The sequence below is a fragment of the Streptomyces globisporus genome (assembly GCF_003501885.1).
Lineage (GTDB): Bacteria > Actinomycetota > Actinomycetes > Streptomycetales > Streptomycetaceae > Streptomyces > Streptomyces globisporus_D.
Genome location: NZ_QWFA01000052.1, coordinates 1 through 50,035, shown reverse-complemented (window position 1 = coordinate 50,035; position 50,035 = coordinate 1). Strand labels below are relative to the sequence as shown.

48 protein-coding genes and 2 pseudogenes are annotated in these 50,035 nt (G+C 71.2%); 29 read left to right on the top strand and 21 right to left on the bottom strand.

All coding sequences use genetic code 11. The annotated features are described in order from the left end of the window. The 3 genes and pseudogenes from D3105_RS12405 to D3105_RS12395 form a co-directional block, all read right to left on the bottom strand. A pseudogene (locus D3105_RS12405) lies at window positions 1–904 on the bottom strand (DUF5667 domain-containing protein); the annotation flags it as partial. Between the two features lie 243 nt (window positions 905–1,147). Beyond that, the gene (locus D3105_RS12400; protein ID WP_032766607.1) at window positions 1,148–1,927 is read right to left on the bottom strand and encodes an ECF subfamily RNA polymerase sigma factor, BldN family; all 780 of its coding nucleotides are present in this window, start codon (window positions 1,925–1,927) and stop codon (window positions 1,148–1,150) included. Window positions 1,928–2,318: 391 nt separating this feature from the next. Then, window positions 2,319–3,266 (bottom strand): HAD family hydrolase, encoded by a 948-nt coding sequence (locus tag D3105_RS12395; protein ID WP_118903312.1) that lies wholly within the window; start codon window positions 3,264–3,266, stop codon window positions 2,319–2,321. A 157-nt stretch (window positions 3,267–3,423) separates the two neighbouring features. Between D3105_RS12395 and D3105_RS12390 the strand changes: the two genes are divergently transcribed. From D3105_RS12390 to hemB, 6 genes are all read left to right on the top strand, one after another. Further along, window positions 3,424–3,714: a glutaredoxin family protein gene (locus tag D3105_RS12390; protein WP_118903311.1), complete on the top strand. Its 291-nt coding sequence runs from the start codon at window positions 3,424–3,426 to the stop codon at window positions 3,712–3,714. 257 nt (window positions 3,715–3,971) lie between these two features. Then, entirely contained in the window at window positions 3,972–4,733 is a 762-nt protein-coding gene (locus tag D3105_RS12385; RefSeq protein ID WP_006125458.1) for a redox-sensing transcriptional repressor Rex, read from the top strand. Next, complete coding sequence (locus D3105_RS12380; RefSeq protein WP_118903309.1) at window positions 4,730–6,238, top strand: glutamyl-tRNA reductase; 1,509 nt, start codon at window positions 4,730–4,732, stop codon at window positions 6,236–6,238. The genes D3105_RS12385 and D3105_RS12380 overlap by 4 nt, the downstream gene beginning before the upstream one ends. Further along, a complete protein-coding gene (gene hemC / locus D3105_RS12375; RefSeq protein ID WP_118903307.1) occupies window positions 6,235–7,221 on the top strand; it encodes a hydroxymethylbilane synthase in 987 nt (328 codons plus the stop codon). Before D3105_RS12380 ends, hemC begins: the two co-directional genes overlap by 4 nt. Further along, window positions 7,218–8,888, top strand: a complete 1,671-nt coding sequence (locus D3105_RS12370) for a uroporphyrinogen-III synthase (RefSeq protein ID WP_118903305.1) — start codon at window positions 7,218–7,220, stop codon at window positions 8,886–8,888. Before hemC ends, D3105_RS12370 begins: the two co-directional genes overlap by 4 nt. A gap of 108 nt (window positions 8,889–8,996) precedes the next feature. After that, window positions 8,997–10,001, top strand: coding sequence for a porphobilinogen synthase (gene hemB / locus D3105_RS12365; RefSeq protein ID WP_118903303.1), 1,005 nt, complete (start codon window positions 8,997–8,999; stop codon window positions 9,999–10,001). Window positions 10,002–10,013: 12 nt separating this feature from the next. Here hemB and D3105_RS12360 read toward each other — a convergent pair whose 3' ends face one another. The 5 genes from D3105_RS12360 to D3105_RS12340 all read right to left on the bottom strand — a co-directional run bounded on the left by D3105_RS12360 (window position 10,014) and on the right by D3105_RS12340 (window position 14,251). Next, a complete protein-coding gene (locus D3105_RS12360; protein ID WP_030710912.1) occupies window positions 10,014–10,493 on the bottom strand; it encodes a hypothetical protein in 480 nt (159 codons plus the stop codon). Between the two features lie 18 nt (window positions 10,494–10,511). Continuing rightward, complete coding sequence (locus D3105_RS12355) at window positions 10,512–10,907, bottom strand: hypothetical protein (RefSeq protein ID WP_206272717.1); 396 nt, start codon at window positions 10,905–10,907, stop codon at window positions 10,512–10,514. 48 nt (window positions 10,908–10,955) lie between these two features. Beyond that, on the bottom strand, window positions 10,956–12,992 hold the full coding sequence (locus tag D3105_RS12350; protein WP_425315736.1) for a hypothetical protein: 2,037 nt from the start codon (window positions 12,990–12,992) through the stop codon (window positions 10,956–10,958). Continuing rightward, window positions 12,971–13,822, bottom strand: a complete 852-nt coding sequence (locus D3105_RS12345) for a DUF4253 domain-containing protein (RefSeq protein WP_118903301.1) — start codon at window positions 13,820–13,822, stop codon at window positions 12,971–12,973. The genes D3105_RS12350 and D3105_RS12345 overlap by 22 nt, the downstream gene beginning before the upstream one ends. 81 nt (window positions 13,823–13,903) lie before the next feature. Further along, window positions 13,904–14,251 carry an NIPSNAP family protein gene (locus tag D3105_RS12340; protein WP_118903299.1) on the bottom strand — a complete coding sequence of 116 codons (348 nt, stop codon included), beginning with the start codon at window positions 14,249–14,251 and terminating at the stop codon, window positions 13,904–13,906. 146 nt (window positions 14,252–14,397) lie between these two features. On the opposite strand from D3105_RS12340, the gene D3105_RS12335 reads away from it, so the two are divergent. Further along, on the top strand, window positions 14,398–14,964 hold the full coding sequence (locus D3105_RS12335) for a dihydrofolate reductase family protein (RefSeq protein ID WP_118903297.1): 567 nt from the start codon (window positions 14,398–14,400) through the stop codon (window positions 14,962–14,964). A 28-nt stretch (window positions 14,965–14,992) separates the two neighbouring features. Here the strand turns inward: D3105_RS12335 and D3105_RS12330 are convergent, their stop codons facing one another. Beyond that, entirely contained in the window at window positions 14,993–15,688 is a 696-nt protein-coding gene (locus D3105_RS12330) for a DUF4232 domain-containing protein (RefSeq protein WP_118903295.1), read from the bottom strand. Between the two features lie 195 nt (window positions 15,689–15,883). Between D3105_RS12330 and D3105_RS12325 the strand changes: the two genes are divergently transcribed. The 6 genes from D3105_RS12325 to D3105_RS12300 all read left to right on the top strand — a co-directional run bounded on the left by D3105_RS12325 (window position 15,884) and on the right by D3105_RS12300 (window position 20,992). Next, on the top strand, window positions 15,884–17,332 hold the full coding sequence (locus D3105_RS12325; protein ID WP_118903293.1) for a transcriptional regulator: 1,449 nt from the start codon (window positions 15,884–15,886) through the stop codon (window positions 17,330–17,332). A gap of 48 nt (window positions 17,333–17,380) precedes the next feature. Next, entirely contained in the window at window positions 17,381–17,917 is a 537-nt protein-coding gene (locus D3105_RS12320; RefSeq protein ID WP_118903291.1) for a VOC family protein, read from the top strand. Then, window positions 17,910–18,722 (top strand): MerR family transcriptional regulator, encoded by an 813-nt coding sequence (locus D3105_RS12315; protein ID WP_118903290.1) that lies wholly within the window; start codon window positions 17,910–17,912, stop codon window positions 18,720–18,722. The genes D3105_RS12320 and D3105_RS12315 overlap by 8 nt, the downstream gene beginning before the upstream one ends. A gap of 123 nt (window positions 18,723–18,845) precedes the next feature. Then, window positions 18,846–20,075: a phospholipase D-like domain-containing protein gene (locus D3105_RS12310; RefSeq protein WP_118903288.1), complete on the top strand. Its 1,230-nt coding sequence runs from the start codon at window positions 18,846–18,848 to the stop codon at window positions 20,073–20,075. A 91-nt stretch (window positions 20,076–20,166) separates the two neighbouring features. After that, window positions 20,167–20,607, top strand: a complete 441-nt coding sequence (locus D3105_RS12305) for a hypothetical protein (RefSeq protein ID WP_118903286.1) — start codon at window positions 20,167–20,169, stop codon at window positions 20,605–20,607. A 28-nt stretch (window positions 20,608–20,635) separates the two neighbouring features. Then, the gene (locus D3105_RS12300) at window positions 20,636–20,992 is read left to right on the top strand and encodes an antibiotic biosynthesis monooxygenase family protein (protein ID WP_118903284.1); all 357 of its coding nucleotides are present in this window, start codon (window positions 20,636–20,638) and stop codon (window positions 20,990–20,992) included. 78 nt (window positions 20,993–21,070) lie between these two features. Here the strand turns inward: D3105_RS12300 and argS are convergent, their stop codons facing one another. Further along, complete coding sequence (argS, locus tag D3105_RS12295; RefSeq protein WP_118903318.1) at window positions 21,071–22,843, bottom strand: arginine--tRNA ligase; 1,773 nt, start codon at window positions 22,841–22,843, stop codon at window positions 21,071–21,073. 136 nt (window positions 22,844–22,979) lie between these two features. Here argS and lysS point away from each other — a divergent pair, with 136 nt between their 5' ends. Next, window positions 22,980–24,746, top strand: a complete 1,767-nt coding sequence (gene lysS, locus D3105_RS12290) for a lysine--tRNA ligase (protein ID WP_118903282.1) — start codon at window positions 22,980–22,982, stop codon at window positions 24,744–24,746. 81 nt (window positions 24,747–24,827) lie between these two features. Here the strand turns inward: lysS and D3105_RS12285 are convergent, their stop codons facing one another. The 3 genes from D3105_RS12285 to D3105_RS12275 all read right to left on the bottom strand — a co-directional run bounded on the left by D3105_RS12285 (window position 24,828) and on the right by D3105_RS12275 (window position 28,353). Next, window positions 24,828–26,234 (bottom strand): DUF2637 domain-containing protein, encoded by a 1,407-nt coding sequence (locus D3105_RS12285; RefSeq protein ID WP_118903280.1) that lies wholly within the window; start codon window positions 26,232–26,234, stop codon window positions 24,828–24,830. A gap of 224 nt (window positions 26,235–26,458) precedes the next feature. After that, window positions 26,459–27,319 (bottom strand): DUF3558 domain-containing protein, encoded by an 861-nt coding sequence (locus tag D3105_RS12280; protein WP_118903278.1) that lies wholly within the window; start codon window positions 27,317–27,319, stop codon window positions 26,459–26,461. Between the two features lie 194 nt (window positions 27,320–27,513). Next, window positions 27,514–28,353: a DUF3558 domain-containing protein gene (locus D3105_RS12275; protein ID WP_118903276.1), complete on the bottom strand. Its 840-nt coding sequence runs from the start codon at window positions 28,351–28,353 to the stop codon at window positions 27,514–27,516. Between the two features lie 172 nt (window positions 28,354–28,525). On the opposite strand from D3105_RS12275, the gene D3105_RS12270 reads away from it, so the two are divergent. Further along, window positions 28,526–29,719, top strand: a complete 1,194-nt coding sequence (locus D3105_RS12270) for an RtcB family protein (protein WP_118903274.1) — start codon at window positions 28,526–28,528, stop codon at window positions 29,717–29,719. Between the two features lie 219 nt (window positions 29,720–29,938). Here the strand turns inward: D3105_RS12270 and D3105_RS12265 are convergent, their stop codons facing one another. Beyond that, window positions 29,939–30,508, bottom strand: coding sequence for an HAD family hydrolase (locus D3105_RS12265; RefSeq protein ID WP_118903272.1), 570 nt, complete (start codon window positions 30,506–30,508; stop codon window positions 29,939–29,941). A gap of 129 nt (window positions 30,509–30,637) precedes the next feature. Beyond that, on the bottom strand, window positions 30,638–31,378 hold the full coding sequence (locus tag D3105_RS12260) for a GntR family transcriptional regulator (protein ID WP_118903271.1): 741 nt from the start codon (window positions 31,376–31,378) through the stop codon (window positions 30,638–30,640). Between the two features lie 318 nt (window positions 31,379–31,696). Here D3105_RS12260 and D3105_RS12255 point away from each other — a divergent pair, with 318 nt between their 5' ends. The 4 genes from D3105_RS12255 (at window position 31,697) to D3105_RS12240 (ending at window position 35,739) form a co-directional block, all read left to right on the top strand. Then, a complete protein-coding gene (locus D3105_RS12255) occupies window positions 31,697–32,845 on the top strand; it encodes an extracellular solute-binding protein (RefSeq protein ID WP_118903269.1) in 1,149 nt (382 codons plus the stop codon). Window positions 32,846–32,918: 73 nt separating this feature from the next. After that, the gene (locus D3105_RS12250; RefSeq protein ID WP_240646882.1) at window positions 32,919–33,821 is read left to right on the top strand and encodes an ABC transporter permease; all 903 of its coding nucleotides are present in this window, start codon (window positions 32,919–32,921) and stop codon (window positions 33,819–33,821) included. Then, a complete protein-coding gene (locus tag D3105_RS12245; RefSeq protein ID WP_118903267.1) occupies window positions 33,818–34,657 on the top strand; it encodes an ABC transporter permease in 840 nt (279 codons plus the stop codon). Before D3105_RS12250 ends, D3105_RS12245 begins: the two co-directional genes overlap by 4 nt. Then, complete coding sequence (locus D3105_RS12240) at window positions 34,654–35,739, top strand: ABC transporter ATP-binding protein (protein ID WP_118903265.1); 1,086 nt, start codon at window positions 34,654–34,656, stop codon at window positions 35,737–35,739. The genes D3105_RS12245 and D3105_RS12240 overlap by 4 nt, the downstream gene beginning before the upstream one ends. A 108-nt stretch (window positions 35,740–35,847) precedes the next feature. Here D3105_RS12240 and D3105_RS12235 read toward each other — a convergent pair whose 3' ends face one another. Beyond that, entirely contained in the window at window positions 35,848–36,606 is a 759-nt protein-coding gene (locus D3105_RS12235; protein WP_006125430.1) for an SDR family NAD(P)-dependent oxidoreductase, read from the bottom strand. A gap of 91 nt (window positions 36,607–36,697) precedes the next feature. Between D3105_RS12235 and D3105_RS12230 the strand changes: the two genes are divergently transcribed. Next, complete coding sequence (locus D3105_RS12230) at window positions 36,698–37,405, top strand: AAA family ATPase (RefSeq protein WP_118903263.1); 708 nt, start codon at window positions 36,698–36,700, stop codon at window positions 37,403–37,405. Between the two features lie 17 nt (window positions 37,406–37,422). On the opposite strand, the gene D3105_RS12225 is transcribed toward D3105_RS12230, so the two are convergent. Then, entirely contained in the window at window positions 37,423–38,154 is a 732-nt protein-coding gene (locus D3105_RS12225) for a Mut7-C RNAse domain-containing protein (RefSeq protein WP_118903262.1), read from the bottom strand. A 75-nt stretch (window positions 38,155–38,229) separates the two neighbouring features. After that, window positions 38,230–39,051, bottom strand: a complete 822-nt coding sequence (locus D3105_RS12220; protein WP_118903316.1) for an AraC family transcriptional regulator — start codon at window positions 39,049–39,051, stop codon at window positions 38,230–38,232. A gap of 80 nt (window positions 39,052–39,131) precedes the next feature. Here D3105_RS12220 and D3105_RS12215 point away from each other — a divergent pair, with 80 nt between their 5' ends. Beyond that, window positions 39,132–39,728 carry a TIGR03086 family metal-binding protein gene (locus D3105_RS12215; RefSeq protein WP_118903260.1) on the top strand — a complete coding sequence of 199 codons (597 nt, stop codon included), beginning with the start codon at window positions 39,132–39,134 and terminating at the stop codon, window positions 39,726–39,728. On the opposite strand, the gene D3105_RS12210 is transcribed toward D3105_RS12215, so the two are convergent. After that, a complete protein-coding gene (locus tag D3105_RS12210; protein ID WP_118903258.1) occupies window positions 39,643–39,969 on the bottom strand; it encodes a hypothetical protein in 327 nt (108 codons plus the stop codon). The two genes, D3105_RS12215 and D3105_RS12210, sit on opposite strands and share 86 nt — an antisense overlap. Before the next feature lie 170 nt (window positions 39,970–40,139). After that, entirely contained in the window at window positions 40,140–40,724 is a 585-nt protein-coding gene (locus D3105_RS12205; protein WP_073780093.1) for a hypothetical protein, read from the bottom strand. 296 nt (window positions 40,725–41,020) lie between these two features. Here D3105_RS12205 and hemL point away from each other — a divergent pair, with 296 nt between their 5' ends. From hemL to ccsB, 8 genes and pseudogenes are all read left to right on the top strand, one after another. After that, window positions 41,021–42,328 carry a glutamate-1-semialdehyde 2,1-aminomutase gene (gene hemL, locus D3105_RS12200; RefSeq protein ID WP_206272716.1) on the top strand — a complete coding sequence of 436 codons (1,308 nt, stop codon included), beginning with the start codon at window positions 41,021–41,023 and terminating at the stop codon, window positions 42,326–42,328. Continuing rightward, window positions 42,325–43,053: a histidine phosphatase family protein gene (locus D3105_RS12195; protein ID WP_118903256.1), complete on the top strand. Its 729-nt coding sequence runs from the start codon at window positions 42,325–42,327 to the stop codon at window positions 43,051–43,053. Before hemL ends, D3105_RS12195 begins: the two co-directional genes overlap by 4 nt. 191 nt (window positions 43,054–43,244) lie before the next feature. Next, window positions 43,245–43,580 (top strand): annotated as a pseudogene (locus D3105_RS12190) (esterase); the annotation flags it as partial. Between the two features lie 261 nt (window positions 43,581–43,841). After that, window positions 43,842–45,098 (top strand): hypothetical protein, encoded by a 1,257-nt coding sequence (locus D3105_RS12185; RefSeq protein WP_118903254.1) that lies wholly within the window; start codon window positions 43,842–43,844, stop codon window positions 45,096–45,098. 67 nt (window positions 45,099–45,165) lie between these two features. Next, the gene (locus tag D3105_RS12180) at window positions 45,166–45,768 is read left to right on the top strand and encodes a TlpA family protein disulfide reductase (RefSeq protein ID WP_118903252.1); all 603 of its coding nucleotides are present in this window, start codon (window positions 45,166–45,168) and stop codon (window positions 45,766–45,768) included. A 4-nt stretch (window positions 45,769–45,772) separates the two neighbouring features. Beyond that, window positions 45,773–46,555, top strand: a complete 783-nt coding sequence (locus tag D3105_RS12175; RefSeq protein ID WP_030710851.1) for a cytochrome c biogenesis CcdA family protein — start codon at window positions 45,773–45,775, stop codon at window positions 46,553–46,555. Between the two features lie 5 nt (window positions 46,556–46,560). Then, window positions 46,561–48,348, top strand: coding sequence for a cytochrome c biogenesis protein ResB (resB, locus tag D3105_RS12170; protein WP_118903250.1), 1,788 nt, complete (start codon window positions 46,561–46,563; stop codon window positions 48,346–48,348). Continuing rightward, window positions 48,345–49,424 (top strand): c-type cytochrome biogenesis protein CcsB, encoded by a 1,080-nt coding sequence (ccsB, locus tag D3105_RS12165; RefSeq protein WP_118903248.1) that lies wholly within the window; start codon window positions 48,345–48,347, stop codon window positions 49,422–49,424. Before resB ends, ccsB begins: the two co-directional genes overlap by 4 nt. 76 nt (window positions 49,425–49,500) lie before the next feature. Here ccsB and D3105_RS12160 read toward each other — a convergent pair whose 3' ends face one another. Continuing rightward, window positions 49,501–49,869, bottom strand: a complete 369-nt coding sequence (locus D3105_RS12160) for a PLD nuclease N-terminal domain-containing protein (protein WP_118903246.1) — start codon at window positions 49,867–49,869, stop codon at window positions 49,501–49,503. Window positions 49,870–50,035 lie beyond the last annotated feature (166 nt).

The following is a 50,035-nucleotide window of genomic DNA, read 5'->3' as shown; positions in this document are numbered from 1 at the left end:
GGCGGTGGTGGTGTCGGAGCGGCCGGTGTCCTTGTCCTCGCCGGGGGGGGCGGGGGAGGAGGGACTGGAGCGGCGCGACTTCCTCGTCCATGGCGTCGAAGACGGAGGTGACCTCGTCGCGGACGTCGGTGAGCTGGACGGGCAGCCGGTCGCGGAGGCTGCTCCAGGTGTCGCGGTGCGAGCGGGAGAAGGTGTCCAGGGTCTGGATGGGGCCGATCGCTCCGTCGCGCTGGTAGGCGGAGCGGAGCAGGCGGTGGCCCTCGGAGGCGTCGTGGGACATGCCGTTGAGTGCGCGTCTGACGGCGCCGAGGGATTCGTGGTCCAGGGTGCCGGAGCGGCCGCGCTCCATGAGTCTGCGGGCCTCGCTGAGCCGGGTGGAGGCCTGGTCGAGATAGGCCTCGCCGCGGTCGGCGTCGCCCTTGGCCATGCCGAGGCTGATGTCCTCCATCCCGCGCTTGAGCCCGTACAGCGAATCACCGGGGAGGGCGTCGGAGCTGGCGGCGGCCACTCCGCCGAAGGCTCCCGCGGCGACGCCGACGGTGAGCCCGCCGGCGGTGAGCCCCTTCGCCCAGCGGGAGCGGGGTCGCAGTTTCCGCAGTGGGGAGGCCCGGTGGGCCCCCTTGCCCCGTTGCACGGGCACCGTAGGGCCCGTGGACGCGCCGCCCTCGGCGAACATGGCCTCCATGGCGGCGACGAGCTGGGCTCGCTGCACCACTTTGACCTCGGGGTCCAACTGCGGCTTCGGTAGCTCACCGAGGCCGTTCGCCAGGGCCAACAGCGGTCCGCGGTCGGCCTGGTCGGCCGGCTCAGCGGGCTCTGCGGCCGCCGCACCCTGGGGGGTCTGCTCCTCCAGGGCCTGGGCGAAGGCGTTCGCCCGCCGGTGTGCCGAAACGTTTGCGATCACTGGCGGCACCTCCTCTCGTCATGACGGTCGACTCCCCTGGCGGTCCGGAAGGTTGCCCACCTTGAGCGTTTCCACTCGATGGAGTGAGCGGAGCCGGACAGGTGGTGACGACAGGGGGCCTGCAACCGGCACAACGACGCGCGCGGCACTTGGGTTACGCACGAAAGATGATCGGACCAGTGCGTGACGGGACGGTCACGCAGGGGTCAATCGACAGGGGGTCGGTAGGGGCGACAGGGGGCGTCAGCGGGCGTCGTCCGGCAGGAGTCGGGCGAGCGTCCGCACGGCTCGGTACTGGAGGGTCTTGATCGCGCCCTCGTTCTTGCCCATCACCCGGGCGGTCTCGGCGACCGAGAGGCCCTGGAGGAACCGCAGGGTGACGCACTCCTGCTGCTGGGGGTTGAGTCGCCGGACGGCCTGGAGCAGTGCGGCGTTGGAGAGGGACTCCAGGACGGAGTCCTCGGGGCTGCGCGCCACCTCGTTGGCGTCGAGCATTTCGCCGGTGGTCACTTCCAGTCGGAAACGACTGGATTTGAAGTGGTCGGCGACCAGGTTGCGAGCGATCGTGACCAGCCAGGCGCCGAAGTCGCGGCCCTGCCAGGTGAACGTGGAGATACGGCGCAGCGCGCGGAGGAAGGTCTCGCTGGTGAGGTCCTCCGCGGTCGCCTTGCCGCCCACGCGGTAGTAGATGTACCGGTACACGGTGTCGCTGTACTGGTCGTACAGGCGGCCGAAGGCGTCCGCCTCGCCGGCCTGCGCGCGCTCGACGAGATCCATCATGCGTGCGCTGTCGCTGTCGGCCGTGGGGCGGCGGACGGTCGACGTGGTGGTCGAGGCGGCGCGGGTGCTGCGTCTTCCGACCGCCGCACTGCGTTCGGCCAGGGCGTAGCAAGGGCCGGCAGGTGCAGGGGTGGCAAATGCGGGGACGGCGTACGCGGTGGGGACGAAGCCGCGCAAGCGGTCAATGACCGATGCACGCAGCGTAGCCAGGCCCGAGGCGTCAACCCCGACGTGTGGGTACACGGGACTCCCAGAGGCAGAGCTTCCATCACGAGCAGTTCGAAAATCGTCACCCGTGGTAGCGAGTGACGGTCTCCGTGATGCGTCTGAGGAGAATAACGCTTCGTGCAGGCAGCGCTACACCCAGTTGTCTAAATCACCGGTTCCGTCGCTTCTCTTATCGCTAAGTGACGCATCAAGTAGCACATGGTGACCGTTTATTGATCGGATTACTTCGTGATCTGCCTATGGGGGCGACGTGTTGTGGCCGTGCGTCGGTGATCCGGCTGGCCGGAGGGGGCGTCGGCGGTTGCGGCGAAACGGCTTTCGATCGGCCGTGCGGCTTCGGGCGTGGCTGCACCCCGTGACCGGACGGGGCGGGCGGCACGGGGCGCGACGGGATGAAGGGAGTGGGTCAGCGGCGGCGGCGGTGCAGGGCGACCGCTGCGGCCGTGCCGCCCGCGAGCGCGCCGACCCCGGCGGCGGCCGGGATGCCGACCTTGGCCGCCTTGCGGCCGGTGCGGTAGTCGCGCAGCCGCCAGTCGCGGGCCCGGGCGTACTTGCGGAGCTTGGTGTCCGGGTTGATCGCGTAGGGGTGGCCGACCAGCGAGAGCATCGGGATGTCGTTGTGCGAGTCGCTGTAGGCGGCGCAGCGGTCCAGGTCGAGGTCCTCGGCGGCGGCCAGGGCGCGGACGGCCTCGGCCTTGGCGGGGCCGTGGAGCGGTTCGCCGACCAGGCGGCCGGTGTAGACGCCGTCGACCGATTCGGCGACGGTGCCGAGCGCTCCGGTCAGGCCGAGGCGGCGGGCGATGATGGTGGCGGTCTCCACGGGCGCGGCGGTGACCAGCCAGACCTTCTGCCCGGCGTCCAGGTGGGCCTGGGCCAGGGCGCGGGTGCCGGGCCAGATGCGGTCGGCCATGTACTCGTCGTAGATCTCCTCGCCGATGGACATCAGCTCGGAGACGCGGTGGCCCTTGACGATGGACAGGGCGCTGTCGCGGGCGTCCTGCATGTGTTCGGGGTCCTCGACGCCGGCCAGCCGGAACCACGCCTGTTGCCAGGCGAACCGGGTGAGTTCGCGGCGCTCGAAGAACTTGCGTTTGTACAGGCCGCGGCCGAAGTGGAAGATCGCGGCGCCCTGCATCACGGTGTTGTCGAGGTCGAAGAAGGCGGCGGCGCGGACGTCCCCGGCGACCGGGAACGCGGGCTCCTCGGGCGCCTCGTCGGAGGTCCCGGTCAGGAGGGCGGCGTCGTCGTCGGCGGCCGAGGTCTTGCGCGCGGCCTCGGCGGCGGCCTCGCCTGCCAGGACACTGCGCGCAGTCGCGGAGCGCCTACGGGGGGTGAGCCATCCAAGAGCGGCCATGCGGTGAGCATAGCCAGTCCGTCCGTACCTGCCCGACCTGCCGTGATGCGGTGGCGTGAACGCTTCGGGGCGGAATGGTGAATCGGTCGATTCCGGACGGTCCGCGGCCGGGGTGCGCGGGCCCGGAACCGGGGCGTGGCGGGCGCAGAATGGAGGCATGAGTCCTCTGCTGCGACGTATGAAGAAGAAGCCCGCCGAGCGTTTGGTCACGCTGGTCGGGAAGCCGGGCTGCCATCTGTGCGAGGACGCGCGGGCGGTGGTGAGCGCGGTCTGCGCGGAGACCGGTGCGTCGTGGGTGGAGAAGGACATCACCGAGGACGAGGAGCTGTACAAGGAGTACTGGGAGCAGATTCCGGTGGTGCTGATCGATGACGAGCAGCACACGTTCTGGCGCGTGGACCCGGCGAGGCTGCGCAAGGCGCTGGGTGCGGACGCGAAACCCGGTTAACATTGCGGGCGTTTTGAGTAGCCTCGGGGGCGTAGTTGTGAGGAGTGTGTTCCGCTTTGCCCCCTTCGAGGCTGCAACGGGCCGTTGCGGTCCCTGGTTCCGGGATCGCGCGGGAAATGCGCGTGACCCCGGTCACTTTGACCGGACAAAACGGACACAATCTTTGTGCACGCGTTCACAAAGACATAGCCTGCATTCGACGGGGCGGTCTTGGGACATACGGCCGCCTGCAGCCCCGCTCATCCCGCAGGAGCACCGTGGCAACTGGCCGAACACACCGACCGGCGACCCGTAGCCGAGGAATTCCCGAGGCCACCGTCGCCCGACTTCCGTTGTATCTGCGCGCCCTCACCGCGCTCTCCGAGCGATCGGTCCCCACGGTCTCCTCCGAGGAGCTGGCCACGGCGGCCGGCGTCAACTCGGCGAAGCTGCGCAAGGACTTCAGCTACCTGGGCTCCTACGGCACCCGGGGTGTCGGATACGACGTCGAGTATCTCGTCTACCAGATCTCCCGTGAGCTCGGGCTCACCCAGGACTGGCCGGTCGCGATCGTCGGTATCGGTAACCTCGGCGCGGCCCTCGCCAACTACGGCGGTTTCGCCTCCCGCGGCTTCCGCGTCGCGGCGCTGATCGACGCCGATCCCGCCATGGCCGGTACGCCGGTGGCCGGGATCGCCGTTCAGCACACGGACGACCTCGACCGGATCATCAGCGAGAACGGCGTGTCCATCGGTGTGATCACCACCCCGCCCGGTGCGGCTCAGCAGGTCTGCGACCGGCTCGTCGCCGCCGGTGTGACCTCCATCCTGAACTTCGCGCCGACCGTCCTGTCGGTGCCCGAGGGCGTCGACGTACGCAAGGTCGACCTCTCCATCGAGCTCCAGATCCTCGCGTTCCACGAGCAGCGCAAGGCAGGCGAGGACGCCACCGCCGAGGACGAGGGCGCGCCCCCGATGCGCGCCACGCCCGCCGGCCGAAAAGGACCCGACGGGGACATGCCCGCCGTGATGCCCGCATGAGCCTCCTCGTCGTCGGACTGAGCCACCGCAGCGCCCCCGTCTCCGTACTGGAGCGGGCGTCCCTCGCTGCCGACACCCAGGCCAAGCTGCTCCAGGACACCCTCGCCGCGGAACCCGCGACCGAGGCCGCCGTGCTGGCCACCTGCAACCGCATCGAGCTGTACGCGGACGTGGACAAGTTCCACGCGGGCGTCGCCGAGCTCTCCACGCTGCTCGCCCAGCACAGCGGCGTCGGTCTCGAGGAGCTCACTCCGTATCTCTATGTGCACTACGAGGACCGGGCCGTCCACCACCTGTTCTCGGTGGCCTGCGGGCTCGACTCGATGGTCGTCGGCGAGGGCCAGATCCTCGGCCAGATCAAGGACGCGCTCGCGCGCGGCCAGGAGCTGCACACCGCGGGACGGCTGCTGAACGACCTCTTCCAGCAGGCCCTGCGGGTCGGCAAGCGCGCCCACAGCGAGACCGGGATCGACCGGGCCGGGCAGTCGCTCGTCACCTTCGGGCTCCAGCAGCTCGCCGCCGGGGCCGACCCCGCCCTGTGGGCCGGGGGCAAGCGCGCCCTGGTCATCGGCGCCGGCTCGATGTCCTCGCTGGCCGCCGCGACCCTCGCCCGGACCGGAGTCGCCGAGATCGTCGTCGCCAACCGGACCCGCGCCCGCGCGGACCGCCTGGTGGAGATCCTCCAGCAGGGCGACGACACCGCCGTGCGCGCCCGCGCCGTCGAGATGTCCGCGGTGGGCGACGAACTGACACGTGCCGACATCGTCGTCTCCTGCACCGGTTCCACCGGCCTCGTGCTCACGGCCGACGCCCTCGCCGACGCCTTGGGCGTGACCCTGGACGCCGCGCCCGAGGCGCCGGCGGTCACCGCCCACGCCCCCGCCCCGGACGACGTCGACCAGCACGCCGCCTGGGTGGAGAACGGTTCCGCCGCCTCCGCCGCGCACGCGGGTCCGGCGACGCCGCGCCGGGTCACCGTGCCCGCGCAGTCCACCGGTCCGGTCCGGCTCGCCCTGCTCGACCTCGCCATGCCGCGTGACATCGACGGCGCCGCCCATCGCATCGACGGGGTGCGCCTCGTCGACATCGAGTCGCTCGCCGAGGCGTCCGCCGACGCCCCGATGGCCGCCGACGTGGACCGGGTCCGCACGATCGTCTCCGACGAGGTGGCCGCCTTCGGCGCCGCTCAGCGCGCCGCGCACGTCGCTCCGACCGTGGTCGCCCTGCGCACGATGGCCGCCGACGTGGTCGCCGGCGAGATCGCCCGGCTGGACGGCCGCCTCCCCGACCTGGACGAGAAGCAGCGCGCCGAGATCACCCAGACCGTGCGCCGCGTCGTCGACAAGCTCCTGCACGCGCCCACCGTGCGGGTCAAGCAGCTCGCCAGCGAGCCCGGCGGCGCCGGGTACGCGGACGCGCTGCGAGAACTCTTCGACCTCGACCCGCAGACGGTGGCCGCCGTCTCCCGGGCCGACCTGAACGACCCGAATAGAGGGCGGTCATGACCGACAACTCATCGCCGGACGCGCGGGGCGCCGCGCCGCTCCGGCTGGGCACCCGGCGCTCCAAGCTCGCCATGGCCCAGTCCGGGCTCGTCGCCGAGGCGGTCCGCGAGGTGACCGGGCGCGCCGTCGAGCTCGTCGAGATCACCACGTACGGGGACACCTCCCGCGAGCACCTGGCGCAGATCGGCGGCACCGGCGTCTTCGTCGCCGCCCTGCGCGAGGCGCTCGCGCGCGGCGAGGTGGACTTCGCCGTCCACTCGCTCAAGGACCTGCCGACCAGCCAGCCCGACGACCTCGTGCTGGCCGCCGTGCCGCAGCGCGAGGACCCGAGGGACGCGCTCGTCGCCCGGGACGGGCTGACCTTCGAGCAGCTGCCCGACGGCGCCCGCATCGGCACCGGTTCGCCGCGCCGCATGGCGCAGCTCAACGCGTACGCCCGTTCCCACGGACTGCGGATCGAGACCGTCCCCATCCGGGGCAACGTCGACACGCGGATCGGGTTCGTGCGTGACGGCAAGCTCGACGCGGTGGTCCTCGCCGCCGCCGGGCTGAGCCGTCTCGGCCGGAGCGGTGAGGTGACCGACTTCCTGCCGGTCGACACCGTCCTGCCCGCTCCCGGCCAGGGAGCACTGGCGATCGAGTGCGCCGCGTCCAGCGCCGACCTCGCCGCCGCCCTCGCCGAGCTCGACGACCCGTACACCCGGGTCGCCGTGACCGCCGAGCGCGCCCTGCTCGCCGCCCTGGAGGCCGGCTGCTCCGCACCTGTGGGTGCGCTGGCCGACGTCCTGGCCGACGGGCAGGTTGTCAACGAACTGCGCCTGCGCGGAGTCGTCGGTTCCACCGACGGTTCCTCGCTCGTACAGCTGTCCACCACCGGTCCCGTCCCCACGTCGCACGACGACGCGGCGGCCCTCGGTCGCGAACTCGCGTCCGAGATGCTCGCCAAGGGTGCGGCCGGTCTTATGGGGGAGCGAGCACTTTGAGCCCCACCGGCCCCGCCGCATCCGACTTTCCGGTCCTGTCCGCCCAAGGCCAGGTCACCTTCCTCGGCGCCGGTCCCGGCGACCCGGGACTGCTGACTCTGCGCGCTGTCGAAGCGCTCGCGAGCGCGGACGTCCTTGTCGCCGAGCCCGATGTGCTCGACGTCGTTCGCAGCCATGCGCGGGAAGGCGTGAGCACGCCTGAGCTGACGCTTGTTGACGTCTCGTCAACAAGCGTCGGTGTACCCGTTCTCAGGGATGCGGCCAATCTTGTCATGGAGGCCGCGAAGGGCGGCAGGCGGGTGGTCCGTGCCGTCGCGGGCGATCCGGGTCTGGACGGCGACGCGGGCGCGGAGATGCTCGCCTGCGCCGCCGCCGGGGTGCCCTTCGAGGTGGTCCCGGGCATCGCGAACGCCGTCGGCGTGCCCGCGTACGCCGGGGTGCCGCTGCGCGACGCGCAGGGCGCGGACGTCCGCTTCGTCGACGCCCGTACGGCCTCCGACCGGTGCTGGAGCGAGGTCGGCGCGAGCGACGCCACCGCTGTGGTCTCCACCACGCTGGACGCGGTCGCGGCCGCCGCCGGTGAGCTCGTCTCGGCGGGCCGCAAGCCCGACACCCCGCTCACCGTGACGATCGCGGGCACCACCACCCGCCAGCGCACCTGGACGGCGACCCTCGGGACGATCGCCCAGACCCTCAAGCAGGCCAAGGTGCTCCCCTCGCCCGAGGGCCACCGGCCGGTCATAGCCGTGGTCGGGGAGCGCAGCTCCGCCGCCCAGCGCGATCAGCTCGCGTGGTTCGAGTCCAAGCCGCTGTTCGGCTGGCGGGTGCTCGTCCCGCGGACCAAGGAGCAGGCCGCGTCGCTCTCCGACCAGCTGCGTTCCTACGGTGCGGTGCCGCACGAGGTCCCGACGATCGCCGTCGAGCCGCCGCGTACGCCCCAGCAGATGGAGCGCGCGGTCAAGGGCCTGGTGACCGGACGCTACGAGTGGATCGCCTTCACCAGCGTGAACGCCGTCAAGGCGGTCCGGGAGAAGTTCGAGGAGTACGGTCTCGACGCCCGGGCCTTCGCCGGGATCAAGGTCGCCGCCGTCGGCGAGCAGACCGCGGCCGCGCTGATCGACTTCGGCGTCAAGCCGGACCTGGTGCCCTCCGGCGAGCAGTCCGCCGCCGGGCTGCTGGAGGACTGGCCGCCCTACGACCCGGTCTTCGACCCGATCGACCGGGTGTTCCTGCCGCGCGCCGACATCGCCACCGAGACCCTGGTGGCCGGGCTCATCGAGCTGGGCTGGGAGGTCGACGACGTCACCGCGTACCGCACGGTCCGCGCCTCGCCGCCGCCGGCCGACACCCGTGAGGCGATCAAGGGCGGCGGCTTCGACGCGGTCCTGTTCACCTCGTCCTCGACGGTGCGCAACCTGGTCGGCATCGCGGGCAAGCCGCACAACGTGACCGTCATCGCGTGTATCGGCCCGGCCACCGCGAAGACCGCCGAGGAGCACGGCCTGCGCGTGGACGTGCTGTCCCCGGAGCCGTCGGTGCACAAGCTCGCCGAGGCGCTCGCCGCCTTCGGCGCGCAGCGCCGGGACGCGGCGAAGGAGGCCGGCGACCCGGTGACCCGGCCGAGCGAGCGGCGCCCGGGTGCGCGCAGGCGCCGGACGACGACGTAACGGCGGTACGAAAGTGAGGGGGCCCGGTCGCTTCGGCGGCCGGGCCCGCCGCCTTTCCCGGCACCCGTGTCGGTAAGACCGCGCTGCGTACGGGTCTATCGTCGAAGGATGACTGCGTACGCAAACTTCCCCGGCTCCCGCCCCCGGCGGCTGCGGACGACCCCGACCATGCGGCGGATGGTCGCCGAGACACGGCTCGACCCCGCGAACCTGATCCTCCCGGCGTTCGTCCGGGAGGGCATCGACGCCCCGGTCGCCGTCTCTGCCATGCCCGGCGTGCACCAGCACACCCTGGACACCCTGCGGAAGGCGGCCGTCGAGGCGGTGGAGGCCGGGGTCTCGGGGATCATGCTCTTCGGGGTGCCGGAGGACGGGAAGAAGGACGCCCGGGGCACGGTGGGCACCGACCCGGACGGGATCCTCCAGCTCGGTCTGCGCGCGGTCCGCGAGGAGGTCGGTGACGACCTGGTCATCATGTCGGACCTGTGCCTGGACGAGTTCACCGACCACGGCCACTGCGGGGTCCTGACGGACGACGGCCGGGTGGACAACGACGCGACGCTGGAGCGGTACGCGGAGATGGCCCAGGTCCAGGCGGACGCCGGGGCCCATGTGGTGGGCCCCAGCGGCATGATGGACGGTCAGGTCGGCGTGATCCGGGACGCCCTGGACCAGACCGGCCACGAGGACGTGTCGATCCTCGCCTACACCGTGAAGTACAGCTCCGCCTTCTACGGCCCCTTCCGCGAGGCCGTCGGCTCCTCGCTGACCGGTGACCGCAAGACCTACCAGCAGGACCCGGCCAACGCCCGCGAGTCGCTGCGGGAGCTGGCGCTGGACCTGGCGGAGGGTGCGGACATGGTCATGGTGAAGCCCGCCGGACCGTATCTGGACATCCTCGCCAAGGTCGCGGAGTCCGTGGACGTGCCGGTCGCGGCGTACCAGATCAGCGGCGAGTACGCGATGATCGAGGCCGCCGCCGAGAAGGGCTGGATCGACCGGGACCAGGCGATTCTGGAGAGCCTGACCGGGATCCGGCGGGCCGGGGCGCAGATGATCCTCACCTACTGGGCGACCGAGGCGGCCCGGTGGCTCGGACACGGCAGGGGCTGAGCCACCGCGTGATCACGGCCCACCGGCTCCGGTCTCCTGGAGCCGGTGGGCCTCTTTGATGGAGAAGCGGGCGCTGTCCCGGACGAGGGGGTCCTCGTCGGCCCGCGCGGTGGTGTCCAGGACCGTGGCGACGACCGGGTCGTCGGTGTAGGGCGCCAGTGACATCGCCGCGTACTGCCGGACCAGGTCCTCCGCCGGATCCCGCAGCGCGGTGAGCAGGGCGCGGCCTGCTTCGTGGCGCAGAGCGGGGTCGGCCGGGGGCCACAGGCGCAGGACGGTGGCGCTCTCCACCCGGGCGAGGTCGTATTCGCCCGGGTCCGCGACGACCGAGACGAGGAACGGCAGCGCCTGCGTGTTGTCGTCCAACTCGGTGATGATCTCGCGCTTGCGGTCGCTGCCTGCGGGCAGCGCACGGAATTCGGCTATCAGGCGCTCTGCGGCTTCGGCCGCGGAAGCGGCTTCCGTCGTGGTCGTGAGGTTCGTGTCGTTCATGGGGGTGGACACTTTCTGTCAGGGCCAGTCGACCAGTGCCATGAATGCTACGAAAGTGACCACGACGGTGGCAGGTGCGGCCAGGGCCAGGCCCACGCGGCGGGCGGCGTGGCGGAGCTGGTGCGGAACAGCCCAGCTCGCGATCAGCACGGCCAGGGCGATGAGCAGGCCGATCCACAGGACGGTCCAGGCGGTGGTGAAGCTCGCGTCGAAGCGGTCGGCCGCCGCGCCGTTGCAGGAGTCGCACGCCATGGGCGTGAGCCCGCCGATGAACAGGGCGATGAGCCCGAGCGGCAGGGTCACGACCGTGGAGATCAGCGGGGCGACCCACGCGCGGCGGTCGGGTGCGTGCGCGGGGCCGGCCGCCGGGGTGCTGCCGGTTCCACTGTCGCCGTCGTGGCTGTTCTCGCTCATGCGGTCGAGTCAACCGCGAGGGGCCGCCGCCCGCATGAGTACGAGGGCTCAGTCCGCGGCGGTCCTGTCGGCGCGGGCCTCCAGCCAGGCGCGTGCGGCGTTCACCTCGCCTTCCGTGAGGGCCGGGCGGACCTGGTCCGGGTAGCGCGTGACGCAGTGCTCGCGGGCCGCCTTCATCCCGATCGCGCGGGCCTCGGCGGAGAGGGCGGGGTCGTCGGCCACCTCCTGGGCGCGGTGCCACCAGCTGTGGCTGCGCGGGTCGATCGCGTAGTGCCACAGCGGCTGGGCGGGGTCGGCCACCCCGATCAGGACGCGGTGCAGGACGTACGGGCGGATGCCCGGCTCCCCGATCAGCTTCTCCGCGACGTGCAGCGGGTGGGTGCCGTCCAGGCGCGCGCGGAGCAGCACCCATGTCATCAGGTGCCCTGTGTCGTGACCGCCGGAGACGATGAACTCCCACAGCTCGGCGGCCTTCGCCTCGTCGGGTGCACCGAGGTGGGTGAGCAGCCGGACCGGGTCCTTCCAGAGCGGCTTGGGCTTCGCCCACCAGGCCAGCAGGTCGTCGGCGGCCGGGTGTTCCAGGTCGAGGGCGAGGCAGGTCAGGGTGGTCAGCGGGTGGCGCCACTCGGTGTACGTGGTGCGGTACTGCTTGGTCAGCTCCTTCTTCCAACGGGGGAGGAGGGCGACCAGGTCCGCTTCGGTGGCTCTGCCGTGGGCGTAGAGCAGTTCGAGGCAGAAGGCGATGCCCTGGACGCCGGTGGTCGGGTCGGTGAGCCGGTCGTGCAGCCACCGGACGTCGCCGGGGGAGAGGGCGCGGTAGCGGTGGTAGATGTCGCCGAGGCGGCCCTCGTAGCCCGTGAGGTCGGGGCCGGTGCCCGCGAGGAGGTCGTCGCGGGCGGTCTCGTAGCGGTCGACGGCGGCCAGCGCCTCGGTCGCTTCGGCGACGTCGGTGAGGCGGCCGGCCGCTTCGCGCACGCGGTCGGCCGTGTCCGTCGCGGCCTTCGCGGCGGCGACCCGCAGCGGGCGGGGCAGGCGGTTGTCCGTGGCGAACCGGACGGTGGCGAGGAGGAGCGGGAAGGACCCGTCGGCGGTGGGCGGGCGGAGGGTGCGGCGGTCGTCCGTGACGGCTTCCCGCAGCGCGTTCAGGAGGCCGGTCTGCGCGGCCACGGGCGCGGTGTGCGCCGTCAGCTCCTCGGAGAGCGCGGCGGCGGCGCGCACCGGGTCAGGTTCGCGCAGGGCGTGGTGGGCGCGGAACCAGCAGCGCACGGCACCGTCGTCACCGGTCAGCGCCACCGTACGCAGCAGCTCCAGCGAGCGCGGCGAAGGGTACGCGGCGAGGGCGTACGACGCAGTGGCGCCCAGCTCGGCGGCCACCTCCCAGGAATCCGGGTGCTTCTGGCGCAGCAGTGCGAGGAGCACGGAACGCCATCCGCGCCAGGTCGCGAGCCGTCCGGCGTACCTCTCCCGCCAGGCGGACAGCAGTCGTGCCGTCTCGTCCGGGGTCAGGGCCTGCCGGTGCTCCAGCGGGGCGGCGAAGCGGACGGCCTCGGCCAGGTCCACGGGGCCCGACAGCCGGTCGTGGAGCCAGCGTTCCTCGGCGGCGGTCAGCGGGTCGTACTCCACGGACCGGGTGGTCCGGCTGCGCGGTGCGTCGAGGCGGGCGAGGAACTGGCGTACGCCCGCGGTGTCTTCGGGTTCGGGCAGCCCGTCGGCGTCCGTCGCCGTGACCCGGTCCAGCTGGAAGGCGCCCTGGGGGCCGCCGTTGACGATCCGGTAGCCGGGCGGGCCGTCGCCGAGGCCTGCGGCGACGGTGGCGTGGTCGCCGCCCCAGTGCAGGTACAGCACACCCTGGAGGTCGCCCGAGCGGGCGAAGGCGTCGTGGGACTGCCAGTGCCAGTACGCGAAGGAGGCGGTCTCGGGGATGCCCCGGGCCGCGAACAGCTCGGCGGCGTCCGCGTGGCCGTCGGACTGGGTGTAGCGGCCACGGGTCGGCGGCGGCAGGGCGACGAACGTGTCACCGCCCAGGGTGCGCCACCACGCCTTGATCCTGCTGAGGTCCGTTGTCAGTCCCACCAGAACGACCACGCTTCCTGGTTGAGCACGGCCTTCTCGGCGTAGGCGTCGAGGTCGTGCGGCGGGGCCTGGTCGATGTTGTCCGGGCAGAAGGCGTAGTGCTCGGCGGCCAGGGTGCGGGCCTCCTCGATGGTCGCGGGCGGGCGGCCCACGGAGACGATCATCGTGTCGAAGCCGAGCACCACGACCCGGGCGTCGAAGCGGTCCTCCCAGGAACGGAGCACCGAGCAGAGCCGGGCCACGTCGTTCTCGTGGTTCATCGGGCCCGACCAGCCGATCGCCGCCGGTATGTCGGCGCTGCGGCGGGCCGGGACGAGGGCGATGCGTGCTCCGCCGAGCCACTCGTCGGCGTCGGCGGCGATGACGCCCGCGAGGCCCGCGGCCGCCGTGTCCGCGTCCTCGGCCGCCTCCCGGGCGGGGACGGGCGCGAGTCCGGGCCAGGACGAGCCGGTGCCCGGGGCGCCCTCGTCGGGTTCGTCGGCTGCCGCGCCGTCGCCGGTCTCGTCGTCAGCGTCGCCCGCGTGGTCGACGTGGTCCGCCCAGTACCCCGCGAGGACCTCCTCGGCTTCGTGGTCGCCGGGATACGACGCGTCGTCCGGGCAGAGGTCCCAGTCCTCGGGCCACTGGTCGCGCCGGCCGCCTGTGACCAGCACGGGCAGCAGCCCGAGCCGCCGACCGGCCGCCCGCAGGTCCGGCCAGTCGCGCGGGGACGCCGGGCCGTCCGCGTGCCAGAGCAGCGGTTCGTGCCAGGGGCCGTCCGGCGTGGCGTCCACCAGGGAGCCGGGCGGGAGGACCAGGCCGAAGGAGGCCGGATCGGGCAGAGGATTCGGGAGCGTCGCCATGACGGGGAGCCTAGGCGGCGGCACTGACAACGGAGCGGGGCGGTGGCCTGTGATGCCGGACGGTCCCGATGGCCCGGGCGGTCACGTGCCGGGGGAACCGCCGTCGCACGGGCCCGCCGGGTCGCCCGGGAGCAGCGGGCGCATGAAGGTGCGCTCGTAGCGCAGCACGCAGCCGCTCTCGTCGCGGATGCGGTCCGCCTCGATGAACTCCGGGTCCCGGCCGAACAGTTTCCGGTACTCCTCGTACGCGGCCAGGCTCGGGAAGCTGAACAGGGCCAGGGCCTCGTCGCTCGCGCCCTCCGCCGGGAGGAAGTAGCCGTGGTGCGTGCCGCCGTGGGTCTGCACCAGCTCCATCCAGCGGGTGCCGAACCGCTCGAAGGCCGCGATCTTCTTCGGGTCGATGGTGTACCGCACGACGCAGGTGATCATGTGCCCAGGCTAGGGCGCTTTCCGTGCGCCGACGCCTGTCCCGGGAGGGCTCATTTCCCGCCGGACCGGGTGTCGGGGACGTATCGTCGAGCCCCGTTGCGCGCCGCCCGGTCACCGTCGACCGGGCCGATCCGGCAGGAGCCGCCGTGAACAGGATCGTCACGTCCATCTCGCTCTCCCTCGACGGATTCTTCGAAGGGCCCGACCACGACATCGACTGGCACACCGTCGACGAGGAGCTGCACCAGCACTTCAACGACTACTTCCGGACCATGGGCGGCTTCGTCGAGGGGCGCGTCACCTACGAGCTGATGGAGGAGTTCTGGCCGACCGCCGATCAGGACCCGGCCAACGAAGGCCCGATGGCCGAATTCGCGGGGATCTGGCGGGACATGCCGAAGTTCGTCTTCTCGCGCACGCTGGAGAACGTGGGGCCGAACGCGACCCTGCTGCACGAGGTCGACCCCGAGCAGGTGCGCGGTCTGCGGGACGCCGCGTCGGGGGACCTGGCGGTCGGCGGGGCGGATCTGCTGGAGTCGTTCCGGCGGGCCGATCTGATCGACGAGTACCGGATCTACGTCCATCCCCTCATCCTCGGCCGGGGCCGCCCCTTCTTCCGGGACTCCGAGGAGCGGCAGCGGCTCCGGCTGCTGGAGACCCGGACCTTCGGCAACGGGGTCGCGATGCTCCGTTACGAGACGGTCCGGGTCTGACCGACACGGCGAGGCGTCAGGGGGGTACTCAGAACATCAGGGCGTTCTCGACGTCCGACTGCCAGTAGGTGACGAAGCCCCGGCTGTCCGTGTAGGTCTCCGCGGGGAGCTTCAGCGTGGCCTCGCCCTTGGACGTGTTGTTCTTGCCGACCATGATCACGCCGAGGTTGTCGCTCTTCACCGGCGCGTCCTCACCGGGCTCGCCGAGCAGTCCGATGCCCGCGTACGCCTCCTCGCCGGGGGAGAGCACGACGACCGCCTGGGGCTTGCTGTCGTCGAGGATCGGGTACACCGCCTGCGCGTCGTCGAAGCGGAGGAACGGCGCGTGGTACGCGGCACAGTCCTTGGAGCCGGTGTTGGTCACCGTGAGCAGCAGGTGGTTGATCGGGCGGCTCACCGAGGAGACCTTCACCGTGGAGTTCTTGGGCGTGCAGGCCGGGATCGACGCCACCGCCCCGGGCTTCTTGCTCTGGTTGTCGCCGTTGCCGTTGCCGCCCGCGTGCTTCCCCCCGGCGGGCACGGTCTGCGTCTCGGGCGTACCGGCCTCCGGGGCTCCGGACCGGGCCTTTCCGTCGGTGCTCGTCGCCGCGGGGCTCGCCGTCTCGGCGGAGCCGGCGGGCTTGGTCCCCATGGCCTTGTCGTCGCCGCCGCAGGCGGTGAGCGAGAGGGCGGCCGCGAGAGCGGTGGCGGCGAGGGCGGTGGTGCGGATGCGGTTGGTGCGCATGTCGGTGGTACTCCCCGTACTCGGTTGATCTGCGGTCCTGCTGTGGTCTGTTCCGAGCTTGGGGGGTGGCGGAATCCAGCCGCAACGCCTGCCGAACCATTGGGGAAGCTGGAACGTCTACGCATACGGTGACCTGCGGGAATTCCGCGTCCCTGGAACGCCGTTCCGGGACGCACGAGGAAGGGGAACGCCGTCGTGGCGACGCCGGAGGCCGTGGAGTTCGCGGCTCTGCTGAAGGATCTGAAGGACCGTTCGGGGCGCAGCTACGGTGTGCTGGCGGGAAAGCTGCACGTCAGTACGTCGACCCTCCACCGGTACTGCAACGGGGACGCCGTGCCGAACGAGTTCGCCCCGGTGGAACGGTTCGCGCGGGTGTGCGGGGCGTCGGGCGACGAGCTGGTGGAGGTGCACCGGCGGTGGATCGTGGCGGATGCGGCCCGGCGGCGGCCCCCTGCGGCGGCTGCGAATACGACGGCGACGGCGACCGCGGCTGCGGCTGCCTCTGCGGCTGTGTCCGCTGATGTGCCTGACGCCCCGTCCGACGCCGTGCCTGCCGCCGTTCCTGATGGCGTGGAGGCCGGTGAGCCGCCGGAGTCGGCCGAGCTGACCACGCCGTCCGCGCCGGCCGTGACGTCAGCCGGGGTCCGCAGCGGCGATCGGCCGGGACCGGGCTCCCGTTGGGCCCGGCTCTCCCGGCGTACGCGGGTGCTCATCGCCGCCGCCGGGGTCGCCGCGCTCCTCGTCCCCACCACCGTCGTCGCCGTCGAGCTCGCAGGGTCGGGCAAGGAGGGCGGCGGGAGCGCCGCGGACCGGGTGGAGGACGCGGGCGGAGGGCTTGCCGCCGCTCCGGAGGGCTCCGCCTCGGCCACGCCCCGGCCTTCCATGAGTGCGAGTTCGGCCAATCCTTCGGCGAGCGCCTCCGCGTCCCCGTCGGGGCAGCCGTCCGGGAAGCCCTCTGCGGGCGCGGGCGCCGGGCAGTCCCGGAACGGGGGCGGTGGTGGCGGCGCCGGTACGGGCCTCGGCGCTCCGCCGACCGTCAGCATCTCCTCGTACAACTGGGAAGAACCCTGCGGCCAGCACTACCTGGTGAACCGGGGGCCCGACGAGCTCGACCCGCCGCCCGCGCCGCAGGACCGGCGCGGCTGGGCGGAGTCGTACGGCGGGGTCGAGGGCGGGAACACGCGGCTCCAGCTCACCGTGCAGGGGACCTCGCGCGAGGCGGTCGTCCTGAAGGGGATGAACGTCCGCGTCGTGTCCCGCAAGGCACCGCTGCCCTGGTCGGCGTACCTGATGGGCAACGGGTGCGGCAGCGGGATCACGCCCCAGACCTTCGCCTCCAACCTCGACGCCGGGCACCCCACCCTCCGGGCGGTGCCGGGGACGCAGGGGGACATCGAGGTTCCGGCGGTGGACTTCCCGTACAAGGTGTCGTCCGAGGACGTGGAGGTCTTCAACCTGGAGATGAAGGCCGTGAGCCACGACGTCAGCTGGTACCTGGAGCTGGAGTGGAGCAGCGGCGGCAAGGAGGGGACGCTGCGGATCGACGACCGGGGGAAGCCGTTCCGGCTGAGCGGGATGAAGGGGCGCCCCGAGTACGTGCACGGCGGCCAGGGCTACGGCTGGGAGCGCGCCGGTCAGCCCTGACGGTGCCGACTTGACCCTCACGTTGCGTGAGGCTGCAAGGTCGAGTCCATGAGCGACCACTACAACGCGTTCGAGATGAGTCCCGTACCCGCCCCCGGCCCGGACGCGGTTCCTCCGGAGCCGTTCCGCGGCATCTACGGAATGCCCGCTTTCGTGACGATCCCCACCAGCGATCTGGCGGCGTCGGTGGACTTCTGGATTCAGGGGCTCGGGTTCTTCGAGCTGTTCAGCGTCCCCGGCACGGTGGTGCATCTGCGCCGGTGGGCGTTCCAGGACGTCCTCCTCGTCGCGGCGGAGAGCGTTCCGGAGCAGCCACCGGCGATGGGCTTCAGCTTCGCGGGCGTACTCAGTCAGGTCGAATCCCTCGCCGAGGCCTGCCGTGCGCTGCGCCCGGACTCGGTCGACGGTCCCCGGGACACCGCCTGGAACACCCGCGACGTGGAGGTGATCACACCGGAGAACGCGCGGGTCGTCTTCACCGCGGCCAAGCCCTTCGACCCGGCGAGCCAGGAGGCGCGGAACCTTGAAGCCATGGGCATCACCCCACCCGACGACGGCAGCGCCGACAATGAGAGGCATGCCTGACACCACGGACGCCGACGGCCTGACCGTCGGTCAGGTCTCGGCGCGTCTGGGAGTGACCGTCCGCGCGCTGCACCACTGGGACGAGACCGGTCTGGCGCGGCCGTCGCTGCGCACGGCTGCCGGATACCGGCTCTACACCACCGGTGATCTGGAACGCCTGCACCGCATCGTCGTCTACCGTGAGCTCGGTCTCGGCCTGGACAGGATCCGGACCGTCCTGGACGACACGACCACGGACGTGCTCGGAGCGCTGCGCGCGCAGCGCACCCAGGTCGCCGAACGGATCGACCGCCTCCAGCAGCTCGGCGCCGGCCTCGACCGGATGATCGAGGCCCACGAGCGCGGCCCGCTGCTGACGCGCGACCAGCAGGCCGCGATCTTCGGCCCCGGGTGGGACCCGGACGGTCCGGCCCGGGCCCGCCGGCGCTACGGGGACACGACGCAGTGGCGGCAGTACGCCGAACGCTCGGCCGCGCGCAGCCCGGAGGAGTGGCAGGCCGTCGCCGACGACATCGCCGGCCTCGACCGCGCCCTGGGGGAGGCGATGGACGCCGGCGTCGCACCCGGCAGCCCGGAGGCGAACCGGCTCGTCGAGCGGCACCGCGAGGTCTTCGCCGCGTACTTCCCCCTCACCCGGCAGATGCAGGTCTGCCTCGGCCGCATGTACGAGGCCGATCCGGGGTTCGCCGCCCACTACGACGGCATCCGCGTCGGCCTCGCCACGTGGTTCCGCCGCATCGTCGACGCGGACGCGCGGGCCCACGGCATCGACCCCGACACCGCGACCTGGGACGGGGGCCGGTAGGGGCGGTACGGAGGGTGTCGCCGGTGTTCGCCGCCCGGGAGTACAGTCTGCGGGGCCCCGGCAGCCGCGGCGCCGTACGACGGCGGCGTACGGCCGCCCCGTCCCCGTCCCACCAGGTGACCCATGTCCGCCACTGCTGCCGAAGCCACCGACCGACCGGCCCCGGAAGACCGACCGGCCCTGGACGACCGCACCTGCGAGGAGCGGTCCCTGCGGCTCAGACGCAGGCTGGAGCGGCTGATCGGCATCGCCGCCACCGAGGGGAACGCCCTCGTCCCGCTCCGCAACGGCGACGCGATCTTCGGCGCGATGCTGGAGGCGATCCGGGGCGCGGAGCACACCGTGGACCTGATGACGTTCGTCTACTGGCGGGGTGACATAGCGCTCACGTTCGCCGAGGCTCTGGCCGACCGCGCCCGGGCCGGGGTCCGGGTGCGGCTCATGCTCGACGGGTTCGGGTCGCGGCTGATCGAGCAGGACCAGCTGGACCTGATGGACCGGGCCGGGGTCACCGTCACCTGGTTCCGCAAGCCCCTCTACCTCTCGCCGCTCAAGCAGAACCACCGCTGTCACCGCAAGGTCCTCGTCGTCGACGAGCGGACCGCCTTCACCGGCGGTGTCGGGATAGCCGAGGAATGGTGCGGCGACGCCCGCAACGAGCACGAGTGGCGCGACACCCACGTCCAGGTCACCGGGCCCGCCGTCGACGGACTGGCCGCCGCGTTCGCCCAGAACTGGGCCGAGTGCCACGACGAGCTGTTCGACGACCGCGACCGGTTCGTCACCGAGGAGCACCACGGCGACTCCGTCGTCCAGGTGGTGCGCGGCTCCGCCTCCTTCGGCTGGCAGGACATGCAGACCCTGATCCGGGTCGTCCTGGAGTCCGCCGAGGAGCGGATCCGCCTCACCACGGCCTATTTCGCCCCCGACGCCTACTTCACCGAGCTGCTGTGCGCCGCCGCCCGGCGCGGCGTGGAGGTCGAGATCCTGCTGCCGGGGCCGTACACCGACAAGCGCGTCTGCCAGCTCGCCGGGCAGCGCTACTACGAGGACCTGACCGCCTGCGGCGTGAAGATCCACCAGTACCAGCCGACGATGATGCACACCAAGACCCTGACCGTCGACCGGGTCGCCTCGCTCATCGGCTCCACCAACTTCAACCGGCGCTCCCTCGACCACGACGAGGAAGTGATGCTCGCCGTCCTCGACCGGGACTTCACCGCCACCCTCGACGGCCACTTCGAGGAGGACCGCGAGAAGAGCGTGCTGATCGAGCGCGGCCGGTGGAAGCGCCGCGATCTCCTCCAGCGGGCCAAGGAAGCGGCCGTCGTGCCCATCCGCCGCTTCCTCTGAGAACCGGGGCCTCGGGGGCGTGCTCGCGCCGTCACCGGGCAGGCGGGAAGGACGACCGTCGTCCGCCATCGCCATGTGAAGGGCAGGGCCCATGAGCGCCACCGCCGAGACCTCGCCGGCACCGTCCGCCGCGGTGATCACCGAACCTCTGCCCGACCTGCAGCTCCAGCTGCTCATCCAGCTCCTGGATGAGGACCCGCGCTCCAGCCTGCCCCTCACCCTCACGCACCCCGGCGGCCTCCTGCACGGCGACGTCATCGGGCACGAGCAGTGGAAGGCCGAGTGGGCCAGGAGCCTGCGCCAGGTCGAGGGCGAGGGCGCCAACCTGCTCGCCGAGTTCCCCGAGACGGTCGACCAGGGCGTACGGGAACTGCGCGCGGAGGAGGACGCGTCGGGGACGGCCCGGCTGCCCCGCTGGATCCATCTGCGGGACGTCACCCTCGTCTCCGGGGCCATGACACCCGTCTCCCTGCCGCTGTGGCGCGGACGCCTCTCCGATGTGTCGGGGTGGGCGTTGGGCCGCCCGCAGTAGCCGGCCGGCCGACTCCTAGAGTTGCGGCATGACCACAGAGAACGGCTTGGCCACCGGAACCCCGGACTCGTCCGTCACCTTCATCAACGTCTTCGAGATAGCCGCCGACGAACTCGACGCTTTCGTCGACAAGTGGGAACAGCGAGCCCGCCTCATGCGGGACAAGCCGGGCTTCATCGACTCCCGGATGCACCGGGCCCGCTCATCGGACTCCCGCTTCCAGCTCGTCAACGTCTCCCACTGGCGGAGCCAGGAGGCGTGGGAGGCAGCCACCGCCGACCCCGAGTTCTCCTCACGGACCCGGGCCGCGCGCGAGGAGACGAAGCAGCCGATCACACCGAACCCGGCCGTCTACGACGTCGTCGTGGAGCTCACCGCACCCTAGGGCCTGTACGCGACCGGCCCCGGCACCTGCGGAACAGGTGACGGGGCCGATGTGCGTACGGCGGGACGGCCGGTGCCGTCAGAGCCGCTCGGGCGTCCGGATGCCCAGCAGCGCCATCCCCCGGTGCAGGGTCCGGGCGGTCAGCTCGACCAGGAAGAGCCGGTTCTCGACGACCTCCGGGGCGTTGTCCGGGCTGAGCACCTGGCACTGGTCGTAGAACGTGGTCAGGTGCGACGCCAGCTGGTAGAGGTACGCGGCCAGCTTGTGCGGCTCGTAGCCCGCGGCCACCTCGGAGAGCACCTCGCCGAACTGGTCCAGATGCAGGCCGAGCGCCCGCTCCGCCGGGGCCAGCGCCAGCTCCGGGTGGGCGGCCGGAACCGCGTCCCCGGCCTTGCGCAGGATCGACTGGATCCGCGCGTACGCGTACTGGAGGTACACCGAGGTGTCGCCGTTGAGCGACACCATCTGGTCCAGGTCGAACTTGTAGTCCCGCACGGCGGAGGTCGACAGGTCCGCGTACTTCACGGCGCCGACGCCGACGTACCGGCCGTTCTCGACGATCTCCTCCTCGGACAGGCCCACCTTCTCGGCCTTCTCCCGGACGACCGCGGTGGCCCGCTCGACCGCCTCGTCGAGCAGGTCCTCCAGCCGGACCGTCTCGCCCTCACGGGTCTTGAACGGCTTGCCGTCCTTGCCGAGGACCGTGCCGAAGGCGAGCTGCACGGCCTTGACGCCGTCGCTCAGCCAGCCGGCCCGCCGGGCCGTCTCGAAGACCATCTTGAAGTGCAGCGACTGCCGGGCGTCCACCACGTACAGCAGGGTGTCGGCCTTGAGGTCCTGGACCCGGTTGCGGATCGCGGAGAGGTCGGTCGCCGCGTAGCCGTAACCGCCGTTCGTCTTCTTCACGATGAGCGGGACCTTGTTGCCGTCCGGGCCCTTCACATCGTCGAAGAACACGCACAGCGCACCCTCGGAGCGGACGGCGACACCCGTCTCCTCCAGGATCCGGCAGGTCTCCTCCAGCATGTCGTTGTAGCCGGACTCACCGACGATGTCGGGGTCGCGGACCTCCATGTCGAGCTTGTCGAACACCGAGTAGAAGTAGATCTTCGACTCGTCGACGAAGCCCTGCCACAGCTCCAGCGTCTCCGGGTCGCCGGCCTGGAGCGCCACCACCCGGTCCCGGGACCGGGCCTTGAACTCCTCGTCGGAGTCGAACAGGACCCGCGACTCCTTGTAGACCCGGTTCAGCGTCGACATCGCCGCCTCACCGTCCGTGGCCCCGCCCTCGTGCTTCAGGGCGCCCGGGTGCTCGATCAGATACTGGATGAGCATGCCGAACTGGGTGCCCCAGTCGCCGATGTGGTGCCGCCGGACGACGTCCTCGCCGGTGAACTCCAGGATCCGGACCATCGCGTCGCCGATGACCGCCGACCGCAGGTGGCCGACGTGCATCTCCTTGGCCACGTTCGGCTGGGCGTAGTCGATGACCGTCTTCCCGGCGTCCGCGGCCACCGGCACGCCGAGGCGGCCCTCGGCGTCGGCGGCCCGGGCGGCCAGCGTCTCGACGATCGCCTTGTCCGCGAGCGTGATGTTGAGGAAGCCGGGGCCGGAGACCTCGATGTCCTTGATCAGCTCACCGGCCGGGAGGGCCCCGGTGACCTGGCCGGCCAGCTCCCGGGGGTTGCCCTTGAGCTTCTTGGCGAGCGCCAGGATGCCGTTGGCCTGGAAGTCGGCCCGGTCGCTTCGGCGCAGCAGCGGGTCCGCGGTGCCGGCATCCGGCAGGGCTGCCGTCAGGGCGTCCGCCAGCTGCTGCTGGAGCGTGGAAGCGAGGGAAGGGACCGAGGCCATGGTCTGGCTGCCGTTTCCGTAGGGGTACAGGGGATCGGTCCAGTATCCCACGGGGTGTAAAGCCGTTTTCGCGCTGCGGGGGGTAGCTGGGAGAATGGTCGGTAACCCACTGGGACCGACAGAACGAGAGAAGGACGTGCCGACCGTGGCCGAGAGTCAGACCAGCACCGAGACCGACTGGGTCTCCCGCTTCGCGGACGATGTCATCGCCGAATCGGAGCGTCGTGCGCCTGGCAAACCGGTCGTCGTCGCCTCGGGCCTCTCGCCCTCGGGCCCGATCCACCTGGGCAACCTCCGCGAGGTCATGACGCCGCACCTGGTCGCCGACGAGATCCGCCGCCGCGGGTACACCGTGCGCCACCTGATCTCCTGGGACGACTACGACCGCTACCGCAAGGTCCCGGAGGGCATCCCGGGGGTCGACAAGGCGACCTGGACCGAGCACATCGGCAAGCCGCTGACCTCGGTGCCCGCCCCGCCCGGCTCCGCGTACCCGAACTGGGCCGAGCACTTCAAGGCCGCCATGACGGCGGCCCTGGACGAGCTGGGCGTCGAGTACGACGGAATCAGCCAGACGGAGCAGTACACCGCCGGCACCTACCGCGAGCAGATCCTGCACGCGATGAAGCACCGCGCCGACATCGACGCCGTCCTCGACCGCTACCGGACCAAGAAGGACCCGGCGGCCCAGGGCAAGGGCGGCAAGAAGCCGCAGCAGCAGAAGAAGGTCGACGAGGCCGAGCTGGAGGCCGCCGAGGGCTCCGGCGCCGCCGACGAGGACGACGGCAGCGGCAACAGCGCCGGCTACTTCCCGTACAAGCCCTACTGCGGCAACTGCGAGAAGGACCTCACCGTCGTCACCTCCTACGACGACGACACCACCGAGCTGAACTACACCTGCTCGGCGTGCGGCTTCGCCGAAACGGTCCGGCTCAGCGAGTTCAACCGCGGCAAGCTGGTCTGGAAGGTCGACTGGCCGATGCGCTGGGCCTACGAAGGCGTGATCTTCGAGCCCAGCGGCGTCGACCACTCCTCGCCCGGCTCCTCCTTCGTCGTCGGCGGCCAGATCGTTCGCGAGGTCTTCGACGGCGTGCAGCCCATCGGGCCGATGTACGCCTTCGTCGGCATCTCCGGCATGGCCAAGATGTCCAGCAGCAAGGGCGGGGTCCCCACCCCGGCCGACGCGCTGAAGATCATGGAGGCGCCGCTGCTGCGCTGGCTCTACGCCCGCCGCAAGCCCAACCAGTCGTTCAAGATCGCCTTCGACCAGGAGATCCAGCGGCTGTACGACGAGTGGGACTCGCTGGGCCGCAAGGTCGCCGACGGCACGGTGCTGCCCGCCGCCGCCGCCGCGTACTCCCGGGCCGTCCGCACGGCCGCCGGGGAGCTTCCGAGCACCCGGCGCCCGCTCCCGTACCGGACGCTCGCCTCGGTCACCGACATCACCGCCGGCGCCGAGGACCAGTCGCTGCGCATCCTCAGCGAGCTCGACCCGGACAACCCGCTGACCTCGCTGGACGAGGCGCGCCCGCGCCTCGACCGGGCCGAGAACTGGATCACCACCCAGGTCCCGGCCGAGGCCCGCACCATCGTCCGGGACGAGCCCGACAAGGAGCTCCTCGGCTCGCTCGACGACCAGGGCCGTGAGTCCCTGCGCCTCCTCCTGGAGGGCCTGGACACGCACTGGTCGCTGGACGGCCTCACCACGCTCGTCTACGGCGTGCCGAAGGTGCTGGCCGGCCTGGAGCCGGACGCCAAGCCGACGCCCGAGCTGAAGGCCGCGCAACGGTCCTTCTTCGCGCTGCTCTACCGCCTCCTCGTCAGCCGTGACACGGGCCCGCGCCTGCCCACGCTGCTGCTCGCGGTGGGGGCGGACCGGGTGCGCAGGCTGCTGGGCGCGTAACACCCGGCCCATGACGGAGGGCCGCCGCCCGGGAATCCCTCCCGGGCGGCGGCCCTTTCGCCGTTGTCGTACGTCTGTGCCTCAGGCGGGCTGCTCGGCGGTCGGCCGCTGCGCGTGGGCCTCCCTGAACTGCGGCATCAGCTGCTGGAGCAGCTCCGTCGAGCGCGGGTGGCGGACGTTGCGCGTGTCGGCGAGGTGGATGTCCAGGACCTCCACGGACGGGTACTGCCCCTGCGCGTCCGTGTACTCGCTGAACACCTCGTACGCCTCCCGGGCGAAGTCGGTGTCCTCCATGGGCCACTGCTCCACCTGCGGCGCCTCTTCGGGGTCGGGGACCTCGGCCGGCTCGGGGGCCTGCTCCTCCTGGCGGGGGTGCGGGGCCGCGCCGATGGTGCCGACGTCACCCAGCGGCCGGGTGCGGCCGGGGCCCGCGGGGATCTGGACCGGGGTCCGGTCCATGCCCTCGACGTACTCCGGGTCGTACGCGCTCTCGTGGACGTTGTCCGGCAGCTTCTGAGCGGCGAACCAGGGGCTGTCGTGGGTGGGCGGGACGGCCGGATCCTGCTTCTGGGGCGACATGGGCTGTTGCTGTTGCTGTTGCTGTTGCTGTTGCTGGGGGTGGGGCTGGGCCTGCTCGGGCTGGGGCCCGTGCTCCTGGTGCTGCGCGTGCTGCCGGCCGGGCTCCTGCTGCGGTCCGTACGGCAGCTCGGCGGGAACCGGCTCGGCCTGGTTCGGCCCGACGGGGCTCAGCTCGGCCTTCGGGCGGTCGGCCTCCACGGGCACCGGCGGCAGCAGGGCCGGCTCGATGCCGGCGGCGGCGAGGCCGGCCGGGGCGGTCTCGGCGAGCGGCACGCCGTACTTCGCCAGGCGCAGCGGCATCATCGACTCGATGGGGGCCTTGCGCCGCCAGTTGCGGCCGAAGCGGGCCTGGAGGCGGGCCTGGTAGATCAGCCGGTCCTGTTCGAGCTTGATGACCTGCTCGTAACTGCGCAGCTCCCACAGCTTCATCCGCCGCCACAGCTTGAACGTGGGGATCGGCGAGAGCAGCCAGCGGGTGAGGCGGACGCCCTCCATGTGCTTGTCGGCCGTGATGTCCGCGATCCGGCCCACCGCGTGCCGGGCGGCCTCGACGGAGACGACGAACAGCACCGGGATCACGGCGTGCATCGCGGTGCCCAGCGGATCGGGCCAGGAGGCGGCGCCGTTGAACGCGATCGTCGCGGCCGTCAGCAGCCACGCCGTCTGGCGCAGCATCGGGAACGGGATCCGCATCCAGGTCAGCAGGAGGTCCAGGGCGAGCAGGACGCAGATGCCCGCGTCGATGCCGATCGGGAAGACCAGGGAGAACGTCCCGAAGCCCTTCTCCTCCGCGAGTTCGCGCACGGCGGCGTAGGAACCCGCGAACCCGATCGCGGCGATGACCACCGCACCCGCGACGACGACCCCGATGAGTATGCGGTGCGTGCGTGTCAGCTGCATCGCGGCCACCAGCGATCCCCTCCCCGACCTCGTACCCGAACCGACTTCCGTGCCCGGCTTCGTTGTTCACCTTCGGCGTTCAACCGGACGACCCACGTCCAGCGATGGCACAGCCTGGCACATGTGTACGAGTTTCGTTGCGCGGGGAGGGGGAAAGCCCGGCCTCCGAGGAGGTCCGGGCTTTCCAACGCGCGTGCTGGACCTGCGGATTGGCGATCCGCGGGGCCCTCAGGTCACGACTTGGGCGTGGCCTTGGACTTGGGGCTGGCCCCGCCCTCGGCGTCACCCTTCGCGTCGGCCCGGTCCTTCTTCGTGTCCTTCTCCGTGCCCTTCTCGGTCTCCTCGGAGCCGCCCTTCGCCGGGGAGGAGTCCTCGGAGCCGGCGAACTCCTCGACCGCGGCGATCGCCTCCTTGGCCGCCTTCTGGGCGCCCTTGACGATGTCCCCGGACGAGGGGGTCTTCGCTCCGGCGTAACCCGCGCCGTTGTACGTCAGGGTGACGACGACGTTGCCCGTACGCGCCACGACGGTGGCGTACACGAAGTCCTCGTCCGTCTTGCTCAGGCCGTACGTGACGAGGGTCGCCTCCTCGCCGATCCCCGCCGCGGGCTCCGCGGCGACCTTCTCGGCGCCCTCGGACGCCTTCGCCTTGGTGACCTGCTTCGCGTAGTCCTCGGTGGCGCGCTTGGCGCCGCTGCCCAGTGCCTGGTCCGAGTCGAACCGGGTGAAGCCGACGTCCATCCAGCGGTACTGCGAGCCCTTGACGCCCTGGTCGTCCAGGCCGTTCCAGGAGCAGCTGCCGCGGACCGACAGGTCGGAGGACCCGCCCGCCGTGCCGCCCTTCTTCTTGGCCTCGGGCACCAGATCCTCGATCGTCTTCTTCCCGATCGAGGTGCACGGGTCGGGCAGATCGGTGAACTTCGCCGGCTCGACGGTGGGCTCCGAGGGCTTGGAGCTGGCCGTGCCGGACGACGAGGAGCCCGCGTTCTTCTTGCCGTCGGAGCCGGAGTCCGACGAGCAGCCGACGGCTACGAGCATCACCGGTACGGCGGCGCAGGCGAGGATGCGGGACAGGCGCGGGGCAGATCGGTGCATGGTTCCTTCACTCGGATGGCACGGGGGAGCTCTCGGTGCTGGAGGTCTCGGTTCGTGCGGTGTACGGGCGGGCTCGGTAGCGGGTCGGTACGTCTTCCGGACAGCCACGGTACGACGGGCGGCCGATGTGCCGCGCCGCCGCCGATGGCCCCCGGAGACCGGAATTCCGGCCGGTGGGGGCCCGTCGGAGGGGTCTACTCGCTGAGCGCCTCGGCCAGCTTCCGGGCCAGTGCCTGGGCCTTCTCCTGAAGTTCCCTGCCGTCGGGCACCTGGGTGACGAGGGCCGGCTGCTCGGCGTACCGGACGGTCACGACCACGTTCGATGTGCGGAACACCACGCTCACCGTGTGACGCTGTGCGGTGGAATCTGCCTGTTTGGGCAGATCCTGCAGGAACGCGGCATCTCCGAGGTTGTCGAGGACGCGCGAGGGGAGGGCTTCCTCCGGACTGCTGCTGCTTCCGGGGGTGCCGTCGGTGCTTTCGTCGCTGCTTTCGGAGGGCGAGGGGCCGGCGGAATCCGTGGCGTCGGCGTCGGCCGGGTCTTTCGCCTTCCCGCTCTCCTCGCCCTTCTTGTCCTTCTCCTCGGGCGGCCCGGGGGTCGCCGATGAGGACAGACCGGCGGCCTTCTCCTTCTTCGCGTACACGGTGTCGGCGCGGTCGTCGTCGCTGACGGCGGGGTCGTACGAGACGACGCGCTCGAAGTCGATGGAGAGGCTCCGCGTGGCGTTCGGCGCGTCGGACTTCCAGCTGCAGCCGACCTTGCGGTCCGTGTCGTACGTGACGGCCGCCGAGCCCCGGAACACCTTGTCCTGCTGGGCCGCGGGCAGTTCCGCGGCGCCGGGCAGCAGATCCTTCAACGTGGAGCGCGGCACGGCGCGGCAGGGGGCGGGCAGGGTCAGGTACTTGCCCGGCGGTGCGGGGGTGACCGTCGGGCTGCCCGCCTTGCTGTCGGCGCCGTTCGCGTTGCCGTCGGCGCCGGCGCTGCAGCCGACGACGAGCGCTGCGAGAAGCGCGACGCCGGGTACGTACGCCATGTGTCGCACCGTCCCAGGCTCCCTTCGGTACGGAAAACGAGTTGCCGCGCGAAGGCGGCCGATGGACACAATGTGTATCGCACGCGCTGCTGTGAATGCCGGTCGGCCGACGGGTTTGCCGACCTTGGCACCGGTTTTGCGCTTTCGGTCTTTTCGGGGGAATCGAGGAGTTATGTCGTACGTAGAGGTACCGGGGGCGAAGGTTCCCATCCGGATGTGGACGGACCCCGCGTCGGTCGAGGACGTGGCGATGCAGCAGCTGCGCAACGTCTCGACGCTGCCGTGGATCAAGGGTCTGGCCGTCATGCCCGACGTCCACTTCGGCAAGGGGGCGACGGTCGGTTCGGTGATCGCGATGCAGGGCGCGGTGTGCCCGGCCGCGGTCGGGGTGGACATCGGCTGCGGGATGTCCGCCGTCAAGACGTCCCTCACCGCGAACGATCTCCCCGGCGACCTGTCCCGGCTGCGCTCCAAGATCGAGCAGGCGATCCCGGTCGGCCGGGGGATGCACGGCGACGCGGTGGACCCGGGCAGGCTGCACGGGTTCCCGACGGCGGGCTGGGACGACTTCTGGGGGCGGTTCGGGGGGATCGCGGAAGCGGTCAAGTTCCGTCAGGAACGTGCCACGAAGCAGATGGGAACGCTCGGCGCGGGAAATCACTTTATCGAGTTCTGTCTCGATGAGACCGGTTCTGTCTGGCTGATGCTGCACTCCGGTTCGCGGAACATCGGCAAGGAACTGGCCGACTTCCACATCGGCCAGGCACAGAAGCTTCCGCACAACCAGGGGCTGATCGACCGCGACCTGGCGGTGTTCGTCGCGGACACCCCGCAGATGGCGGCGTACCGCAACGACCTCTTCTGGGCGCAGGAGTACGCGAAGTTCAACCGGGCGATCATGATGGGGCTCTTCCAGGACGTGGTCCGCAAGGAGTTCAAGAAGGCCCGGGTGACCTTCGAGCCGGTCATCTCCTGCCACCACAACTACGTGGCGGAGGAGCGGTACGAGGGGATGGACCTGCTGGTCACCCGCAAGGGCGCGATCCGGGCGGGGTCCGGCGACTACGGGATCATCCCGGGGTCCATGGGCACCGGCTCGTACATCGTGAAGGGCCTCGGCAACGAGAAGTCGTTCAATTCGGCGTCGCACGGCGCGGGCCGCCGGATGAGCCGGAACGCGGCGAAGAAGCGCTTCTCGACCAAGGACCTGGAGGAGCAGACGCAGGGCGTGGAGTGCCGTAAGGACTCCGGTGTCGTGGACGAGATCCCGGGTGCGTACAAGCCGATCGAGCAGGTCATCGATCAGCAGCGGGACCTGGTCGAGGTCGTCGCCAAGCTCAAGCAGGTGGTGTGCGTGAAGGGCTGAGGCCCTCCCGGTCCGAGGGGCCCGCCGAGCCCGTCTCCTCCCCGCCCCCGTACGTCGCGCGGCCCGGAGGGACTGGGCCAGGCGGGCGCTGCCGTGGATCTGGAGGTCCCGGGACCGGCTGCCGTTTGAGGTCGGCCACCTGGGCGCGCCTCTCCTCCGCGGGCCCGCCGGGTGGGGCCGCCTTTCTTGCCGGCACGGCCGGTCGGCGCGGCGGGCGGGTCAGCGCGCCGTGTCCGCCAGGTCCGCCTCCGTCAAGGACGCGACCAGGACCGTGCGCGGGCCCGGTTCGATGCCGGGGACCGACGGCACCGCGAGCAGGCGGCACCCCGCGGCCAGGTACGGGTCGGGGTGCGGCTTCCCGCGCGTCGTCTCGCCCGAGGCGACCGACGCGTCGAAGCGGTGCCGGCCCAGCGTGTCCAGCACCAGATCGGCCACGTGCCGCTCCGACGCGGTCACCAGGGCCGTCGGTACGCCCAGCGCGCGCGCCCGGTCCAGGAGCCGGAGCGCGCCCGGCTGGACGGCCACCCCGGCCGCCACCCGTGCCGTGAACTCCCGGTCGAGCCGCGCAACGGTCTCCGCCGGGGACAGCGCGGTGAGGCCGTCGCGTACGAGGCGGTCGGCCGCGTCGGCCAGTGCGGCGCCCGCGAACGGGGCGAGGGTGCCCGCGTCGGCCGGGGAGCCCTGCGTCCGCAGGAATCCGGCGACGGTATCCAGCCAGGCGTGCTCGGTGTCGACGAGGGTGCCGTCCATGTCGCACAGCAGGGCGGCGGGGCGGGGGAGCGGGGGCATGCGGGGCTCGCTGTTCCTGGGAGTGGCTGTTCCTGGGTGGGCTGCTCTGGGGGAGGCCGAGCGGGGGTGGCTGCTTCGGCGGGACCCGGGGACTTCGTCGTACGCGGCTCGGTGCGCGCCGTCCGGCCGTCAGTCCGCCGCCGTGCGGACCAACGGGTTGGCCTGCACCGAGTTGCGTACGGTGAAGACGACCGAGCCGGGGCGGTAGCGGTCGTCCGACGTCTCGACCGGGCGGCCCTCGGACGTCGTCGTCGTGCGGCGCACCCTCAGCAGCGGGGAGCCGCGTCGTACGCCCAGCTCGCGGGCGTCGGTGGTGCCCGCGGCGACCGCGTCCAGGTGGTGTTCGCCGTGGCTCATGACCACGCCGGCCGTGTCGTACAGACTCTGGGTGACCGACTCGCAGTCGTCCGGCAGTGCTTCGACGGCCGCCGCCGCCCACCCGGCGTACACCGTGCGTTCCAGGAGGGCCGGTTCGCCGTCCAGGGTGCGCAGGCGCAGGACGTTCAGCACCATCTCGCCCGGTACGACCTGGAGTTGGGCGGCCTGCGCCTCGGTCGCCTTCGCGCGGTGCGATCGGAGCACCAGGCCGCCGGGGGTGCGGTCGCCCGCCCTGGCCCACTGGGCGAAGCTGCGCAGCTCGGTGAAGCTCTGGCTGGGCGTGGTGGACAGGACCGTCCGGCGGGCGCCCTGCCGGGAGCCGATCAGGCCCTCCGACTGGAGGGTGCCGAAGGCCTGGCGGAGGGTGCCCCTGGACACCCCGTGGGCCAGGGCGAGTTCGGACTCGGACGGCAGCTCGGAGCCCACGGGGTGGGTGCCGTCGGCGATGGCGCGGCGCAGCTCCTCGGCGATCTGCTGGTGCCGTCGGGTCACGTCTCTCCTCGGGGGAGTCATGGGGCGTCATGGAGCTTCGGGGTGGCGCGGGGGCGGATGGCCCGGGGCGATCATGTCATTCGCGCGAGCTGTTCCGCATCTTCAAAACTGCGCGCAATCAGCGTTTCCCTCGAAGTGCGAACCCTGCGTCTTACCAGTTTGGGGGAAGGTAAACCTACGTCTTCATAACGCTTCTGACCTGCACTTTTTCCTGCCGGAAACCTTTACCTGCCGGTTGCCTGGCTGCTAGCTTCGGCTGGCTTACTGACGATGGCTTGTCCATACAGGTGGCTTGCCGCAGACCCAGGAGTACGCATCGTGAAGGCACACCATCCCCGCCGCGTCCTGACCGCCGCGGCCCTCGTCGGCCTCACCGCCCTGGTGGCCACCGGCTGCGGCTCCGCACCCGACAACGTCGGCGGGCAGAACAGCAAGGCGGCGAAGGCGGAGTCGGCGGCGGATCTCGGCGGTATGGAGAAGCTCGTCGCGGCAGCGGAGAAGGAGGGCAAACTCAACGTCTACGCCCTCGCGCCGGACTGGGCCAACTACGGTGAGATGATCGCGGCGTTCGAGAAGAAGTACGCCATCGAGGTCAACAACGAGGACCCGGGCGGCAGCAGCCAGGGCGCGCTGAACGCGGCGGCCAAGCGCAAGGGCCAGGCCCGGGCCGTGGACGCGCTGGACCTCGGCGCCTCGTACATGCAGGACGCCAAGAAGCAGGGCCTGCTCGCTCCGTACCGGGTCGCGGGCTGGGACGGCATCCCGGACACGCAGAAGCAGCCGGACGCCTCGTTCATGAACAACTACGGCGGCTACATCTCCATCGGCTGTGACGCCAAGGCGGTGAAGAACTGCCCGGAGACGTTCAAGGACCTTCTCAAGCCCGAGTACCGGAACAAGGTCGCGCTCAACGGCGACCCGACCGAGTCCAGTTCGGCGCTGGCGGCGGTCGTCGCCGCCTCCCTGGCGAGCGGTGGCTCCCTCGACGACGCGCAGCCGGGGCTCGACTTCTTCCAGGAGCTGAAGAAGAAGGGCAACTTCGTTCCAGCGAAGTCCACGCTCGCCACCATCCAGCAGGGCGAGACGCCGATCTCGATCGACTGGGACTACCTCAACCTGGGCTACGGCGAGAAGCTGAAGCCCAAGGGCGTCGACTGGCAGGTCGCGGTGCCCGCCGACGGGCTGTACTCCCGCTACTACAACCAGGGCGTCAACAAGCACGCCCCGCACCCGGCCGCCGCCCGTCTGTGGCTGGAGTTCGTCTACAGCCCCGAGGGCCAGAACATCTGGCTGAAGGGCTTCTCGCGCCCGGCGCTCCTCGACGCGATGAAGGAGGACGGCACCGCCGACAAGGCCGCCCTCGCCGCGATCCCCGAGGTCGACGGGGTGCCCGAGGAGCCGACCGTGGAGCAGGAGGCGAAGGCCAAGGAGACCGTCGTCCAGGGCTGGGGCAAGGCGGTCAGCTGACCATGCCCGACCAGACCGCACTCCCCGCCCCCGCCGCGGGCCCCGTGCCCGTGGCGGGCGCGGGGAGTGCGGTCTGGTCGGGCATGGTCAGCCCGCCCCGGACGTCCGGGGCGGCGGGGCACCTCGCCGCCGTGGCGCGCGGCGCCACCGGTGGCCCGTCGTCGTCCCGTTCTTCGCGTTCCTCGCGGTGTGCTTCGGGCTGCCCGCCGGGACCATGGTGTACGGGGCGTTCACCGTCCAGGACCCGGAGAGCGGTGCGAGCCGCATCTCCACGGAGAACGTCAGCGGCTCGCTGTCCGGCGCGTACGCCACCGGGCTCACGGGCAGCGTCGAACTCTCCTTGTTCACCGCCCTGTTGGCGACCGTCGTCGGCACCCTGATCGCCCAGGCGGTCGTCACCTCGCCGCGGCCGGCGCTGCGCGGGATCGTCGTCTCCGCGAGCGGGGTGCTCGCCAACTTCTCCGGTGCGCCGCTCGCCTTCGCGTTCATCGCGACGCTCGGTACGACCGGCACGGTCACCCAGCTGTTCCATCTGGACCGGACCGGCTTCAGCCTCTACAGCTTCACCGGACTGGTGCTGGCCTACCTCTACTTCATGGTCCCGCTGATGGTGGTGACCGTGCTGCCCGCGCTCGACGGGCTGCGCTCCCAGTGGCAGGAGGCCGCCGCGTCCTGCGGGGCGACCCGGGGGCAGTACTGGCGCCACGTCGGGATCCCGGTGCTGACACCGTCGCTGCTGGGCGGGGCGGTGCTGATGTTCGGCACGGCGTTCGCGTCGCACGCCACCGCCGCCGTGATGGTCGGCTCCTCGCAGCCGCTGATCACCATCCAGATCGCCAACGCCCTCAACGGCAACGTCCTGGTGGGTCAGGAGAACCTGGCGCTCGCCATGAGCCTCAACATGGTCGTGATCGCGCTGCTCGTGATGGCCGTACAGATACCGCTGCAGCGCAGGAGTGCCCGATGGCTCGGATGAAGTTGACCTCGCGGGCCGTCGTCCTGCCGCTCGCCGCGCTGTACTTCCTGGTCCCCATCGGCGCCTCGATCTGGTTCAGCGTCAACGAGGTCGAGGGTGTCAGCTTCGACGCGTACACCCAGGGGCTCGGCACCGAGGGGCTGACCACCAGCCTGATGCTCTCGGTACGCCTGGGCCTGGCCACCATCGTCTGCGGGCTGCTCCTGATGGTGCCGACCCTGGTCGCGGTCGCGCTCTATCTGCCGGGGCTGCGCCGGACCGTCGAGATCCTGTGCATGATGCCGCTGGTCGTCCCCCCGATCGCGCTGGTCGCGGGCGTCACGACGGTGCTGTCCTGGGAACAGGACCTGGCCGACACGCCCTTCTACATGACTTTCCAGATGCTGCGGGACGAGAGCTTCCCGCTGGTGCTGGTCCTCGTCTACACGGTGATGTCCCTGCCGTTCCTGTACCGCTCGCTGGACGCCGGGCTGCGCGCCGTCGACCTGCGCACCCTCGTCGAGGCCGCCCGCTCGCTCGGTGCGTCCCGGCTCCAGACCCTGTGGCAGGTGATCGTGCCGAACCTGCGGACCGCCGTGGTGGGCGGCGCAGTCCTCAGCCTGGCCATGGTGCTCGGCGAGTACACCGTCGCCTCCGTGCTCTCCTACCGCCCGTTCTCCGTCTGGATGGTGGAGATCAAGGACTCCGAGGCCCAGCTCTCGGTGGCGGCCGCGATGCTGAGCCTGCTGATCACCTGGGGGCTGCTGCTCCTGCTCACCACCCTGGCGGGCGGCCGCGGCCGTCGCCGTACGCCCCTGAACTCCGGCAGCGAGAACCGAAAGAAGACCGTGTCATGACCGTCTCCGTGCATCTCAAGAATCTGCGCCGGGAGTTCGGCTCCACGGTCGCGCTCGACGGGCTCGACCTGGACATCGCCCCCGGCGAACTGGTCGCCCTGCTCGGCCCGTCCGGCTGCGGCAAGACGACCGCGCTGCGCATCGTCGCGGGCTTCGAGACCGCCGACGGCGGTGAACTGCTGATGGACGGCGAAAACGTCACGGCCGTCCCGGCCAACCGCCGTGACATCGGCATGGTGTTCCAGTCGTACAGCCTGTTCCCGAACATGACGGCCGCCGAGAACATCGCGTACGGCCTGCGGGTGCGGGGCCGGGGCGCGGCCGAACGCGCGGCACGGGCCGGGGAGTTGCTGGAGCTGGTCGGGCTGCCCGGCCGCGAGGGCGACTACCCGCACCAGCTCTCCGGCGGCCAGCAGCAGCGCGTCGCTCTCGCCCGGGCCCTGGCGATCTCGCCCAAGGTGCTGCTGCTGGACGAGCCGCTGTCGGCGCTCGACGCCAAGGTGCGGCTCACGCTCCGCGAGGAGATCCGCCGCATCCAGCTGGAGTTGGGCATCACCACGGTCTTCGTCACCCACGACCAGGAGGAGGCGCTGTCCATGGCGGACCGCGTCGCGGTGATGAAGGACGGGCGGCTCGAACAGTGCGCCGCGCCAGGCGAGTTGTACGACCGTCCGGCCACGCCGTTCGTCGCCGAGTTCGTCGGCACCATGAACCGGCTGCCGGGCACGGTCCGGGACGGCGGGGTCGTCGAGCTGTTCGGGCGCAGGCTGCCCATCCACGGCGACACCCCTGCTCCCGGCACCGAGGTCGACGTCCTGCTGCGCCCCGAAGGGCTGGCGGTGGGCGCCGCCGACGACGGTGCGGGCGCCCCCGCGACCGTACGGGTGGCGACCTTCCTCGGCGCGACCACCCGGCTGCACCTGACCACCGATTCCGGAGCCGCGTGCAAGGCCGACCTGCCCAGCTGGGAGGCGGCCGCCCTGGCCCCGGGAGCCCGCTGCACGATCACCCCGCACGAGAACCCCGTGCTCGTCGCCGAGCGAGCCGGTGCCCCGTCCCTCGAGGTGGAAGTGAAGGAGTGAGCAACCGGTGAGCGCCAAGCGTCGTGTGTTCCTGTCCGCCACCGGAGCGGCCGTCGCCCTCGCCGCGACCGCGGCCGTCGCGGTCGCCGATTCCCTCTGCTCACAACCTCACAGCGTTCGGTGGACCTTCGTGTTGGACGCCTGGGCGCGCGGGCGGACCACCAGGAGGTCGATGTTGACGTGGCTGGGCCGGGTGACGGCCCAGCCGATGGTGTCGGCCACGTCCTCGGCGGTCAGCGGGGCGTCGACGCCCGCGTAGACCTTGGCGGCCTTCTCGGTGTCGCCCCGGAAGCGCGTGGTGGCGAACTCCTCGGTCCTGACCATGCCGGGGGCCACCTCGATCACGCGGACCGGGGTGCCGACGATCTCCAGGCGCAGGGTCTCGGCCAGGACGTGTTCGCCGTGCTTGGCCGCCACATAACCGCCGCCGCCCTCGTACGAGGAGAGCGCCGCGGTCGAGGAGAGGATCACGATCGTGCCGTCGCCGCTCGCGGTGAGGGCGGGCAGCAGGGCCTGGGTGACGTTGAGCGTGCCGATCACGTTCGTCTCGTACATCTGACGCCAGTCGGCGGGGTCCCCGGTCGCCACCGGGTCGGCCCCGAGCGCCCCGCCCGCGTTGTTGACGAGGACGGCGAGGGAGCGGAACGCGGTGGCGAACTCGTCGACCGCCGCCCGGTCGGTGACGTCCAACGCGTACGCCGTCGCCTGGTGACCGGCCTCGGTGAGCTCGGCGGCCAGCGCCTCGATGCGGTCCTTGCGGCGCGCGGTGAGGACGACGCGGAAGCCTTCGGCGGCCAGCGTACGGGCGGTCGCGGCGCCGATGCCGCTGCTCGCGCCGGTGACGACGGCGATGGGGGTGGCGGCCATGGCGGATCTCCTCGGGCGGCTGTTGATCGTGTACGGGGCAAGGATAGGCAGGCGCCTTCGGGAGGGCCGCCGGCCCCGTCATCATGGGCGGGTGATCGTCGAACGCGCCTATGCCCATGTGTACGACCCCGACCCGGACGCCTGGCCGTGGACCGTGCCCGGTGTGCGGCAGTTCCTCGCCGAGGGGCTGCGGTTCCGGGCCCCGGTGACCTTTCTCGTCGGCGAGAACGGCTCGGGGAAGTCGACGCTGGTCGAGGCCATGGCCGAGGGGTTCGGGCTGGACTCGTACGGCGGTTCCGCCGACTGGAAGTACGCCACCTCGCGGGGCAAGTCCGTGCTCGGGGAGCGCGTCCGCTTCGACGCCGCGCCCCGGGGGCGGCGGATGGTCGGCAGCCGGGCCGCGCGCAAGGGGTTCTTCCTGCGCGCGGAGACGGCTCTCGACGCGCTGGAGCGGGAGAGCCTGGACCCGGACTCCCGCAGCCACGGGGAGGGGTTCCTCGCCGCGTTCCGGGAGAAGTTCACGGTGCCGGGGCTCTATGTGCTGGACGAGCCCGAGGCCGCGCTCTCCTTCGCCTCCTGCCTCGAACTGCTGGGCCACCTGGACCAGTTGGCCAAGACGGGCGGCCAGGTGGTGTGCGCCACCCACTCACCGCTGCTCACCGCGCTGCCGGGCGCCGACATCGTGCAGCTGGGGGACGGCGGAATGGAGCGGGTGCGCTGGGCGGACCTGGAGCTCGTCGACCACTGGCGGCGCTATCTCGCCGACCCGCAGGCCTATCTGCGTCACATCCTCGGCTGAGCGCCCGCCGCCTCCGCCTACGCCGCGCCCCCGAACTCCCGGACCGCCTCGGACACGATCGTCTCCAGGTGTCCGTGGTGGGCGCCGCGCCAGTACACCCGGGAGCACTCCGTGCACTGGGCGAACACGTCGTACGCCTCCTGCGTGCCGTGCTCCAGCAGTCCGCTCACGGAGTCCTTGGCGGCCCCGGCCAGGGTCCCGTTGCACGCGGTGCAGCGGGACCACGGGTCCAGGGCCGGGGCGAAGCGGCCGAGGACGTCGCGCAGCTGCTCCTTGGGGCGGTCGCTGTAGACGTACGCCCCCGCCCAGATCTCACGGCGGCGCAGCAGCCCGCGGTCCCGGGAGAGCAGGACGCGCCGCTCGCGCGCGGAGAGGGCGGCCAGGGCGGGGTCGCCGATGTCCTCGCTCTCGTACGCGGCATCGACGCCCAGAAGCCGCAGCCGTCGGGCCAGCGTGCCGAGATGGACGTCGAGGAGGAAGCGCAGGGGTGCGCCGGGGACTCGCTGGGGGCGTTCCACGGCGCGTACGTCGACGTGTTCGCCGGGGCCGGGTACGTGCGAGCGGGCCACCGGGGCGCCGTTCACCAGCAGCGCCCCGGCCTCGGTGAGCGGGACGCCGAGGGACTCGATGACATGGCCGAGGGTGGATGAGCCGTCGGTGACGAGGGGCGTGGGCCCGCCGCGGCGGTCATGCGGGACGAAGAGCCGCAGCTCAGGGGCTACTTCGAGGGTGATCTCGGGTCCGTTCACCCGGTCAGGATGCCACCGGCGGGGGACGGCCTGCCAGGGATTTGGCGGGGCGCGCGGGTGTGCGTCCTGGCCGGTTCAGTGCCGTGCGAAGGCCGTAGGGGGCACGCCCACCGTCGCCGTGAAGTCCCTTACCAGATGGGCCTGGTCGCTATAGCCGAGGTCCGCGGCGAGCCGCACCCAGTCGAGCGCCGGGCCGGCTTCGGCGGCCTCCAGGGCCTCGTGGATACGGTAGCGGAGGATGACCCACTTGGGGCCGACGCCGACGTATGCCGAGAACAGCCGTTGCAGGGAGCGGGCGGAGAGCCCGGTGTGCCGGGCGAGCCCGTCGACCCGGCGTACCGTGCGGTCCGTACGTACCCGGTCGACGGCGGCCATCGCGAGAGCCGCCCGGGGATCGGGGCGCGGCTCCAGGGCGAGCAGGAAGGCGTCCAGCGCCGCGACCCGGGCGTCCTCGTCGTCCGGGCCGAGGACCGCGTCGACGGGCGGTGGCAGCCGCAGCACCTCGGCGGCGTCGGCCCGCAGCCCGGTCCAGGCGGAGACCGGGCGCCCGAGGGCGAACGGGCGGAAGCCGCCGGGCCGGAACTGCACCCCGCAGACCCGGCCGCGCCCGGCCAGCTTCCGGGTGAAGAGCCCGGGGTCGACGCCCGCCAACTCGACGTACCCGGACCGCTCCCGGGGGCTGTCCCCGGCCTCGTACCGCTGCCAGACCAGGTTCACCGACGGGTGCGGGACGACATGCGCGGCGTACGGCTCGGCGAGGTCCCAGTCGATCAGCCAGTAGTGCTCCAGGTACGGGCGCAGCGCGGCGGCGGGCTCGCGGCGGCGGAAGCGGACGCGCGCGAAGAGGTCCGGGGCGTCGACGATGCCCCGGGAGTCGCGGCGGGGTCCGGCGGCCATGACCACGAATTTAGTGGGGGCTTTGGACGTCTGTCGTGTTTCTTCAAGACGCGGGCGGCCGACCGGCGCAGGGTGGGAGCATGACTCAGACGATCGGTGAACTGCTGGAAACCGCCGCGGACCGGGCCCTGCCCGTGGTGCGGGGGATCGGCGACGGGCAACTGGGCGGCTCCACGCCCTGCGCCGAGTACGACGTGCGGGCGCTGCTGAACCACCTGTTCCTGGTGGTCGTGAACTTCCAGGCACTCGCGGCCCGCGAGGACGTGGATTTCACCCAGGAGCCGGACTTCGTGGCGGACGGCGACTGGCGGGGCAGGTTCGGCGACGAGACGGCCCGGCTCGTGGAGGCGTGGAGCGTGCCGGGCGTCGAGGAGGGCACGACGGGGCGGATGGGGCTGCCGGCCCGGACGGTGGGGCTCATGGTGCTCGGCGATCTGACCGTGCACGCCTGGGACCTGGCGCGGGCGACCGGCGGGGACTTTGCGCCGGAGCCGAGCGTGCTCGACGAGGTGGGCCCGGGGCTGGCGGCGATGGCTCCGCAGGCCCGGGAGATGAAGGTGTTCGGCGAGCCGTTCCCGGTTCCGGAGGGCGCTACGGCTTTCGAGCGGCTGCTGGCCGTGACGGGGCGTGATCCGGGGTGGCGGCCGACCGGGGTGCCCGGGGCGGCCGTGGGTTGAGCACGGTCGGCGGGCCGGCGGGGCCCGGGGCGTCGTAGAGGGGGCCGAGCGCGGCGTACGCGTCGTCGATGATCTCCTCGGCAAGCAGCAGCATCTCCTGCTCCGCCAGCCGGGCCGCCCGGTGGGTGTACGGGGACGGTGGCGCCGGATGCCTGCGGCGCCACCAGCAGTCGCAGGCGGCGTAGATGCCGCCGCCGAAAACGAGCACGGGGATGGACAGGGCCAGCAGAACGTCGCCCACGGCGGACCTCCTCGATGGTCGGTGCCCTGTCCATCGGCGTGCCGGGCGGGTCGGCTGAAGACCTGCCGTCGGCCAAATATCCGTAAGGTCTGGCTGGAATTTGACCGGATGCGTGCGCGTGGGTGCGTCTGTTTGAACGCTTCGACCGGCTGTGCGGCCGGGCTTGTGGATCAGGGCCAGACCAGGCAGTACGCCTGATGCCCCGCGTCGTGCAGGCGGTGGGAGAAGTCCTGCCACTCGTGGAGCAGCTGGTAGACGTTGAACGCGTCGCGCGGGCCGCCGCGATCGGGGACCGTGGACCAGATGAAGGCCGCCGCGCCGACCGACTCCTCGCCAACGCCGCGCAGCGGGTCGACGACGGTCATCGGGAGTTTGACCACGGCGTAGTCGGGGTGGAGGACGACCAGTTCCAGCGGGGGGACCTTGTGCAGGGGTATGCCCTGGATGCCGGTGAGGACCATGGCGGCCACGGTCTCCGGCTTGATCTTGGTGAACATGCCGCCCATGCCCAGCTCGTCACCGCCGAGCTCCTCCGGGCGCATCGAGATGGGCACCCGTGCGGCGGTGGCCCCGTCCGGCGCGCCGAAATACTTGTACGTCACCCCCATCCCGCCCCCGCTCCTGGTCCCGGGGGGCGGCGTGCTCTCCGCGCCCCTGCTCTGTGCGCGCTCGGCCCTGCGCCGGTGCCGCCCTCGTCGGGCAGGCTCGGGCCCCAGGTCGTCGGTCCCTTCGCCCACTCCGCCACCGCGATGCATATCTCATCCACCCGACTACTTCTTAGGAGACACAGCCCCCGCCGCGCAACCCGATCATCGTGTCAGTGACCTCCCCCGCGGACGTGCGGTGAAACACCTGTCCGCAAAGACCGTCCGTGCCTCTGACACCATGGCATGTGTGAGCTTTCCCTATGACGCCCCAGTTTCGCAGACGCGAGAGCGCTGACGCTCTTTCGTGATACGAGGGGAGCGCCCTCCCTGCTCACCGGTGGCCGAGATTGTTAGGGATTTCCCGGCCCGGCCCCCCGACACCCGAATCGCAGATCAGGACCAAAGTGGCGTATTCATACGAAGCCCCAGTTTCGCAGTCGCTGTTCGACCGGGCGTCCGTCGTGACGCCCGGCGGCGTGAACTCTCCCGTGCGTGCCTTCCGGGCCGTGGGCGGTACGCCCCGGTTCATGGTGTCCGGCACCGGTCCGTACCTCACCGACGCCGACGGCCGTGAGTACGTCGACCTCGTCTGCTCGTGGGGGCCGATGATTCTCGGCCACTCTCACCCCGAGGTCATCGCCGCAGTCCAGGAAGCGGTCTCCCGCGGTACCTCCTTCGGTACGCCGGGCGAGGGCGAGGTCGCGCTCGCCGAGGAGATCGTGGCGCGGATCGAGCCCGTCGAGCAGGTGCGCCTGGTCTCCTCCGGCACCGAGGCGACCATGTCGGCGATCCGGCTGGCCCGCGGCTTCACGGGCCGGGCCAAGGTCGTGAAGTTCGCCGGCTGCTACCACGGCCACGTGGACGCGCTGCTCGCCGCCGCCGGGTCGGGTGTGGCCACCTTCGGGCTGCCCGACACCCCCGGTGTCACGGGCGCCACGGCCGGGGACACCGTCGTGCTGCCGTACAACGACCTGGATGCGGTCCGCGCCGCCTTCGCCGCGCACCCGGGCGAGATCGCCTGCGTGATCACCGAGGCCTCGCCCGGCAACATGGGCGTCGTCCCGCCGGCGGACGGCTTCAACGCCGGGCTCAAGGAGCTGTGCGCGGCCAACGGCGCGCTGTACATCTCCGACGAGGTCATGACGGGCTTCCGTACGTCGAAGGCCGGCTGGTACGGCGTCGACGGCGTCCGCCCGGACCTGATGACCTTCGGCAAGGTGATGGGCGGCGGCTTCCCCGCCGCGGCCTTCGGCGGTCGCGGCGACGTGATGGCGCACCTGGCCCCGGCCGGCCCGGTCTACCAGGCGGGCACGCTCTCCGGGAACCCGATCGCCACCGCCGCCGGGCTCGCCCAGCTGCGGCTGCTGGACGACGCGGCGTACGCGAAGATCGACGCGGTCTCCGCCGAGCTGCGCTCCCTGGTGGCCGACGCGCTCACGAAGGAGGGCGTCGCGCACACGGTGTCGGCCGCGAGCAACATGTTCTCCGTCTTCTTCACCGACCAGCCGGTGCGCGACTACGAGGACGCCAAGAAGCAGGACGTCTTCCGCTTCACCGCGTTCTTCCACTCCATGCTGGAGCAGGGCGTCTACCTGCCGCCCTCGGCGTTCGAGTCCTGGTTCGTCTCCACGGCCCACGACGAGCGGGCGGTCGAGCGCATCGCCGCCGCCCTGCCCGCGGCCGCCCGTGCCGCATCGGAGGCCACCGCATGAGCGAGAAGAGCACCAACCCCGAAGGCGTGAACCGCGACGAGCAGTTGACCGTGGTGCACGTGGTCCGGCACGGCGAGGTGCACAACCCGGACGGTGTGCTCTACGGCCGCCGCCCCGGCTACCACCTCTCCGACCTGGGCCGGAAGATGGCCGACCGGGTCGCCGAGCACCTGGAGAAGCGCGACATCACCCATGTCGTCGCCTCCCCGCTGGAGCGCGCCCAGGAGACCGCCGACCCCATCGCCAAGGCGCACGGCCTGGACCTGGCCACCGACGCCCGGCTGATCGAGGCCGCCAACGTCTTCGAGGGCAAGACCTTCGGCGTCGGCGACGGCGCGCTGCGCAAGCCGGACAACTGGAAGCACCTCACCAACCCGTTCAAGCCGTCCTGGGGCGAGCCGTACATCGAGCAGGTCGTCCGGATGATGGGCGCGATCGATACGGCGCGGGACGCGGCGCGCGGGCACGAGGCGGTCTGCGTCAGCCACCAGCTGCCGATCTGGATCCTGCGGTCCTTCGTGGAGCGCCGCCGGCTGTGGCACGACCCGCGCAAGCGGCAGTGCACGCTGGCCTCGCTCACCAGCTTCACCTACCGGGGCGACAAGATCGTCTCGGTCGGCTACTCGGAGCCGGCCCGGGACCTGGTGCCCGTGCATCTGCTGGCCGGGGCCAAGCCGGTGAAGGGGAAGGCCGCGAAGGGCCGGTCGAAGGCGTTCGGGGCGTAGGTGACGTAGTCCGACGCCGGACGGGACGAGACGGGACGTACGGGACCGGCTGCCGCACTCCGCGGCGGGCGGTCCCGTCCCTTTTTCCGCGCCGCCTGACGGTGACTTAGCTTAGGCTGAGCTAACTTAACGTTAGGTGGGCGGGCCGACGGCCTGCCGGGCCCTGCTGGTTCGTATCCGGCGGGACGGCTGCGCTGTACGCGGGCCTCACCCGGCCCGACCGCTTCGGCCGGGTCCTCGCCCAGTCGCCCGCGCCCGGCGGGCGTCCCGGGGACGGAGCGTACGGCGACGAAGGACCGGACCCCGCCCCCGTCGCCCACCTCGGCCTCGGTCCGCACGACGGGGCCGCTTCGGTCGAGCACGGCGAGACCCTCGTCCGGGCGTTGCGCGCCCGCAGGTACAGGGTCCACCGCACGGTCCACAACGGCGGCCGCGACCACGCCTGCCGGCAGGGGTTGCTCGCCGAGGCCCTGGTGGAGGCCTTCCGGGAGGAGCGGTCTGCGAGCGGCCCCCGCGCCCGCGCATGAGTTCGACGGGGCGGGGAAGCCGACCCGTCGATCCCGGTCCCGATCCGTCGGCCGGTGGCAGAACTGCGGAGGCCCGTTCCCGCGTCCCCCTTCAGGGTTGCCCGTGAGGGCGTACGAGAGCCGCACAGGCGTCTCGTCGCGATCGGAAGGTAAAGCGTAAAGAAAGTCCCCAAATGCACGGAACCGACGTGTTACGCGCCTCATCTAACCCTTCAGCAGTTTGTATGGGCTTGAGATAAAACGACCGCAGATGGGGACGGTATGCGCGACATCAATCGAAGGGGCCTGCTCGGCGCAGGGCTCGGGGCCGCAGCCGCGATCGGACTCGCCGGCTGTGGCACCTCGGGCTCCTCCGGTGACGGAGGATCCGGCCGCGGTGGCAAGGGCGACTCCGGCACCGGAGGCAACGGCAGCGGAAACGGTTCGCCGAAGAACAAGGTCCGGCTGATCGGTGACGGCTCGACGGCCGACACCGGCAAGCAGCCCCATCAGCCCGAGGCCCCCGTCCCGCTCGAACCCGGCCAGAAGCCGCCGCAGTTCGTGATCTTTTCCTGGGACGGTGCGGGCGAAGTAGGCAACGGGCTCTTCCCGCGCTTTCTCGAACTCGCCAAGGAACACGACGCGGCGATGACGTTCTTCCTCTCCGGGATCTATCTGCTGCCCGAGTCGAAGAAGTCTCTCTACCGTCCGCCGAACAACCCCCGCGGCGCCTCCGACATCGGCTATCTCACCGATGATCACGTCAAGGACACGCTGAAGTACGTACGTCAGGCGTGGTTGGACGGCCATGAGATCGGCACCCACTTCAACGGTCATTTCTGCGGCGGTTCCGGATCCGTGGAGCGCTGGACTCCGGCGCAGTGGCACAGCGAGATCAATCAGGCTGTGTCGTTCGTCACGGAATGGCGGACCAACACCGGCTGGGAGAACGAGGAACCGCTTCCGTTCGACTATCGCAAGGAACTGGTCGGCGGACGCACCCCCTGTCTGCTCGGCCAGGAAAATCTCCTGCCGACCGCGCGCAAGCTGGGCTGGCGCTACGACGCCAGCTCGCCCGGAGGCCGCCAGACCTGGCCCGTGAAGCGCGGCGGCGTCTGGGATCTGCCGCTGCAGGCGATGCCGTTCCCCGGCCACTCCTTCGAGGTGCTCTCGATGGACTACAACATCCTCGCCAACCAGTCGAAGAATTCGACCAAGGGCATGCCCTCGCGCTATCCCGGCTGGCGGCAGCAGGCGACCGGTGCCTATCTCGCCGGATTCCAGCGCGCCTACGAGTCGAATCGCGCGCCGTTCTACATCGGCAACCACTTCGAGGAGTGGAACGGCGGCATCTACATGGACGCCGTGGAAGAAGTGATCAAGAAGGTCGCGGACAAGGACGACGTCCGTCTCGTCTCGTTCCGGCAGTATGTCGACTGGCTCGACGCCCAGGATCCCGCCGTGCTCGCCAAGCTCCGGACGCTGGACGTCGGACAGGCGCCCGCCGGCGGCTGGAACTCCTTCTTTAAACAGGCTTGACAAGGGGCTTTACGGGCACCGAGGGGGGCGCGCAGATCCCCGGAAACTGCCATGCGAAACTTTTCACATGAGCTTTGGCCGCGCGTCCCGACGCCGCTTCACCCTGCTCGCCGCCACCGCCGTGGCCGGTGCCCTGACGCTGTCCGCGTGCGGCGACGGCAACAAGGCGGGGGGTGGCGGCAACACCAACTTCATCACCGGCAGCGGAGGCGTCTCCACCGTCGCGAAGGCGGACCGGGTGGCCGCGCCGAAGCTCGACGGCAACAGCCTGGAGGGCAAGCCGCTCGACCTCGCCGACTACCGGGGCAAGGTCGTCGTGCTCAACGTCTGGGGCTCCTGGTGCGGCCCCTGCCGACTGGAGGCGAAGTACTTCGCGAAGGTCTCCGAGGAGACGAAGGACCAGGGCGTGCAGTTCGTCGGGATAAACACCCGGGACCCCGAGCGGGACAAGGCGATCAACTTCGAGAAGGACTACGGGGTGGAGTACCCCAGCTTCTACGACCCGATCGGCAAGCTCATCCTCCGCTTCCCCAAGGGCACCCTGAACCCGCAGGCCATTCCGTCCACCGTGGTCATCGACCGGGACGGGAAGATCGCGGCCCGTACGCTCCAGGCGCTGAACGGCGACGAGCTGCGCGAGATGATCGACCCGATCATCGCGGAGAAGTGATCCGGTGATCCCCCTCGCCGCCCACCACGAGACCGTCACGCTGGCCGCGTACAACGACACCGTCGTGTCCGGGGCCCTGCTGCTCGCTCTGCCGCTCGCCCTGCTGGCCGGTCTCGTCTCCTTCTTCTCGCCGTGCGTCCTGCCGCTGGTGCCCGGCTACCTGAGTTACGTCACCGGGGTCAGCGGCACCGACCTGGCCGACGCACGCCGGGGCCGGGTGGTGGCCGGCGCCTCGCTGTTCGTCCTCGGCTTCACCGTGGTGTTCGCCTCCACCGGCGCGCTCTTCGGCTACTTCGGCAACGAACTCCAGATGCACGCCGAGGTGCTCAACAAGGTCCTCGGCGGCCTGATGATCCTCATGGGCGTCTTCTTCATGGGGCTCCTGCCGGGCGTGACGCAGCGCGAGTTCCGCTTCCACAAGCGCCCGGTGGCCGGACTGGCCGGCGCACCGCTGCTCGGCGCCCTCTTCGGGATCGGCTGGACGCCGTGCATCGGCCCGACGCTCTCCTCGGTGCTGTTCCTCTCCGCCGAGAGCGCCACCGCCGGACGCGGCGCGATACTGACCGTCGCGTACTGTCTCGGACTCGGTGTCCCGTTCGTCCTGGCCGCGGTCGCCTTCCGCAAGGCGCTCGGCGCGTTCGGCTGGGTCAAGCGTCACTACGCATGGGTGATGCGGATCGGCGGCGGCATGATGATCGTGACCGGAATCCTGCTGCTGACCGGCGTGTGGGCCACGCTCATGCAGCAGATGCAGAGCTGGTCCAGCGGCTTCGTTGTAGGGATCTGAGTCCAATGAGCAAGGCGAACAGCACGACGACGCGGCAGCGCGAGGACGAGCACGAGCACGGCTCCGCCCACGGCGCGGCCGGCGAGCAGCTCTCCACGGCGCCCCGCGAGGAGCGTCCCGACACCGGGGCGGGCGTGCCCGCGATGAGCGTGATCGGCTGGGTGCGCTGGTTCTGGCGTCAGCTGACCTCGATGCGGGTGGCGCTGATCCTGCTGTTCCTGCTCTCCCTCGGGGCGATCCCGGGGTCGCTGATCCCGCAGACCAGCGTCGACGACATGAAGGTGCAGGCCTTCAAGGAGCGGCACACCACGCTCACCCCCGTCTACGAGGCGCTCCAGCTCTTCGACGTCTACAGCTCGGTGTGGTTCTCCGCGATCTACATCCTGCTGTTCGTCTCGCTCATCGGCTGCATCGTGCCGCGCACCGGCCAGTTCGTCGGCCAGCTGCGCAGCCGCCCGCCGGGCGCGCCGAAGCGGCTGACCCGGCTGCCCGCGTACACCACGTGGCGCACGGAGGCCGAGCCCGAGGAGGTCCGTGCGGCGGCCCTCACGGTCCTGCGGGGGCGACGCTTCCGCGGCCATGAGGTGGGTGACGCGGTCGCCGCCGAGAAGGGCTACCTCCGCGAGGCCGGGAACCTGGTCTTCCACATCGCCCTGATCGTGATGCTGATCGCCTTCGCCTCCGGGCAGCTCTTCAAGTCCGAGGGCGGCAAGCTGGTCGTCGAGGGCGACGGCTTCTCCAACACGCTCACCCAGTACGACGACTTCAAGTCGGGTTCGCTCTACGACTCCGACTCGCTGGCCCCGTTCAGCTTCGTCCTGGACGAATTCGTCGGTACGTACGAGAAGAGCGGCCCGCAGCGCGGCACCCCGCGGACCTTCGAGGCCCGGGTGACGTACACCGAGGGGGCCGAGGGCGCGGAGCGCAAGGGCGTCATCAAGGTCAACGAACCGCTCGTCGTGGACGGCACCAAGGTCTATCTGATCGCCCACGGCTACGCGCCCGTCGTCACCGTCCGGGACGGCAAGGGCAAGGTCGTCTCGAAGTCCGCCGTGCCGCTCCTGCCGATCGACAACAACATCACCTCGTCCGGCGCGATCAAGGTGATGGACGGCTACAAGGACAAGAACGGCAAGAAGACCCAGCTGGGCTTCAAGGCGTTCTTCGTGCCGACCTTCGCCGGTCACGGCAAGGGCCAGATGTTCTCGCAGTTCCCGGCGCTGGACTTCCCCGTGCTGGCGCTCAGCGCCTACCAGGGGTCGCTCGGCGTCGACTCCGGGCTCGCGCAGAACGTCTACCAGCTCGACACGTCCAAGATGAAGGAGTTCAAGGACAAGGACGGCGAGCTGCTCAAGAAGATGCTGATGCCCGGCGAGAAGCTGGACCTGCCCGACGGCGCCGGTTCCATCACCTACGAGGGCACCGAGGAGTGGGCCAGCTTCCAGATCTCGCAGCAGCCGGGCAACGGCTGGGCGCTCGGCGGAGCGGTCGCCGCCATCGCCGGACTCGCCGGATCGCTGTTCATCCAGCGCCGCCGGGTCTGGGTGCGGGCGGTCCGGGGCGCCGACGGCGTCACGGTCGTGGAGATGGCGGGCCTGGGCCGCAGCGAGTCCGCGAAGCTCCCCGAGGAACTGGGCGACCTGTCGGCCGCTCTCGTCACGACGGCGCCGGTCGTGCCGGAGAAACCCGCGGTGTCCACGTCCACGGACGTGGACGGACCCGATGCCACCAACGAGGCCGGGAGCCGGCCCGTACACCCTGCCGAAGCACCTGCCGAAGGGGCTGAGAAGTGAATCTCGCCGCCGCAACCAACGAGAGCCTGGCCGAAGCCAGCAATGTGCTGATCTATTCGTCGATGGCCGTCTACACCCTGGCGTTCTTCGCGCACATCGCGGAGTGGGTCTTCGGCAGCCGCAGCAAGGTCGGCCGCACGGCCGCCGCGCTGTCCACCTCCCCGGCCAGGGCCTCCGCCGCCCCCGCGGTGAAGGCGCAGGCGGGTGGCACGGCCGTGCTGGAGCGGCCCGAGGTCATCACCCGCTCCGCCGCCGGTACGCGTGACGTGCCCGACGGCCCGGGTGCGGCGGGCGGCACGTTCAAGGGCGACCTGTACGGCCGGATCGCGGTCTCGCTGACCGTGGTCGCCTTCCTCGTCGAGGCGGGCGGGGTGATCACCCGCGCCCTGTCCGTGCAGCGGGCCCCCTGGGCCAACATGTACGAGTTCTCCATCACCTTCTCCACGGTGGCGGTCGGCTCCTACCTGGTGCTGCTCGCGCTGAAGAAGAACGTCCGCTGGATCGGTCTCCCGCTGGTCACCACGGTCCTGCTGGACCTCGGGATCGCGGTCACCACGCTCTACACCGACAGCGACCAGCTGGTGCCCGCCCTGCACTCGTACTGGCTGTGGATCCACGTCTCGACCGCGATCCTCTGCGGGGCCGTGTTCTACCTCGGCGCGGTCGGCACGATCCTCTACCTCTTCCGCGACAGCTACGAGAACAAGCTCGCCTCCGGCGGCACGCCCGGGAAGTTCGCGTCCTCGGTCATGGAGCGGCTGCCCTCGGCGTCCTCGCTGGACAAGTTCTCGTACCGGATCAACGCGGCCGTCTTCCCGCTCTGGACGTTCACGATCATCGCGGGCGCGATCTGGGCGGGCGACGCCTGGGGCCGGTACTGGGGCTGGGACCCCAAGGAGGTCTGGTCCTTCATCACCTGGGTCGCCTACGCCGCCTATCTGCACGCCCGCGCCACCGCGGGATGGAAGGGCCGCAAGGCCGCCTACCTGGCGCTCGTCGCCTTCGCCTGCTGGCTGTTCAACTACTACGGCGTGAACATCTTCGTCTCCGGCCTGCACTCCTACGCGGGCGTCTGAGCGACCCGCGCACGACGCGAAAGGCTCCCCGGACGGAATCCCGTCCGGGGAGCCTTTCGCATGCGGTGGTGCGCCGTCAGGACGTGGGCGGGGTCTTGTCGTCGGGGCTCGTGCCGCCGTCGCGACGGCCCGGCTCCTCCTCGGCCTCCGCCTCCGCTTCCGCCTCCGGCTTCTTGTCGTCCTTCAGGGACTTCAGGAAGTCCGGGTTGTCGTCCGGGGCCACCCACTGCTGCCGCCTGTTGCGCTGCCACGAGGAGGGCCCGGCGCCCCCGGACCGGTTGTGGCGGTTCTTGCCGGCGGCGAGCCAGACGACCGGGCCGACGATCCAGAACAGCAGAATGATGAAGACCCAGGCGATCTTCGGCAGATGCTTGGTGTCCTCCTCCGAGGTGTTCAGGCAGTCGATGAACGCGTAGATCGTCAGAGCCAGCGGGACGATGAACATCAGGGCTCTCATGGTGCGTCCCCCAGGAAGTGGCGGCGGGCGGGACGATTGCCCCGTATCGCGGCCAGGGTACCGGCTCGTCAGAGACGATCCGGGGCGCGGGACGGGGGAGCCCCGGCGGGCCCGCGGGGGCTCCCGTGTCAAACTGGACCGCATGGCTTACGAC

What these genes read in the sequence shown, in the direction of transcription:
- D3105_RS12395 (WP_118903312.1), bottom strand. Translation starts at nt 3,266, where the DNA reads ATGGCCGCTCTTGGATGGCTCACCCCCCGTAGGCGCTCCGCGACTGCG.
- D3105_RS12390 (WP_118903311.1), top strand. Translation starts at nt 3,424, where the DNA reads ATGAGTCCTCTGCTGCGACGTATGAAGAAGAAGCCCGCCGAGCGTTTG.
- D3105_RS12380 (WP_118903309.1), top strand. Translation starts at nt 4,730, where the DNA reads ATGAGCCTCCTCGTCGTCGGACTGAGCCACCGCAGCGCCCCCGTCTCC.
- hemC (WP_118903307.1), top strand. Translation starts at nt 6,235, where the DNA reads ATGACCGACAACTCATCGCCGGACGCGCGGGGCGCCGCGCCGCTCCGG.
- hemB (WP_118903303.1), top strand. Translation starts at nt 8,997, where the DNA reads ATGACTGCGTACGCAAACTTCCCCGGCTCCCGCCCCCGGCGGCTGCGG.
- D3105_RS12360 (WP_030710912.1), bottom strand. Translation starts at nt 10,493, where the DNA reads ATGAACGACACGAACCTCACGACCACGACGGAAGCCGCTTCCGCGGCC.
- D3105_RS12355 (WP_206272717.1), bottom strand. Translation starts at nt 10,907, where the DNA reads ATGAGCGAGAACAGCCACGACGGCGACAGTGGAACCGGCAGCACCCCG.
- D3105_RS12345 (WP_118903301.1), bottom strand. Translation starts at nt 13,822, where the DNA reads ATGGCGACGCTCCCGAATCCTCTGCCCGATCCGGCCTCCTTCGGCCTG.
- D3105_RS12340 (WP_118903299.1), bottom strand. Translation starts at nt 14,251, where the DNA reads ATGATCACCTGCGTCGTGCGGTACACCATCGACCCGAAGAAGATCGCG.
- D3105_RS12330 (WP_118903295.1), bottom strand. Translation starts at nt 15,688, where the DNA reads ATGCGCACCAACCGCATCCGCACCACCGCCCTCGCCGCCACCGCTCTC.
- D3105_RS12320 (WP_118903291.1), top strand. Translation starts at nt 17,381, where the DNA reads ATGAGCGACCACTACAACGCGTTCGAGATGAGTCCCGTACCCGCCCCC.
- D3105_RS12315 (WP_118903290.1), top strand. Translation starts at nt 17,910, where the DNA reads ATGCCTGACACCACGGACGCCGACGGCCTGACCGTCGGTCAGGTCTCG.
- D3105_RS12310 (WP_118903288.1), top strand. Translation starts at nt 18,846, where the DNA reads ATGTCCGCCACTGCTGCCGAAGCCACCGACCGACCGGCCCCGGAAGAC.
- D3105_RS12305 (WP_118903286.1), top strand. Translation starts at nt 20,167, where the DNA reads ATGAGCGCCACCGCCGAGACCTCGCCGGCACCGTCCGCCGCGGTGATC.
- D3105_RS12300 (WP_118903284.1), top strand. Translation starts at nt 20,636, where the DNA reads ATGACCACAGAGAACGGCTTGGCCACCGGAACCCCGGACTCGTCCGTC.
- argS (WP_118903318.1), bottom strand. Translation starts at nt 22,843, where the DNA reads ATGGCCTCGGTCCCTTCCCTCGCTTCCACGCTCCAGCAGCAGCTGGCG.
- D3105_RS12280 (WP_118903278.1), bottom strand. Translation starts at nt 27,319, where the DNA reads ATGCACCGATCTGCCCCGCGCCTGTCCCGCATCCTCGCCTGCGCCGCC.
- D3105_RS12275 (WP_118903276.1), bottom strand. Translation starts at nt 28,353, where the DNA reads ATGGCGTACGTACCCGGCGTCGCGCTTCTCGCAGCGCTCGTCGTCGGC.
- D3105_RS12270 (WP_118903274.1), top strand. Translation starts at nt 28,526, where the DNA reads ATGTCGTACGTAGAGGTACCGGGGGCGAAGGTTCCCATCCGGATGTGG.
- D3105_RS12265 (WP_118903272.1), bottom strand. Translation starts at nt 30,508, where the DNA reads ATGCCCCCGCTCCCCCGCCCCGCCGCCCTGCTGTGCGACATGGACGGC.
- D3105_RS12245 (WP_118903267.1), top strand. Translation starts at nt 33,818, where the DNA reads ATGAAGTTGACCTCGCGGGCCGTCGTCCTGCCGCTCGCCGCGCTGTAC.
- D3105_RS12240 (WP_118903265.1), top strand. Translation starts at nt 34,654, where the DNA reads ATGACCGTCTCCGTGCATCTCAAGAATCTGCGCCGGGAGTTCGGCTCC.
- D3105_RS12235 (WP_006125430.1), bottom strand. Translation starts at nt 36,606, where the DNA reads ATGGCCGCCACCCCCATCGCCGTCGTCACCGGCGCGAGCAGCGGCATC.
- D3105_RS12220 (WP_118903316.1), bottom strand. Translation starts at nt 39,051, where the DNA reads ATGGCCGCCGGACCCCGCCGCGACTCCCGGGGCATCGTCGACGCCCCG.
- D3105_RS12215 (WP_118903260.1), top strand. Translation starts at nt 39,132, where the DNA reads ATGACTCAGACGATCGGTGAACTGCTGGAAACCGCCGCGGACCGGGCC.
- D3105_RS12205 (WP_073780093.1), bottom strand. Translation starts at nt 40,724, where the DNA reads ATGCATCGCGGTGGCGGAGTGGGCGAAGGGACCGACGACCTGGGGCCC.
- D3105_RS12195 (WP_118903256.1), top strand. Translation starts at nt 42,325, where the DNA reads ATGAGCGAGAAGAGCACCAACCCCGAAGGCGTGAACCGCGACGAGCAG.
- D3105_RS12185 (WP_118903254.1), top strand. Translation starts at nt 43,842, where the DNA reads ATGCGCGACATCAATCGAAGGGGCCTGCTCGGCGCAGGGCTCGGGGCC.
- D3105_RS12180 (WP_118903252.1), top strand. Translation starts at nt 45,166, where the DNA reads ATGAGCTTTGGCCGCGCGTCCCGACGCCGCTTCACCCTGCTCGCCGCC.
- resB (WP_118903250.1), top strand. Translation starts at nt 46,561, where the DNA reads ATGAGCAAGGCGAACAGCACGACGACGCGGCAGCGCGAGGACGAGCAC.
- D3105_RS12160 (WP_118903246.1), bottom strand. Translation starts at nt 49,869, where the DNA reads ATGTTCATCGTCCCGCTGGCTCTGACGATCTACGCGTTCATCGACTGC.